Origin of the sequence: Novosphingobium sp. APW14 (assembly GCF_032337075.1) — a bacterium.
Taxonomy (GTDB): domain Bacteria; phylum Pseudomonadota; class Alphaproteobacteria; order Sphingomonadales; family Sphingomonadaceae; genus Novosphingobium.
This window is the reverse complement of sequence record NZ_JAVYAB010000006.1, coordinates 108,331-165,052: the sequence shown is the minus strand read 5'-3', so window position 1 is coordinate 165,052 and position 56,722 is coordinate 108,331. Positions and strand designations below refer to the sequence as shown.

The 56,722-nt window shown below is 60.7% G+C and carries 54 protein-coding genes (2 of these 54 running past the window's edge); 18 read left to right on the top strand and 36 right to left on the bottom strand.

Annotated features, from left to right (window positions below; genetic code table 11):
• Positions 1-701: the 5' portion of a hemolysin family protein gene (locus RQP55_RS09550; protein ID WP_315609956.1), read on the bottom strand. It extends 598 nt beyond the left edge of the window; only the first 701 of its 1,299 coding nucleotides appear in the window; it begins with the start codon at positions 699-701; the stop codon falls past the left edge of the window.
• A gap of 138 nt (positions 702-839) precedes the next feature.
• Between RQP55_RS09550 and RQP55_RS09545 the strand changes: the two genes are divergently transcribed.
• Positions 840-1,532, top strand: coding sequence for an OmpA family protein (locus tag RQP55_RS09545; protein WP_315609955.1), 693 nt, complete (start codon positions 840-842; stop codon positions 1,530-1,532).
• Between the two features lie 9 nt (positions 1,533-1,541).
• Here RQP55_RS09545 and RQP55_RS09540 read toward each other — a convergent pair whose 3' ends face one another.
• Positions 1,542-2,321 (bottom strand): 3'(2'),5'-bisphosphate nucleotidase CysQ, encoded by a 780-nt coding sequence (locus tag RQP55_RS09540; RefSeq protein WP_315609954.1) that lies wholly within the window; start codon positions 2,319-2,321, stop codon positions 1,542-1,544.
• Between the two features lie 162 nt (positions 2,322-2,483).
• Here RQP55_RS09540 and sucC point away from each other — a divergent pair, with 162 nt between their 5' ends.
• From sucC to RQP55_RS09525, 3 genes are all read left to right on the top strand, one after another.
• On the top strand, positions 2,484-3,692 hold the full coding sequence (gene sucC, locus RQP55_RS09535) for an ADP-forming succinate--CoA ligase subunit beta (RefSeq protein WP_315609953.1): 1,209 nt from the start codon (positions 2,484-2,486) through the stop codon (positions 3,690-3,692).
• 79 nt (positions 3,693-3,771) lie between these two features.
• Positions 3,772-4,524, top strand: coding sequence for an electron transfer flavoprotein subunit beta/FixA family protein (locus RQP55_RS09530; RefSeq protein WP_315609952.1), 753 nt, complete (start codon positions 3,772-3,774; stop codon positions 4,522-4,524).
• Complete coding sequence (locus tag RQP55_RS09525) at positions 4,524-5,456, top strand: electron transfer flavoprotein subunit alpha/FixB family protein (protein WP_315609951.1); 933 nt, start codon at positions 4,524-4,526, stop codon at positions 5,454-5,456. Before RQP55_RS09530 ends, RQP55_RS09525 begins: the two co-directional genes overlap by 1 nt.
• Positions 5,457-5,518: 62 nt before the next feature.
• Here RQP55_RS09525 and RQP55_RS09520 read toward each other — a convergent pair whose 3' ends face one another.
• The 5 genes from RQP55_RS09520 to RQP55_RS09500 all read right to left on the bottom strand — a co-directional run bounded on the left by RQP55_RS09520 (position 5,519) and on the right by RQP55_RS09500 (position 12,591).
• The gene (locus RQP55_RS09520; protein ID WP_315609950.1) at positions 5,519-6,046 is read right to left on the bottom strand and encodes a GNAT family N-acetyltransferase; all 528 of its coding nucleotides are present in this window, start codon (positions 6,044-6,046) and stop codon (positions 5,519-5,521) included.
• Entirely contained in the window at positions 6,043-7,251 is a 1,209-nt protein-coding gene (locus RQP55_RS09515; protein ID WP_315609983.1) for a DUF445 domain-containing protein, read from the bottom strand. The genes RQP55_RS09520 and RQP55_RS09515 overlap by 4 nt, the downstream gene beginning before the upstream one ends.
• A 59-nt stretch (positions 7,252-7,310) precedes the next feature.
• Positions 7,311-10,745 carry an efflux RND transporter permease subunit gene (locus RQP55_RS09510; RefSeq protein WP_315609949.1) on the bottom strand — a complete coding sequence of 1,145 codons (3,435 nt, stop codon included), beginning with the start codon at positions 10,743-10,745 and terminating at the stop codon, positions 7,311-7,313.
• Between the two features lie 31 nt (positions 10,746-10,776).
• A complete protein-coding gene (locus RQP55_RS09505; protein ID WP_315609948.1) occupies positions 10,777-11,964 on the bottom strand; it encodes an efflux RND transporter periplasmic adaptor subunit in 1,188 nt (395 codons plus the stop codon).
• A 327-nt stretch (positions 11,965-12,291) separates the two neighbouring features.
• Entirely contained in the window at positions 12,292-12,591 is a 300-nt protein-coding gene (locus RQP55_RS09500; RefSeq protein ID WP_315609947.1) for a DUF1153 domain-containing protein, read from the bottom strand.
• Positions 12,592-13,055: 464 nt separating this feature from the next.
• Here RQP55_RS09500 and mnmA point away from each other — a divergent pair, with 464 nt between their 5' ends.
• Positions 13,056-14,198, top strand: a complete 1,143-nt coding sequence (gene mnmA, locus RQP55_RS09495; protein WP_315609946.1) for a tRNA 2-thiouridine(34) synthase MnmA — start codon at positions 13,056-13,058, stop codon at positions 14,196-14,198.
• A gap of 18 nt (positions 14,199-14,216) precedes the next feature.
• Here mnmA and RQP55_RS09490 read toward each other — a convergent pair whose 3' ends face one another.
• Genes RQP55_RS09490 through RQP55_RS09480 form a run of 3 tightly spaced genes read right to left on the bottom strand, consistent with a single transcriptional unit; the run spans position 14,217 to position 16,451 of the window.
• Positions 14,217-15,020 carry a class I mannose-6-phosphate isomerase gene (locus tag RQP55_RS09490; RefSeq protein ID WP_315609945.1) on the bottom strand — a complete coding sequence of 268 codons (804 nt, stop codon included), beginning with the start codon at positions 15,018-15,020 and terminating at the stop codon, positions 14,217-14,219.
• On the bottom strand, positions 15,017-16,057 hold the full coding sequence (locus RQP55_RS09485) for a mannose-1-phosphate guanylyltransferase (RefSeq protein ID WP_315609944.1): 1,041 nt from the start codon (positions 16,055-16,057) through the stop codon (positions 15,017-15,019). Before RQP55_RS09485 ends, RQP55_RS09490 begins: the two co-directional genes overlap by 4 nt.
• 49 nt (positions 16,058-16,106) lie before the next feature.
• Positions 16,107-16,451 carry a hypothetical protein gene (locus tag RQP55_RS09480; protein WP_315609943.1) on the bottom strand — a complete coding sequence of 115 codons (345 nt, stop codon included), beginning with the start codon at positions 16,449-16,451 and terminating at the stop codon, positions 16,107-16,109.
• 30 nt (positions 16,452-16,481) lie between these two features.
• Between RQP55_RS09480 and RQP55_RS09475 the strand changes: the two genes are divergently transcribed.
• From RQP55_RS09475 to RQP55_RS09465, 3 genes are read left to right on the top strand one after another with little or no spacing between them, the layout of a single operon-like run.
• Positions 16,482-17,615, top strand: a complete 1,134-nt coding sequence (locus RQP55_RS09475) for a serine hydrolase (RefSeq protein WP_315609942.1) — start codon at positions 16,482-16,484, stop codon at positions 17,613-17,615.
• The gene (gmd, locus tag RQP55_RS09470; RefSeq protein ID WP_315609941.1) at positions 17,612-18,676 is read left to right on the top strand and encodes a GDP-mannose 4,6-dehydratase; all 1,065 of its coding nucleotides are present in this window, start codon (positions 17,612-17,614) and stop codon (positions 18,674-18,676) included. The genes RQP55_RS09475 and gmd overlap by 4 nt, the downstream gene beginning before the upstream one ends.
• Positions 18,677-18,683: 7 nt before the next feature.
• Entirely contained in the window at positions 18,684-19,631 is a 948-nt protein-coding gene (locus RQP55_RS09465; RefSeq protein ID WP_410000282.1) for a GDP-L-fucose synthase family protein, read from the top strand.
• Here RQP55_RS09465 and pdxH read toward each other — a convergent pair.
• Entirely contained in the window at positions 19,622-20,233 is a 612-nt protein-coding gene (pdxH, locus tag RQP55_RS09460) for a pyridoxamine 5'-phosphate oxidase (protein ID WP_315609939.1), read from the bottom strand. The genes RQP55_RS09465 and pdxH overlap by 10 nt on opposite strands.
• Before the next feature lie 91 nt (positions 20,234-20,324).
• On the opposite strand from pdxH, the gene RQP55_RS09455 reads away from it, so the two are divergent.
• From RQP55_RS09455 to fabI, 3 genes are all read left to right on the top strand, one after another.
• Positions 20,325-21,260 carry a J domain-containing protein gene (locus RQP55_RS09455; protein WP_315609938.1) on the top strand — a complete coding sequence of 312 codons (936 nt, stop codon included), beginning with the start codon at positions 20,325-20,327 and terminating at the stop codon, positions 21,258-21,260.
• 181 nt (positions 21,261-21,441) lie between these two features.
• The gene (locus RQP55_RS09450; protein WP_315609937.1) at positions 21,442-22,287 is read left to right on the top strand and encodes a YihY/virulence factor BrkB family protein; all 846 of its coding nucleotides are present in this window, start codon (positions 21,442-21,444) and stop codon (positions 22,285-22,287) included.
• Between the two features lie 3 nt (positions 22,288-22,290).
• Positions 22,291-23,094, top strand: a complete 804-nt coding sequence (gene fabI / locus RQP55_RS09445) for an enoyl-ACP reductase FabI (protein ID WP_315609936.1) — start codon at positions 22,291-22,293, stop codon at positions 23,092-23,094.
• On the opposite strand, the gene RQP55_RS09440 is transcribed toward fabI, so the two are convergent.
• Complete coding sequence (locus RQP55_RS09440) at positions 23,091-24,692, bottom strand: ArnT family glycosyltransferase (RefSeq protein ID WP_315609935.1); 1,602 nt, start codon at positions 24,690-24,692, stop codon at positions 23,091-23,093. The two genes, fabI and RQP55_RS09440, sit on opposite strands and share 4 nt — an antisense overlap.
• Positions 24,693-25,281: 589 nt before the next feature.
• Between RQP55_RS09440 and RQP55_RS09435 the strand changes: the two genes are divergently transcribed.
• Together RQP55_RS09435 and rfbG are read left to right on the top strand one after the other, a co-directional pair.
• Positions 25,282-25,704, top strand: a complete 423-nt coding sequence (locus RQP55_RS09435) for a M23 family metallopeptidase (protein ID WP_315609934.1) — start codon at positions 25,282-25,284, stop codon at positions 25,702-25,704.
• Between the two features lie 297 nt (positions 25,705-26,001).
• Entirely contained in the window at positions 26,002-27,078 is a 1,077-nt protein-coding gene (gene rfbG / locus RQP55_RS09430; protein ID WP_315609933.1) for a CDP-glucose 4,6-dehydratase, read from the top strand.
• Positions 27,079-27,117: 39 nt separating this feature from the next.
• Here rfbG and RQP55_RS09425 read toward each other — a convergent pair whose 3' ends face one another.
• The 12 genes from RQP55_RS09425 to rfbF all read right to left on the bottom strand — a co-directional run bounded on the left by RQP55_RS09425 (position 27,118) and on the right by rfbF (position 40,506).
• Complete coding sequence (locus RQP55_RS09425; protein ID WP_315609932.1) at positions 27,118-28,029, bottom strand: class I SAM-dependent methyltransferase; 912 nt, start codon at positions 28,027-28,029, stop codon at positions 27,118-27,120.
• Positions 28,022-28,465: a GtrA family protein gene (locus RQP55_RS09420; RefSeq protein ID WP_315609931.1), complete on the bottom strand. Its 444-nt coding sequence runs from the start codon at positions 28,463-28,465 to the stop codon at positions 28,022-28,024. Before RQP55_RS09420 ends, RQP55_RS09425 begins: the two co-directional genes overlap by 8 nt.
• A gap of 2 nt (positions 28,466-28,467) precedes the next feature.
• The gene (locus RQP55_RS09415) at positions 28,468-30,285 is read right to left on the bottom strand and encodes a thiamine pyrophosphate-binding protein (RefSeq protein WP_315609930.1); all 1,818 of its coding nucleotides are present in this window, start codon (positions 30,283-30,285) and stop codon (positions 28,468-28,470) included.
• Positions 30,282-31,340: an NAD(P)-dependent oxidoreductase gene (locus tag RQP55_RS09410; RefSeq protein WP_315609929.1), complete on the bottom strand. Its 1,059-nt coding sequence runs from the start codon at positions 31,338-31,340 to the stop codon at positions 30,282-30,284. The genes RQP55_RS09415 and RQP55_RS09410 overlap by 4 nt, the downstream gene beginning before the upstream one ends.
• A complete protein-coding gene (locus tag RQP55_RS09405) occupies positions 31,337-32,671 on the bottom strand; it encodes a hypothetical protein (RefSeq protein ID WP_315609928.1) in 1,335 nt (444 codons plus the stop codon). The genes RQP55_RS09410 and RQP55_RS09405 overlap by 4 nt, the downstream gene beginning before the upstream one ends.
• Positions 32,668-33,693, bottom strand: coding sequence for a glycosyltransferase family 2 protein (locus RQP55_RS09400; RefSeq protein WP_315609927.1), 1,026 nt, complete (start codon positions 33,691-33,693; stop codon positions 32,668-32,670). Before RQP55_RS09400 ends, RQP55_RS09405 begins: the two co-directional genes overlap by 4 nt.
• A 9-nt stretch (positions 33,694-33,702) precedes the next feature.
• Positions 33,703-34,854 carry a capsule biosynthesis protein gene (locus RQP55_RS09395; RefSeq protein WP_315609926.1) on the bottom strand — a complete coding sequence of 384 codons (1,152 nt, stop codon included), beginning with the start codon at positions 34,852-34,854 and terminating at the stop codon, positions 33,703-33,705.
• Positions 34,851-36,821: a polysaccharide biosynthesis/export family protein gene (locus RQP55_RS09390; RefSeq protein WP_315609925.1), complete on the bottom strand. Its 1,971-nt coding sequence runs from the start codon at positions 36,819-36,821 to the stop codon at positions 34,851-34,853. The genes RQP55_RS09395 and RQP55_RS09390 overlap by 4 nt, the downstream gene beginning before the upstream one ends.
• Positions 36,822-36,943: 122 nt before the next feature.
• The gene (locus RQP55_RS09385) at positions 36,944-38,041 is read right to left on the bottom strand and encodes a 3-dehydroquinate synthase family protein (protein WP_315609924.1); all 1,098 of its coding nucleotides are present in this window, start codon (positions 38,039-38,041) and stop codon (positions 36,944-36,946) included.
• On the bottom strand, positions 38,025-38,723 hold the full coding sequence (locus tag RQP55_RS09380; RefSeq protein WP_315609923.1) for an SDR family oxidoreductase: 699 nt from the start codon (positions 38,721-38,723) through the stop codon (positions 38,025-38,027). Before RQP55_RS09380 ends, RQP55_RS09385 begins: the two co-directional genes overlap by 17 nt.
• Before the next feature lie 43 nt (positions 38,724-38,766).
• Positions 38,767-39,573, bottom strand: a complete 807-nt coding sequence (locus RQP55_RS09375) for an aldolase/citrate lyase family protein (protein ID WP_315609922.1) — start codon at positions 39,571-39,573, stop codon at positions 38,767-38,769.
• Between the two features lie 147 nt (positions 39,574-39,720).
• Positions 39,721-40,506, bottom strand: a complete 786-nt coding sequence (rfbF, locus tag RQP55_RS09370; protein ID WP_315609921.1) for a glucose-1-phosphate cytidylyltransferase — start codon at positions 40,504-40,506, stop codon at positions 39,721-39,723.
• A 333-nt stretch (positions 40,507-40,839) separates the two neighbouring features.
• On the opposite strand from rfbF, the gene RQP55_RS09365 reads away from it, so the two are divergent.
• Positions 40,840-42,894 carry an NAD(+) synthase gene (locus tag RQP55_RS09365; RefSeq protein ID WP_315609920.1) on the top strand — a complete coding sequence of 685 codons (2,055 nt, stop codon included), beginning with the start codon at positions 40,840-40,842 and terminating at the stop codon, positions 42,892-42,894.
• A gap of 7 nt (positions 42,895-42,901) precedes the next feature.
• Here the strand turns inward: RQP55_RS09365 and RQP55_RS09360 are convergent, their stop codons facing one another.
• The 9 genes from RQP55_RS09360 to RQP55_RS09320 all read right to left on the bottom strand — a co-directional run bounded on the left by RQP55_RS09360 (position 42,902) and on the right by RQP55_RS09320 (position 50,027).
• Complete coding sequence (locus tag RQP55_RS09360; RefSeq protein ID WP_315609919.1) at positions 42,902-43,447, bottom strand: hypothetical protein; 546 nt, start codon at positions 43,445-43,447, stop codon at positions 42,902-42,904.
• A 98-nt stretch (positions 43,448-43,545) separates the two neighbouring features.
• Positions 43,546-44,055: a demethoxyubiquinone hydroxylase family protein gene (locus tag RQP55_RS09355; protein WP_315609918.1), complete on the bottom strand. Its 510-nt coding sequence runs from the start codon at positions 44,053-44,055 to the stop codon at positions 43,546-43,548.
• Entirely contained in the window at positions 44,052-44,513 is a 462-nt protein-coding gene (locus RQP55_RS09350) for a disulfide bond formation protein B (protein ID WP_315609917.1), read from the bottom strand. The genes RQP55_RS09355 and RQP55_RS09350 overlap by 4 nt, the downstream gene beginning before the upstream one ends.
• A gap of 4 nt (positions 44,514-44,517) precedes the next feature.
• Positions 44,518-45,855, bottom strand: coding sequence for a S41 family peptidase (locus RQP55_RS09345; protein ID WP_315609916.1), 1,338 nt, complete (start codon positions 45,853-45,855; stop codon positions 44,518-44,520).
• Positions 45,856-45,941: 86 nt separating this feature from the next.
• Positions 45,942-47,153 (bottom strand): murein hydrolase activator EnvC family protein, encoded by a 1,212-nt coding sequence (locus RQP55_RS09340; protein ID WP_315609915.1) that lies wholly within the window; start codon positions 47,151-47,153, stop codon positions 45,942-45,944.
• Positions 47,154-47,161: 8 nt separating this feature from the next.
• The gene (locus tag RQP55_RS09335; protein WP_315609914.1) at positions 47,162-47,584 is read right to left on the bottom strand and encodes a 23S rRNA (pseudouridine(1915)-N(3))-methyltransferase RlmH; all 423 of its coding nucleotides are present in this window, start codon (positions 47,582-47,584) and stop codon (positions 47,162-47,164) included.
• A gap of 10 nt (positions 47,585-47,594) precedes the next feature.
• On the bottom strand, positions 47,595-47,990 hold the full coding sequence (rsfS, locus tag RQP55_RS09330; RefSeq protein WP_315609913.1) for a ribosome silencing factor: 396 nt from the start codon (positions 47,988-47,990) through the stop codon (positions 47,595-47,597).
• 64 nt (positions 47,991-48,054) lie between these two features.
• A complete protein-coding gene (locus RQP55_RS09325; RefSeq protein WP_315609912.1) occupies positions 48,055-48,741 on the bottom strand; it encodes a nicotinate-nucleotide adenylyltransferase in 687 nt (228 codons plus the stop codon).
• Positions 48,705-50,027, bottom strand: a complete 1,323-nt coding sequence (locus RQP55_RS09320) for a glutamate-5-semialdehyde dehydrogenase (protein ID WP_315609911.1) — start codon at positions 50,025-50,027, stop codon at positions 48,705-48,707. Before RQP55_RS09320 ends, RQP55_RS09325 begins: the two co-directional genes overlap by 37 nt.
• Before the next feature lie 235 nt (positions 50,028-50,262).
• Between RQP55_RS09320 and RQP55_RS09315 the strand changes: the two genes are divergently transcribed.
• Positions 50,263-51,261 carry a peptidoglycan DD-metalloendopeptidase family protein gene (locus RQP55_RS09315; protein WP_315609910.1) on the top strand — a complete coding sequence of 333 codons (999 nt, stop codon included), beginning with the start codon at positions 50,263-50,265 and terminating at the stop codon, positions 51,259-51,261.
• A 43-nt stretch (positions 51,262-51,304) separates the two neighbouring features.
• Positions 51,305-51,682, top strand: coding sequence for a polymer-forming cytoskeletal protein (locus RQP55_RS09310; RefSeq protein WP_315609909.1), 378 nt, complete (start codon positions 51,305-51,307; stop codon positions 51,680-51,682).
• Between the two features lie 9 nt (positions 51,683-51,691).
• Here the strand turns inward: RQP55_RS09310 and RQP55_RS09305 are convergent, their stop codons facing one another.
• The 3 genes from RQP55_RS09305 to RQP55_RS09295 all read right to left on the bottom strand — a co-directional run bounded on the left by RQP55_RS09305 (position 51,692) and on the right by RQP55_RS09295 (position 55,267).
• Positions 51,692-53,383 (bottom strand): long-chain fatty acid--CoA ligase, encoded by a 1,692-nt coding sequence (locus RQP55_RS09305; protein WP_315609908.1) that lies wholly within the window; start codon positions 53,381-53,383, stop codon positions 51,692-51,694.
• A gap of 62 nt (positions 53,384-53,445) precedes the next feature.
• Positions 53,446-54,147: a DUF1013 domain-containing protein gene (locus RQP55_RS09300; RefSeq protein ID WP_315609907.1), complete on the bottom strand. Its 702-nt coding sequence runs from the start codon at positions 54,145-54,147 to the stop codon at positions 53,446-53,448.
• A gap of 118 nt (positions 54,148-54,265) precedes the next feature.
• The gene (locus RQP55_RS09295; protein WP_315609906.1) at positions 54,266-55,267 is read right to left on the bottom strand and encodes an NAD(P)H-quinone oxidoreductase; all 1,002 of its coding nucleotides are present in this window, start codon (positions 55,265-55,267) and stop codon (positions 54,266-54,268) included.
• 95 nt (positions 55,268-55,362) lie between these two features.
• On the opposite strand from RQP55_RS09295, the gene RQP55_RS09290 reads away from it, so the two are divergent.
• Entirely contained in the window at positions 55,363-55,566 is a 204-nt protein-coding gene (locus RQP55_RS09290) for a DUF1192 domain-containing protein (RefSeq protein WP_315609905.1), read from the top strand.
• A gap of 144 nt (positions 55,567-55,710) precedes the next feature.
• Positions 55,711-56,722, top strand: partial view of an ATP-dependent Clp protease ATP-binding subunit ClpA gene (gene clpA / locus RQP55_RS09285; protein WP_315609904.1) — the 5' portion only. 1,361 nt of this gene lie beyond the right edge of the window; only the first 1,012 of its 2,373 coding nucleotides appear in the window; the start codon lies at positions 55,711-55,713; the stop codon falls past the right edge of the window.

Sequence of the window (56,722 nt, the reverse complement as noted above, 5' to 3'; positions counted from 1 at the left end):
GCGCGCCGCTCAATCGTGTCGAGTTCGGTTCGCGGGGTCATCAATTCGCGCACCGGGCGATCGGCCAGCTTCATGATCCCGGTCATGATCTGGCGCTCGTCCTCTTCGATTGCGCCCGAACGGGTGGCCTCGGCGAAGATCATGTGCAGTTCTTCGGCAGTGACGCCCGCTTCACCGCCGTGGCGTACGCCCATCAAGCGCAAAAGCAGCGCAGACGATCGATCGAGCAACCAGACGAACGGCGCGGTGAACCGGGCGACGATCGCCATTGGCAAGGCCGCAGCCATCGCGATGGGTTCAGCAGCGCGCAGCGCTAACTGCTTTGGTACCAGTTCACCTACCACCAGACTGAAATAGGTTGTCAGCACGATCACAAGGGTGAAGCCGGCGACATCGGCATAGTCTGCCGGCACGCCAAGGAGCGCCAGCCGCTCACCGGTCGGTCCGCCCAGGCTGGCGCCCGAGTAGGCACCAGCGATGATGCCCACCAGAGTAATGCCGATTTGCACGGTCGAAAGAAACTTGCCCGGATCCGTGGCCAGGGCGAGTGCCATCTTCGCCCCCTTATGGCCGCGTTCGGCCTGAACCTTGAGCCGGGCCGGGCGCGCCGAAACAATCGCCAGCTCGGACATCGAGAACAGGCCATTGAGCAGGATCAGGCCTGCAATGATTGCCACGTCGCTAAGGGGAAACGGAGTCACGCTGTAATCGATAACAGGAATCGGCTCAGCCGCGAAGGGGCAAGCCGCAAATCATTGACAATGCAACCATCCACCTTCCATTCAGGTTATACCGGTCAGTGCAGACACTCTGATCGCGCTTATCAAGGGGATAGAGCCATGAAGAAGTCCCGCCTGCTGGTTTCCACATTCGCCGCATTCTCGCTGGTCACGGTTTCGGGCTGCGTCACCGATCCCAATACTGGCGAAAAGAAAATCTCGCGCACCGCCATCGGCGGGGTTGGCGGGGCCGTTGCCGGGATGCTGCTGGGCGGCTTGATCGGCGGCAAGACCGGCCGGATCATCGGCGCCGGGATCGGCGGCGTGGCCGGAGCCGCGGTTGGCTATACCATGGACAAGCAGATCAAGGAGCTGAAGGAGCAAACTGCTGGATCTGGCATCGACGTGACCGAAGCCGACAACGGATCGGCAATCCTGGTCAACCTGCCTGATGGCGTGACCTTCGATGTTGCCAGCTATTCGCTTAAGCCTGGCTTCCGCACAACGCTGGACCAGGTTGCTGACAGCCTGATCAAGTACCCCAACAGCCTGATCGATGTTTACGGCCACACCGATTCAACCGGATCGGACGCCTACAACCAGACCCTGTCTGAAAATCGCGCCCGCACGGTTGCCGCTTACTTGCAATCTCGTGGGGTCCCGGCGGCCCGGATTCGCAGTCAGGGCTTTGGCGAGACCATGCCTGTGGCGGATAACACGACTGAGGCCGGACGGATGAAGAACCGCCGGGTTGAAATCAAGATCGTACCGGTCACTCAGGAAGACGTTCAGGCCGCTCGGTCGGGACGGTAAGGGTTTAGCCTATCCGGCGAGCGCCCTGGCCCGCTCGGCCAGGCGCTCGACCGCGGCGGCATGGATGCCGGGTGCTGAAACCAGCACACCAAAATCACGCGGGTCACGCTTGTTGTAATTGAGCGGTTGGCCGAAGGCATCGCTTACGGCCGCCCCGGCCTCGCGGGCGATCAGCGCAGCCGCACCGATATCCCATTCAAAGCCCCAGCGCAGCGTGGCGACCAGGTCCGCCTCATCCGCTGCCACCATGGCAATCCGCAATGCGATCGAATTGGGTCGCGCAACCGGCACCAGATCGAGATCGCTTTTCGGCAAGGTATCGGCAGGAACCCGTGCGCCGGAAAAATCGGCGCGGCGGCTGGCGGCCAGTTTCACCCCGTTGCGCCAGCTGCCCTGCCCGGCCTCGGCCGACCAAAGCTCGTCCCGCGCTGGCGCGCAGAGCAGCCCCAGCAGCGGGCGGCCAGAACTGACCAGCGCCACCGAAACGGCCCACCCCGGGCGTCCGCGGATAAAATCGCGCGTGCCGTCGATCGGATCGACCAGCCACAGCAGGCCGCCCTCAAGCCGTTCGGGCGCATCGATCGTTTCTTCCGAAAGCCAACCGGCGGCGGGCAGGAGGGCAGCCAGTTCGCGCTTCAGGAACAGGTCCACCGCCAGGTCCGCCTCGCTAACCGGGCTGCCCGGATCTTTTTCCCAGCTTTCCAGCACATGGCCATGGCCCGGCCAGCGCCCCAGCGCGATCCGTCCGGCTTCTCGGACTATCTCTTCAAGGCGCACGCGATCGATCATCGGTCCGATTTGTGCGCCGGCCCCGGGCTTGGCAAGGCGGCCTTCGTCAAAATCCGCATTTAACCGGGCGATTAAGGGCCTTTTCAAGCGGCGCTCACTGTGCTTAGGGCCATGACACTTTCCGGCCCAACTGCGGCCAATCCCCAGCGCAGGAAATCCCAGATGAACATTCACGAATACCAGGCCAAGGAACTGCTCGCGAAGTTCGGCGTCGCCGTGCCCAAGGGCATCCCTGCGATGTCGGTCGAGGAGGCGGTCGCCGCCGCCAAGCAGTTGCCCGGGCCGCTCTATGTCGTGAAGGCCCAGATTCACGCCGGCGGGCGCGGCAAGGGCAAGTTCAAGGAACTCGGCCCCGATGCCAAGGGCGGCGTGCGGCTGGCCAAGAGCCTTGAGGAAGTGGAAGCCCACGCCAAGGAAATGCTGGGCAACACCCTGGTCACCGTGCAGACCGGCGAAGCCGGCAAGCAGGTCAACCGTCTCTACATCACCGACGGCGTCGATATCGGCAAGGAATTCTACCTTGCGCTGCTGGTCGATCGCGCCACCAGCCGGATTGCGGTTGTTGCCTCAACCGAAGGCGGCATGGACATTGAAACCGTGGCCCATGACAGCCCGGAAAAGATCCACACTGTCACGATCGATCCGGCCACTGGCCTGATGCCGCACCACGGCCGCGCCGTTGCCAAGGCGCTGGGCCTGACGGGTGACCTGGCCAAGCAGGCCGCGCAGATCCTCGCCGGTCTCTATGCCGCGTTCCTCGGCACCGATGCTGAACAGATCGAAATCAACCCTCTGGCGGTCTGCCCGACGGCAGAAGGTGACAAGCTCTATGTGCTCGATGCCAAGGTCGGTTTCGATGGCAATGCCATGTTCCGCCACAAGGACCTGATGGAGCTGCGCGACACCACGGAAGAAGATCCGGCCGAACTCGAAGCCAGTGAATATGACCTGGCCTATATCAAGCTGGACGGGAACATCGGCTGCATGGTCAACGGCGCAGGCCTGGCCATGGCAACGATGGACATCATCAAGCTGAACGGCGAATTCCCCGCCAACTTCCTCGACGTAGGCGGTGGCGCCTCGAAGGAAAAGGTCACCGCGGCCTTCAAGATCATCCTCAAGGACCCGGCGGTAAAGGGCATTCTCGTCAACATCTTCGGCGGGATCATGAAGTGCGACATTATCGCCGAAGGGATCGTTGCAGCGGCCAAGGAAGTGAACCTCTCGGTTCCGTTGGTGGTCCGTCTTGAAGGCACCAATGTCCAGCAGGGCAAGGATATCCTGGCCAATTCCGGCCTGCCGATTGTCCCCGCCAACGACCTGGGCGATGCCGCCAAGAAGATTGTCGCCGAAGTCCGTGCAGTCGCCTAAGGCGACTGATCGGAGTTGACGTTTACGTAAACGGCAGTATTGCCGCAATGCAACATGGCAAAGCGAAAGGCTTGAACCGATGAAGGCCCTGGTCTGCGTGAAGCGCGTGATCGACTACAACGTGAAGCCGCGGGTAAAGTCCGACGGCACCGGCGTTGATCTCGCCAATGTTAAGATGAGCATGAACCCATTCGACGAAATCGCAGTCGAAGAAGCCATCCGCCTGAAGGAAAAGGGCGTGGTTTCGGAAATCGTGGCGGTTTCGGTCGGTCCGGCCAAGGCCCAGGAAACGCTGCGCACGGCGCTGGCGATGGGTGCTGATCGGGCGGTACTCGTCCAGGTTGATGATGGCGTGGAGGTTGAGCCGCTGGCCGTTGCCAAGATCATCAAGGGCGTGGCCGAGGAAGAGCAGCCCGGCCTGATCATCACTGGCAAGCAGGCGATCGACGACGATTCGAACCAGGTTGGCCAGATGATCGGCGCGCTCATGGGCCGCCCGCAGGGCACCTTCGCCAACGAAGTCACCGTTGAGGGTGACAGCGTGGTCGTGAAGCGCGAAATCGACGGCGGTCTGGAAACCGTGAAGCTGGCCCTGCCGGCCGTGGTCACCACCGACCTGCGCCTCAACGAACCGCGCTATGCCTCGCTGCCTAACATCATGAAGGCCAAGTCGAAGCCGCTCGCCACCAAGGCCCCGGCCGACTACGGCGTGGACATCGCGCCGCGCCTCAAGACCCTCAAGGTCAGCGAACCGCCGGTGCGCAGCGCCGGCATCAAGGTGGCAGACGTGGATGCCCTCGTCGCCAAGCTCAAGGAAATGGGAGTCGCCTGATGGCCAAGACGCTCGTTTGGGTCGAACACGACAACGCCTCGGTCAAGGATGCTACCTTGGCTGTGGTCACCGCCGCTGCCCAGTTGGGTGAAGTCCACCTGCTGGTGGCCGGGCACAACTGCGCCGCTGCCGGCGCCGCTGCCGCGCAGATCGCCGGCGTGGCCAAGGTCCACGTCGCTGACGATGCGGCCTATGCCAATGCCCTGGCCGAGAACGTCGCGCCGCTGATCGCCAGCCTGATGGCCGATCACGACGCCTTCCTCGCGCCGGCCACCACCACCGGCAAGAACATCGCCCCGCGTGTCGCCGCGCTGCTCGACGTGATGCAGATCTCGGACATCCTTTCGGTCGAAGGCCCCAAGACCTTCACCCGTCCGATCTATGCCGGCAATGCCATCGCCACGGTCGAATCGAGCGATGCCAAGCTGGTGATCACCGTGCGCGGCACGGCCTTTGCCAAGGCGGCTGCCACCGGCGGATCGGCCACGGTCGAAGCCGTCTCGGGCCCCGGCGCCGCTGGCACCAGCAGCTATGTCGGCTCGGAAATCGCCAAGAGCGAGCGCCCCGAACTGACCAGCGCCAAGATCATCGTCTCGGGTGGCCGCGCACTGAAGGATGCGGATACGTTCAAGGCCACCATCTTCCCGCTGGCTGACAAGCTGGGTGCGGGCGTCGGCGCCAGCCGCGCGGCGGTCGATGCGGGCTATGTCCCCAACGACTACCAGGTTGGCCAGACCGGCAAGATCGTTGCTCCTGAAGTTTATGTCGCCGTCGGCATCTCGGGCGCGATCCAGCACCTTGCGGGCATGAAGGATTCGAAGACCATCATCGCCATCAACAAGGACGAGGACGCCCCGATCTTCCAGGTCGCGGATATCGGCCTGGTCGGCGATCTGTTCACGATCGTCCCGGAACTGACCGGCAAGCTTTAAGCGCGCCGCGATTTGCTGAACACGGAAAGGCCCTGCGCAAGCGGGGCCTTTTCTTTTAAGGTCTAAACCCGCTCCCATAGACCGAGCGGCGCACCCTCATCGGGCACCTGCTGGCCATAACGCAAGAAGCCCAGCTTCATCGCAATCGCCTCGCTGGCCACGTGCCCTTGCTCAATCATGCAGGCCACGCGCTGGCGGCCGTGGGTGGCATCAAACCATGCCATCGCCGCGGTCATGACCTCGCTGGCCAGCCCCTGGCCCCAGGCATCGCGGTGGACGATCCAGCCGGCTTCGGGGACATTGTCGAGGCCCTGTTCCGTGCCAAAGCCGCGGTGGCTGCGAAAGACGCCGCAGTTGGCCACGATCCGCCCATTGCCCTTCGCCCGGACCATGAAGGTGCCATAGCCCCACAGCGCCCAGGACCCGGCATTGCGGGTCAGGCGCGTGAAGCTGTCCATTTCCGTGGGTACGAAGTTGCCCAGGAAGCGCCGGGTCTCCTCATCGCGGGTCAGCTCGAACAGATCGGCCAGGTCACCGACCTGTGGCTGCCACAGTTCGTATCGCGCGGTGGTGAGAAGCGGGCCGTTCACAGCAATTGGTCCACCGCGTGGATGATCACGCCGACCAGCCCGCCCACCATGGTCCCGTTGATGCGGATGAATTGCAGGTCGCGGCCCACGGCACCTTCGATCCGGTCGGTAACGGTGCTGGCATCCCAACGCTTCACCGTCTCAGACACCAGGCGGACGATCTGATCGCCATAGCGCACCGATGCCCCCACCAGGGTGCGCCGGGCAAAGCGGTTGATCTGGGCCTGCAATTCGGGATCGTCGCGCAGGTGGCGGCCCAGTTCGGCCAGCGCCTCGGCCGCCTGACTGCCGATCTGTCCTTCGGGCTGCCGCAGCCGTTCCAGCATCTTGAGCCGCAACCGCTCCCACACTCCCTGCCACCAGATTGAGACCGCCGGATTGGCGATCAGATCGCCCTTCATCCGCTCAATCTTGGCGCGCAGCTCGGCGTCATGCTGAAGGTCATCGGCCAGCTTGGCGAGGCCTTCCTCGATCTTGCCGCGCAGGGGGTGGTCGGGATCGACAATAACTTCCGCCAGCAGCTTGTAGAGCCCATCGAGCACCGAATTGGCGAGGCGCTCATCCAGGCCCGTCCAGCGCAGGATCGCATTGGCGCGGGTGTGGATCAGTTCCCGCACCAGCGGTTCATTATCCTCCAGCGTCAGTCCGGCCCACCGGACCAGCGATTCGATCACCGGCATGTGGCGCTTGTCGACAATGGCGGTGCCGAGCATCTGGCCCACCAGCGGCGACACCTCCAGCCTGTCGAGCTGCTTGAACAGACCGCTGCGCACCTGGTTACCAAGCCGGTCAGGATCGAGGGATTCGAGCACATGGGCCAGCATTTCAGCCGCCCCGGCGCGCAAGCGGCTGGAGCCGCCGGTTTGCGGATCGGCCAGCCAGCTGCCCACGGCCGCGGCCAGGTTCATCCCGCTCATTCGCCGCGCAACGACCTGGGGGGTCAGGAAATTGGTGCGGAGAAATGCCGCCATCGTATCGGCGATGCGATCCTTATTCTCCGGCACAATCGCCGTGTGCGGGATTGGCAGTCCAAGCGGGCGACGAAACAGCGCGGTTACCGCGAACCAATCTGCGAGACCGCCCACCATCGCCGCTTCGGCGAAGGCCAGCACATAGCCCATGAGCGGATGCAGGCCCTGATAATGCCGCGCTGCCAGATAGAGCGCGGCCATGACCAAGAGCAGGCCGGTGGCAATCTGCCGCATGCGCCGCGCGCGGTCGACCGGCTGGTTACCACGCGCTTTTGAGAGGGCGAGCGGTTCGCTCACTCGGCCGGAAGTGCCCCGCCGTGGAGGCCGTCGCTGGGGCCGTGTTCATCACCCGGCTGATAGCTGAGCAGCCGCTTGCGCAGCCATGGGCCGGCCCGCTTCTCAAAACCGTCAGCCAGACTGAAGCCAGCCGGCACGATCAATAGGGTCAGCAGGGTCGAAAGGATCAGGCCACCGATAACCACCGTACCCATCGGTGCACGCCAGGCCCCGTCGCCCGAGCCGATCCAGCCCGAAATCGCAGTTGGCACCATGCCCGCAGTCATCGCCACGGTGGTCATGATGATTGGCTGCGCGCGCTTGTGCCCGGCTTCGACAATGGCCTCAAACTTGTCGACCCCGCGCTGCATTTCCTCGATCGCGAAATCGACGAGCAGGATCGAGTTCTTGGCGACGATCCCGAACAGCATCAGAATGCCGATGAACACCGGCATCGACATCGGCTGACCGACGAGCAGCAGAGCAATCAGCCCGCCCAGCGGGGCCAGGAACAGCGAGCTCATGTTGACGAGTGGCGAAACGAAACGGTGGTAAAGCAGAACCAGCACGGCGAAGACCAGCAACACGCCGGAAACCAGCGCAATGCCAAAATTGCGGACCATTTCCGCCTGCCATTCATCCTCACCAAACGGTGCGTTGGACACGCCGACCGGCAAATTCTTCATGATTGGCAGCGCGTTCACCTTCTCCGTCGCGGTCCCCTTGACCACACCGGGGGCAAGGTCGGCGCCAACAAATACGCGACGGTTCTGATTATAGCGCTGGATCGAAACCGGCCCCGATCCGAAGCCAATTTCCGCCACGCGCGACAAGGGCACCGATCCGCCTGCGGTGGTTGGCACGGGCAGGTTCTGGATCGTCGCAAGGTCCTGGCGCGCCTCGATCGGCAAGCGAACGCGAATTGGCACCTGACGGTCGGTCAACGAGAACTTGGCTGCATTCTGGTCAATATCGCCGATCGTCGCGATACGGATCGTCTGGCTGAGCGCAGAGGTGGTAACCCCCATGCTGGCGGCAAGGTCCAACCGTGGTTTGATCACCACTTCCGGGCGGCGCATATCGGCTGCGATACGCGGCGCGACCAGTTCCTTCACGCCCTTCATTTCCTCGACAAGCCGTGCGGCAGTCTGATCCAGAAGCTTGGAGTCCGAACCGGACAACATGACCGAAATCGGCCGGCCTGTGCCGCCGCCGGGTCCGCCAAAGCTTTGGATCGTAACCCGTGCGTCCGCAATCTTCTGCAGCACGGGGGTCAGCTCGCGCTCGATCACCATGCTGCTCTTTTCGCGGTCATCCCTTAGCGTGATGAACAGGCGGCCATTGCCCTCACTGAAGCGGGCCAGCACGGTATTGGTCTCCGGGCGAGCCTTGGCGATGGCCACGGCCTGATCGATCACGGCTTCGGTCTGCTTGAGTGTGGTCCCAGGAACCATCTCGACGCGGACCTGGATGAAATCACTATCGGAAGTCGGGAAGAACTGTGTCGGAATATTGGTGAACAGGATGCCGGTCAGGCCCAATGCGCCCAAGCCAACACCCAGCATCCACACCCGGTGGTCGCGGCGACGCGCGGCCCAGCGCAGATGCATGAAGCGATACCAGTTGGCGAAACCATGCGCCGTGAAGCTGCTGACCAGCAGCAGCAGGCGATAGACACCCCAGGCCAACCCGATGCCCAATCCCACGCCGATAAAGGCGGAGACCCAGCCGGGCACCAGATCACGCAGAGCGTCAACCTTGCCGATCACCTGGCCCGGGATAATGGCGCCAGCAACGAAGCTGGCGAAAACCACCAGCGTGGCAAGGATCCACACCAAATAGTACCACCAGCGCGATGGGGCCGGCGCCAGCGCGGCGCGCATGGCCTTGGCCTCACCCTGGTCAAGCGACCAGCGCAGCACATTGAGATACCGATCCATCCAGGTACCGCCACCATGCTCTTCCTCGCCGTGAGCTTTAAGGAAATAGGCTGCAACCATTGGTGTGATCATGCGGGCCACGGCCAGCGACATCAGGACAGAGACCACAACTGTCAGGCCGAAATTCTTGAAGAACTGGCCCGATACGCCGGGCATCAGGCCAACCGGAAGGAATACCGCAACAATCGAAAAGGTGGTGGCGACAACCGCAAGGCCGATCTCGTCGGCCGCATCGATAGACGCCTGGTAGGCGCTTTTACCCATCCGCATATGACGCACGATGTTTTCAATCTCGACGATCGCGTCATCGACCAGCACGCCGGCCACCAGGCCCAGGGCCAGCAGCGAAAGCGTATTAAGCGTGAAGCCCATCAGGTCCATGAACCAAAAGGTCGGGATCGCCGAAAGCGGTATCGCAAGGGCCGAAATGATCGTGGCGCGCCAGTCGCGCAAAAAGAAGAAGACGACGATAACGGCAAGCACTGCCCCTTCAACCATGGCCGCAATCGAGCTTTCGTACTGGGCCTTGGTATAGTCGACCGACGTGAACTGGCGGATGAATTTGATCCCCGGGTTCTCCTTTTCGATCTTCTGGATTTCGGCGAAGGCGCCATCGTAGACCGACACGTCCGAGGCACCGCGCGCGCGGGCGATACCAAAGGTAACCACAGGCTTGCCATCGGCCTTGCCCATGCTGGTGACTTCGCCATAACTGTCTGAAACACGGGCAAAATCACTTAGCTTGACTGTGCGTCCGTTGCCCAGCGGGATATCAGTCTGCGACAATTCGTAGGCTGTCTCGGCATTGCCGAGCACGCGCACCGACTGGCGGGACCCGGCGATTTCAGCGCGTCCACCTGCAGCGTTAATGTTAAGTTGGCGCAATTGGGCATTGATCTGGCTGGCGGTGACCCCGAGTGACTGCATCCGCGCCGGGTCTAGCGTCACGGTGATTTCGCGATTGACGCCACCGCCCCGGTTAACAGCAGCCATGCCCGGAATGTTGAGCAGCCGCTTGGTCACCGTATCATCAATGAACCACGAGAGCTGCTCGATCGTCATGTCGTCGGCCTGGACCGCAAAATAGGCGATCGGATCGGACGAAGTCTGGGCCTTTACCACCTGTGGCTCAAGAATTCCGTCGGGCAGTTCTCCGCGCGCCTGGTCAACGGCGTTCTTGACCTCGTTGACCGCCTCATTGACGTCCTCGCCGATCTTGAACTCGATCATCGTCTGGCTGCGACCCTCGGATGCAGTCGAACTGATTGACTGCACCCCAGAAATGGTCCGCACGGCGGATTCAACACGCTGGGTGATCTGGGTTTCGATCTCGGTCGGTGCCGCACCGGGCTGGGCAATCGTGACGATTACCATCGGGAACTCGACATCCGGATCGTTCTGAACCTCCATCATTCGGAAGCTCATGATCCCAGCCAGCATCAGCCCGATGAAAAGCACGATCGGCACCACCGGATTGCGGATCGACCAGGCCGAGATGTTGCGGAAGTTCATCGCCAAATCCTGTTTTCGGCCAGACGGCCGTTTATTGCTTTACGACCCTGGGGTTGATCGTTTCGCCCGGTGAAAGGAACCCGCCGGCCCGCAGCACAACCTGTTCGGTGCCGCTCAAGCCTTCGATCACGGCAATGCCATTGGCGGTAACGAGGCCGGTCTTCACATTACGCCGCTCGGCCTTGTTGCCCTTGCCAACGATGTAGACATAGCTGCCTTCGTTATCGGACAGGATCGCGGATTCAGGCAGCATCGGTGCAACCACGCTACCCGCCTTGATCACTGCCGTAGCAAAGCCGCCCGGGCGCAATTCTGGCGCATAGGGAAGCGCAATACGTGCAATGCCCTGGCGGCTCTGGGGATCGATCACCGGGGCGGTCTGCCAGACCTGGCCAGCAAAAACCTTCATCCCTCCAACTGGGGTCACTTCGGCGCGAACGCCATTGCCAACCTGCGCCAGTTCGGTTTCGCCAACCAGCGCACGCAGTTCCATCTCGCCACCTTTGGCCAGGCGGAACAGCACACCCGAACCCGCGCTGACGACCTGTCCGGGCTCAACCCGACGCTCCAGCACCAGACCGGCAGCCGGGGCAACCACGTTCAGGCGGCCAAGCTGGGCATTGATCACGCCAAGCTGGGCACCTGCGACGCGGACTTGGGCCGCAGCCGAATCGCGCTGGGCGGTCAGTCGATCGATATCGGCTTTCGAAACGAAGCCGCGCTCAACCAGTCTCAATGCACGGTCAAGGTTGGCCTGGGCCAATTGGGCATTGGCCCGGGCAACTTCGATCTGCGCAGCCTGGCTGGCGCGCTGCTGGACCTGGACCGAGCGGTCGATCACCGCCAGGACCTGGCCTGCACCAACCCACTGGCCGGGCTCAACCAGGACTGAGACAACTTGTCCGCCTTCGCCCGGAACACCGACCGGAAGCTCGCGGCGAGCGGCAAGAGTACCGGTCACATTGATTGCGCCTTCGATCGTGCCGCGCCCCGGCGCGACGACGGAAACGACGGCTGCCTGGGATTTCTTGTCGCCGGTGACCGCCTCATCACTGCTGTGGGTCAAGAACCAAACACCGATCAGGCCAGCGAGTACCGCCAGACCGATAAGCCACAACTTGCGCCGCGATTGCCGCTCTTCTTCGGCATCGCCCATCAGGACGGCCGCCGGATCGGTCGCTGCCAGGTCTTCTGCTGCAATCCGCGTATCGTAGTTCATGGCCGGACCTGCCCCATCTTGCATCACTGCCGGACCACAGCGCAGTCAGGGTGACTGCACCGGCCTCACGGCGCTGTATTACTCTGCTATATCACTTCGGGCAAGACCGCAGCGCGGCAGGCCGGACGAAGCGGTATTGTTTACCATGGAGCGTCATAGGCCCCGCCTGACTGCAACGCAACGCAATGGTCGGCAAACGGCCGATGCAGTCCGGCGAAATGCGCTGGGCAGAGCTAAAAACGAGCAGCCCCGAAGCCACCATTCTGGCCCGGAGCTGCAAGGGTCTTGCCGGCTGAGAACCTCAACCGCAGGACTATATGCTATTTTTCAATACTTAAGCTGGCGCTCATACAGATCGCGGTAATGCTGGATCCGGGTGACGCGCAGCCCCTGCATGCCCGATCGGTCGACCGCCCGCTGCCAGGAGGCAAACTCTTCGAGCGTCAGGTTATAGCGCTCGCAGACCTCATCGATGGTCAGCAACCCGCCGTTCACAGCAGCGACGACTTCAGCCTTACGGCGCACGACCCACCGGGTGGTGCTCGGCAGCGGCAACGAATCGATCGTGAGCGGCTCGCCAAGCGGGCCAATTACCATCGCGGGTCGAATTTTCTGGTTCTCGATCATGTTCATCCTCGGCCGTCGCTTCGCTTGACCGCAACGACAGGGATGACAATGCCCGTGCGGGCTTTGCCATCTGCTGAATCACTTGGGTTAACATCACGTGAGGCATGTCGGCCTTCCGCCGGCGCAACCGAGGATCGCGACCCGAACGATCCCCCCAGCAGCCGTAAATCATGGATTTCGGTGCGGATCATCTCAACCCGAGCGGCATGAGCCGCCTGTAACCGCGCGCTAAGGCTGTGCCAGTCACAGCGTCCGGAGACAGCACCTTCGTCAACGGGCAGCACCCGTTGGCGCAGGCCTGCGATGAGGTCCTTGCCGAATTCCATGAGCCGGGTTCTAGCGTTATAAGGTCAACAGCGCGTAAAGCCGCGGTTTACCGGATAGTCATGGACCTTACTGGAATTTGACCCGGCCAGCTGCGGCCCTTTTGCAAGCCGCGCACGAAGCGTGTAAGGCGCGCCGCCATGGTCCAGGCAACCTCAGCAACCGATGATCCCGCAGCCCTGTTCCAGCTGGATGGGCCGGCCGCAGGCAAACGGATCGTTGTGGCGATGTCCGGCGGGGTCGACAGCTCGGTCGTGGCGGCACTGGCTGCGCAAAGCGGCGCGGAAGTGATCGGTGTCACGCTTCAGCTTTATGATTCCGGCGCAGTGACCGCCCGCAAGGGTGCATGCTGTGCGGGCAACGACATTCGCGACGCGCGCGCCGTGGCGGATCGGCTGGGCATCCAGCACTATGTGATCGACCACGAATCCGCCTTTCGCGAAGAAGTGGTAGAGCAGTTTGCCGACGAATACCTCGCCGGGCGCACCCCGATCCCCTGCATCCGCTGCAACATGGGACCCAAGTTCACCGACCTGTTCCGCATGGCGCGGGAATTTGGCGCGGATTGCCTGGCGACCGGCCACTATGTCCGTCGGGTGATGGGTCCGGGCGGGCCCGAACTGCATCGCGCGCTCGATCCAGCACGCGACCAATCCTACTTCCTATACGCCACCACCGCAGCCCAACTTGATTACCTTCGCTTCCCGCTGGGCGGCCTTCCCAAACCGCAAGTTCGCGCCCTAGCCGAAGCGGCAGGACTGCGCACCGCTTCCAAGCCTGACAGCCAGGATATCTGCTTTGTTCCCGATGGGGACTATGCGCGGATCGTCAAGTCGGTTCGGCCGGATGGCGTCCGTCCCGGCGCGATCATGCACGCCGAAAGCGGGGCCGTGCTGGGCCGGCACGAGGGCGTTATTCACTTTACCGTGGGGCAACGGCGGGGGCTGGAAATCGGCGGCCAGCCTGAACCGCTCTATGTTGTTGGGATCGATGCAGCGGCAGCGGAGGTTCGGGTTGGCCCACGCCGCCTTCTCGCGGTCAGCGCCGCGCGCGTGATCGAAACCAACCGCATAGGCCCAATGACCGATACGCCACTGCTGGCCAAGGTCCGCTCGCTGGCCAAGCCGGTGCCCGTCACGCTCGATGGCCCACTGGGCGATAACGCGGGAACGACAATCCGCTTTGCGAACCCCGAATACGGCGTTGCTCCGGGCCAGGCCGCGGTCCTTTATGCCGGTGACCGGGTAGTCGGCGGCGGCTGGATTGCTGGAACTGAGCCCTAGCCCAAGCCGGCGCCCGGCCTAGACCGGCTGCGCGATCAGGCTCAAGCCCGTGGCAGGAAAGGTGATTGCCGCCAGGCCATCAGCGAGCGCGCACTGGCCGGGGGCGATGGTTGAACCGGCCAGGCTCAGGTGGCAATCAAGCGGCACGACCAGCAGCGACCCGGCATAGCGCGTCGCCACTGCCGGATCCGGCGCGCCATCCAGCCGATCGAGACGAAAGTGCGGACCATCCACCAGCTGCGCCGAGCCGGTGGCAGTCAGGCGCTGGTGATGGTGCGCGGGATAGGGCTTGCGAAGCGCCACCGCGGCGCCCTCCTCAAAGTGCAGCGCGCGGGGGCGGCCGTAATCATAGAGGCGATAGGTAATGTCAGAGTTCTGCTGAACTTCGACCAGCGTGATCCCGGCGCCAATCGCATGAACCGTATTGGCCGGAATATAGAAAAAGTCGCCAGCGCTGACGGGATACCAGGACAAAAGCCGCTCAATTGATCCGTCCTGCATGGCCGCGCGCATCGCTTCGTCATCGATTTCGCGCTCGAAGCCGATCGCCAGCTGGGCACCAGGCTGGGCATCCAGCACCAGCCAACATTCATCCTTGCCCTGCTTCCCCAAACCCATCGCCAAAGTCTGGTCACTGGACGGATGGCATTGCACGGACAGCTTTTCGCTGGTGAAGATGTACTTGATCAGCAGAGCATCGAATTCAGAGGGCGGTTCGAACCAGACCTCGCCAATGGCCTTGGCTACACTTCCGCCGAAGATTTGCGGTAAATCGGTCCGGCCCCAGGGCTTTGCCACTGACCGGGTCGAAAGCAGGATCACTGATTTGCGGCTCCATGAAGGTTGCCGACGCGCTGCGTGCCAGCGTGGCTCGTCACCAGGACTTCATCGCCATCAACAACGATCACGACATCCTCAAGTCCGATCACCGAAACACGGGGGCCATCGCTTGTGACCAAGACATTGCGGCAGTCCACCAGCTCGGCGCGCCCCTGGATACTATTACCAGCTTCATCGCGATCGAGTGCCATGTGGAGCGCATCCCAGCTGCCTATATCCGACCAGCCCATGTCGACCGGCACCATGGCCGCACGGTCGGTATTTTCCATCACTGCATAGTCAACCGATTCCGGGACAAAACTCTCGAATTCGGCTGCACCCGGATGGAACTGGCGGCCATGCTGGCCACCGGCTGCATCAGCCGCCCGAACCGCTTCAAAAATGGTAGGGCGGTGAGCGGCCAGTTCATCCAGGAAGGTACCAACCCGAAAAGCGAATACACCGCCGTTCCAGGCATAGGTTCCCGCGGCAATAAATGCTTCGGCCCGCTGACGGTCGGGCTTTTCGACAAACCGGGCAACCCGGAAACCACCCTGTGGCAGCGGGTCGCCGCGCTCAAGATAGCCAAATCCCGTTTCGGGGCTGCGCGCCTCAATCCCGAACGAAACCAGGTAACCCTCTGCCGCCAGCGCAGCTGCCTGTTGCGCAGCAGCGCGAAAGGCGTTGTCGTCGATAATGTGGTGATCGCTGGGGCAAACCAGCATGATCGAGTCCGGATCGAGCCGCAGGGCCGCAAGCGCAATCGCTGCAGCCGTATTACGGGCGCTCGGTTCAACCACGATTGTCGAATCCATATCAGCCAGTTGCGCTTCAACATGTTCAACATGTCGCACACCGGTCACAACCAAGGGAGGCGCAAAGCCATACTTTGGCGCTGCGCGGCCGAGCGCGGCCTGGAACAGGGTTGTTTCACCCAGCATAGGCAAGAATGGCTTGGGCTTGGCTGCGCGGCTTCTTGGCCACAGCCGCGTGCCGCTGCCGCCACAGAGTATCACCGGATGGATGGAAAGTGGCGCCATGATCGTTTCTTTAAACTGGGGTTCCGGGGAGAGCATTGTTCGCCGAGGACTAGCGCCCCCACGGCTCAAGCCGGCAACCCTGACCTTTATAGTAAGTGGCAGTTTGAGTCGCGAGCAACGGAAATCGAGCTGTCACACTTTTTGCTTCGACATCCGAACTCAGGATCACAAGTTCCATTCCAGGTTCGAAATCCTTGCGACAATCTTCAAGGCTGCGCCCCCCCAGATAATGACACGAACAGGCAACGCGAGCGCCATAGGCCGCGCCGGTAATCGCATAGCCGTTAAGTGGCGCCCAGAACCAGGTTAACAAGCCGGCAAGCGCCAGCAGCGCCAGCCATGTCCATCGCCGGCGCGGCGAACGCATTGACGAAACAGGGATAACGGTTGCCATCGGCCAGCCTTTGCGCAAGGAATGCACGTCATGCCGACGCGTCGCCTGCCCCTTATCCTGCCCTTGCTAGCCCTGCCAAGTCTGATCGCATGCGGATCAGAACAGGTCGTGCCTGACCGCCCCCTGCCCGCAGCAGCAATGAGCGCAGTGGCAAAAAATCCAGGCGTCGAGCGAGAGGCGCTTGCCCGCAGAGTCGACCGGTTGTTCGACGCGCCGGAAACCGCGGAAACCCGGGCCATCGTGGTCTTGCGTGATGGCCGGATCATCGCCGAACGCTATGCCCCTGGCTATCATGAGAACACCCGCTTCATCAGCTGGTCGATGGCCAAGACAGTAACAGGAGTGCTGATCGGGCTGCTGGTCGCCGACGGCCGGCTGCAATTGGATGAACCGGCACCCGTCCCGGCTTGGCAACGGCCAGGCGATCCACGGGGCGAGATAACGTTGCGGCATCTGTTGCAAATGCGTTCCGGGCTCCGCCATACCGAAGCTGGCGATCCAATCTATGAATCCGATGAAGTACGGATGCTATTTCTTGATGGGCGCGATGCGATGGCCGCCCATGCCGAAGCCCAGCCGCTCGAAGCGGAGCCAGGCAGAAAATGGGAATATTCTAGCGCCACCTCGGTCATCCTGTCCGATATTGCCAGCCGCGCACTTACGGACAGCGCTGAACCTGCCGAACGGCGTAAGGCCATAAGCGACTATCTTCGCAGTCGGCTGTTCGAACCTCTGGGGATGAAGAGCATGGCCCCTGAATTTGATGCATCAGGCACGCTCATTGGCGGGAGTCTCATGCATGCAACGGCCCGGGACTGGGCCAAGTTCGGAGAATTCCTGCGCAACAAGGGCAGCGTCAACGGTTCCCAGCTGGTTCCTCCGGCATGGATCGAATTCTTGACCACGGCCAATCCGCGCAACCCCGGCTATGGGGCCCAGACCTGGCTTAACCGACCGCAACCGGGCGAGCAGGACGTGCCCTTCCCTGGCGCACCACGCTCGGCTTTTTCAATGAATGGCCACCTTGGACAATTCGTGCTGATTTCGCCCGCACAGGGCCTTACGGTGGTGCGCCTGGGGCACACACTCGATGGTAACCTTCAGCCAGTACGCAGGGCAATGGGGCGAATAGCCTCATTATTTCCGCGAAAGGCTGCGAATTGACAGGCAAGACGGCGCTTATCACTGGGGTAACAGGGCAGGATGGTGCCTATTTGGCCAGACTTCTGCTTTCCAAGGGATACCGGGTCCATGGCATCAAGCGACGCACGTCATCTTTTAATACCGGACGGATCGACGATATATATGAGGATCCACACGTCGCTGATCCATGCCTGACCTTGCATTATGGTGACCTTACGGATGCAACCAACCTGATCCGCATAGTCCAGGAAACACAGCCGGATGAAATCTATAACCTGGCGGCGCAAAGCCATGTCCAGGTGAGCTTCGAAACGCCGGAATACACTGCCAATGCCGATGCCGTTGGCACCTTGCGACTGCTGGAGGCAATCCGCATCCTCGGCCTGGAACGAAAGACCCGCTTCTATCAGGCTTCGACCAGCGAACTTTACGGGTTGGTCCAGGAAGTGCCGCAGCGCGAGACTACACCGTTTTATCCGCGCAGCCCTTATGCTGTGGCCAAGCTCTATGCCTACTGGATCACGGTCAATTACCGCGAAGCCTATGGCATCCATGCCTCGAACGGGGTCTTGTTCAACCACGAAAGCCCATTGCGCGGGGAAACCTTTGTGACCCGCAAGATCACCCGTGGCGCAGCGGCGATCGCCCTCGGACGACAAGACATACTCTACCTTGGCAATCTCGATGCACGGCGCGACTGGGGACATGCCGCCGAATATGTTCGCGGCATGTGGCTGATGGTTCAACAGGACAATGCGGACGACTATGTTCTCGCGACGGGTGAGACCACCAGCGTCCGACAATTTGTCGAATGGGCCTTCGCTGATGCGGGAATCCCGCTGGAATGGCGCGGCGCAGGGGTTGAGGAAAAGGGCTTCTGTGCCAAGACTGGCGCGTTGCGTGTGGCTGTTGATCCGCGGTACTTCCGCCCCACAGAGGTCGACCTGTTGATTGGCGATCCAACCAAGGCAAACCAAAAACTTGGCTGGAAGCACGAAACCCCAGTGCGCGAACTGGTCCGCGAAATGGTTGCGGCGGACCTTGAAGTCATGAAGTTGGCCCGCATTGGACGAGGGGGGTGATGCCGGGATGACCTTTGATCTTTCCGGCAAGCGGATCTGGGTGGCCGGCCATAAGGGTATGGTCGGCAGCGCCATCATGAGACGACTGGCTGGTGAACAATGTGAGGTCCTGACGGTCGATCGCGCAACACTTGACCTGACCGACCAGCGCGCTGTGCTTGACTGGATTCAGCGCGCGCGGCCCGATGCAGTGTTCATGGCGGCGGCTCAGGTGGGCGGCATTCTGGCCAATGCGACTTACCCAGTCGACTTTCTGCGCGACAATCTGCTGATCGAAACTGCGGTCATGGGCGCCGCCCAATCCGCAGGCGTCGGCAAGCTGCTGTTCCTTGGCTCTTCCTGCATCTACCCCAAGCATGCCTCGCAACCGATCCGCGAGGATGCGCTGATGACCGGCCCACTTGAGCCGACCAACCAGTGGTACGCAGTCGCAAAGATCGCAGGGATCATGCTGGCGCAGGCCTATCGCCAGCAGCATGGTTGCAATTTCATCAGCGCCATGCCGACTAATCTTTATGGCCCCGGCGATAATTTCGATCCGCAGGGCAGCCATGTAGTCCCCGCACTGATCCGAAAAGCGCACGAGGCAAAGGCAAAAGGCACCCCGGTGACACTGTGGGGCACCGGAACGCCCTTGCGCGAGTTCATGTACGTCGATGATTGCGCCGATGCGTGCGTCTTCCTGATGAAGACCTATTCGGACGCAGAGCATATCAACATTGGCACCGGAAGCGAGATTTCGATCCTCGACCTAGCCAGGACGGTCATGCAGGTTGTCGGTTACGATGGAGAGATCGTGACCGATGCCACCAAGCCCGATGGCACACCCCGCAAGTTGATGGACAATACCAAGCTCCACCAGCTTGGATGGCGCCCCCGTACAGATCTGCGCGAAGGGATTTCCAAGGCCTATGCCGCCTTCCTTGCCGGTGAGGGCCGCGGGCTTCAGGGGTAAAGCAAACCAGACGTCCAGGTGCCGTCGGAGCCCAGCTCGAACCGGCGCCGTTCGTGCAGGCGGAAAGGCCGGTCCATCCAGAATTCGAACGCCTGGGGCACCAGGCAAAAGCCGGTCCAGTGCGGTGGGCGCGGCACACGCCCGACCAGATGCTGCGCGGTAACCTTGGCGATTCGGCCGAGGAATTCAGCACGCGAGGCCAATGGGCGCGACTGGTCCGAAGCCAGCGCCCCCAGTTGAGAATCGCGGCTCCGGCTGCCGAAATAGGCATCTGCCGTGGCAGGATCGACTTCCTCGATCCGCCCTTCGATCCGGATCTGACGGCGCAGGCTTTTCCAGTGGAACAGCATCGCCGCCTGCGGATTGGCGAGCAGCTCGCCACCCTTGCGGCTTTGCGCATTGGTGTAGAACACGAAGCCTTCGGGGCCGAAATCCTTCAACAGTACCATCCGCACTGACGGGGCCGCATCTGGTGTGGCCGTGGCGAGCGCGACGGCATCGGGATCGTTGGGCTCACCCTCCTTGGCCAGGGCGAACCACTCCGCAAATAGCTTGAGCGGCGGGGCGACCGGGATCGCGTCGGCGGATTGCTGTTCATCCATGCGGCAAGGCATAGCCTCAAGTGTGGCTCCGCGAAAGCGCTGCGCACCGGAACGCCTTGCCGTATTGCCTTGGCGCACCTAGCTAAGGCAAATGGCCGATCCGTATTCGATCCTGGGGGTAGCGCGCGGCGCGGGCGAGAAGGACATCAAGTCCGCCTATCGCAAGCTGGCCAAGGAGCTGCACCCCGACCGCAACAAGGACAACCCCAAGGCGGCGGAGCGCTTTTCCGAAGTGACCCGTGCCTATGACCTGTTGTCCGACAAGGACAAGCGCGCCCGGTTCGACCGCGGTGAAATTGACATCGATGGCAATCCCACCGGCTATGGTTTCGGCGGTCCGGGCGGCGGCTTTGGCGGGGCTGGCGGCCAGCGCGGGTTCCGTGCCGATGGTTTCGAAGGCTTTGGCGGCAGTGATGCCGGCATCGACCTTGGCGATATCTTCGAAGGCCTGTTCGGCGGGCGCGGAGGCTTCGGCGGGGCTGGCGGCGGGCGCGCGCGCCCGGCCCCCAAGGGGGCAAACGTTTCCTACCAGCTCGGCGTCTCGCTGCCCGATGCCGCGGCGCGGGCCACGCAGCGGATCACGCTGGCCGATGGCAAGACCATTGACCTCAAGCTTCCGGCCGGGGTTGAAGATGGCACCCAGATGCGGCTTGCGGGCAAAGGCGAACCAGGCCCCGGCGGCGCGGGCGATGCAATCGTCACGATCCGCACCCAGCCGCATCCGTTCTTCCGCCGCGATGGCGATAACCTGCGGCTCGATTTGCCGATCAGCCTTGATGAGGCGCTCAACGGAGCCAAGGTCAAGGTGCCAACCGCAGAAGGTGCGGTGATGCTGACTGTCGCGCCAGGTTCCAGTTCTGGCAAGACCCTGCGAATTCCCGGCAAGGGCTTCAGTCGCAAGGACGGCAGCCGCGGTGACCAGTTGGTGACACTAGAAATCCAGCTGCCTGAGGGCGATGCCGATCTGGCCCGGCGCCTGGAGGGCTGGACCGATCCGCGCAACCTGCGCGGACGGCTGGGCATCTAATCGCCTCGTGGAGGAAATACCCCTCGAACAAGCGCGCGCTGAGGCGCACCTCGCTCCCGACCTTAGCCCAGAAGGTCGACGTCGGCGCGCACTGCGATGGCGGGCCGGACTGGAAGAGCAGGTTGGCGAAGAGACCTGGCTTCGAATCGCCCGGTTCAAGCGGATAGCTCAACGAGTCTGGTTGGGGGCCTGGCATGACGGCTTCATCCACGCCGGAAACCTGGCCTATATGGCGATCCTTGCCATTTTTCCCTTCTTCGTAACCGTCGCCGCCATCTTTGCTTTGGTCGGCGAGGAAGCTCAGCGCGCGGCCTCGGTCAGCGCCTTTTTGCTGGCCGTGCCACCCATGGTGCGCCAGGTACTCGAGCCGGTCGCACAAGATGTGGTTCAAGCGCGCTCGGGCTGGCTGCTGTGGGCGGGCGGGATCGTCGGCCTGTGGACCGTGGGCAGCCTGATCGAAACAATTCGCGACATCCTGCGCCGCGCCTATGGTACCGGGCCCACTGCGGCGTTCTGGCGGCACCGGCTGATCTCAACCGGGGTGATTTTTGCCGCCGTGGTTGGCTTGCTGCTCGCGCTGTTCGTGCAGGTTGCCATCGGTACGGCAGAACAGGTGATCAATGCCTGGTTCCCACGGCTCGCCGATTGGACCAGCACGCTTGCGACCTCACGCTTGATCCCGGCAGTAATCCTGTTCCTCTCGCTTCACGCGCTGTTTTATACGCTTACCCCCAGTGCCTATCGCGCACGCCGTTATCCGAAATGGCCAGGTGCCCTGTTGGTGACGGTTTGGTGGGCTGCGGTAACGATCGCTCTGCCCTGGGTGCTGGCACGGTTCTTCACCTATGACCTGACCTACGGCAGCCTGGCCGGCGTGATGATCGCGCTTTTCTTTTTCTGGCTGGTTGGCTTAGGGATGGTCGTCGGAGCCGAACTCAACGCTGCCCTTGCCGTGACGCCCGAAGAAGGCGAAATGATTGGCGAGGCCGTGGCGGAAAGCGGGCGGCGCAAGGATGGTGGATCGTAACGCATGACGGGATTGATGCAGGGTAAGCGCGGGCTGATCATGGGGCTCGCCAATGACAAGTCGCTTGCCTGGGGGATCGCACAGAAGCTGCACGAAGCCGGGGCCGAACTGGCCTTTTCCTATCAGGGCGAGGCGCTGGAAAAGCGGGTCCGCCCGCTCGCCGCGTCGCTTGGCAGCGATTTCCTGATCGATTGCGACGTGTCCAGCATGGATGCCCTCGATACCGCCTTTGAACAGCTCGCAGCCCGCTGGCCGACGATCGATTTCGTGGTCCATGCCATTGGCTTTTCCGACAAGAACGAGCTGCGCGGGAAATATGTCGACACCAGCCTCGACAATTTCCTGATGACGATGAACATCTCGGCCTACAGCCTAGTCGCGGTGACCAAGCGGGCAGCGGCGATGATGCCCGAAGGCGGCTCAATCCTGACGCTCAGCTATTACGGCGCGGAAAAGGTTGTGCCGCACTACAACGTGATGGGCGTGGCCAAGGCCGCGCTGGAAACCAGCGTGAAGTACCTGGCCAATGACCTTGGCCCTGCGGGCATTCGCGTCAATGCGATCTCCGCCGGGCCGATCAAGACCCTGGCCGCCAGCGGAATTGGCGACTTCCGCTATATCCTCAAGTGGAACGAACTGAACTCGCCGCTGCGCCGCAACGTGACGATCGAGGATGTAGGGGGATCGGCGCTCTACTTGCTGTCAAACCTGTCGAGCGGGGTTACCGGTGAAACGCACCATGTCGACGCGGGCTACCACCTGGTTGGCATGAAGCAGGAGGATGCGCCGGATATTGCGTTGAGCTAACCTGGCGCAGGCCGTTTGCGGTTTAGCCTGATGATCCGCACAATCGGTCCGCCAATGCGGCCCGGTTCGGGTGAGATGGTGGCAACGATCTCACCCTGGGCCAGCAGCCGCGCATAGCTGGCGTACTCGCGGGGGAAGCGGCCACGCTCTGCGGCATAACGGTCATATTGCGTCAGAATGGCCCAGTCTGCCTTGCAGGTGCCGGCCTTGGCCGGATCAAGCGTCCCATAATCGACGTTGGAGCGCCCCCCCCGTCCGGAATCGATCGCGGCATACTGCGCCTTACCAGCGATCATAAGTCGAGCATCGACGCAGCCCACCTTCCCAAGCGGGAAAACAAAGCGCCATGGCTGCACCAGCAGATCAAACCCGAAGTGCTCCACAATCACCGTGCTGCCAGGGGCAATCCGGCCCGCGACCCACTTGCTGGCAAGCTGCCGGGTATCGTTCAACCGTTCGTGGACGTCGCTCGAGAAACGCAGCAGCGTCGGCACTGCAAGCAACAGCACTAGCAGACCAGCCGCTCCGTGCGCCAGCGCGCGGGGCGAATGGCCGGTCAGGAAGTCGAGCAGATGGACGACCATCAAGCCGCCCGCGATAGACAACAGCGGCAGCAACGGCAGCGCCCAGCGTTCCCAGATTAGCGTCTGAGCCGAAATTACCGCCAGAAAGCCGATCAGGACCGGAACGATCACAAAGGCCGCCTCGCGCCGCCGGGCCATCATTAACAGCCCGCCGCCGATCGCCAGCCCCGCCGCCGCGCCGAAGCTGCCGAGGATCGGCACGGTGATATACCACCACAGGTTTTCGAGCGCGGTGCCCCCGGTCGCGCCGAGGTGGAACGCCCGCGCCTCACCGCGCAGATTGCGCAACAGGGTCTCTGAATCGAGCACCATATAGGGCGACAGCAGAACCGCGAAGACTCCCACCAGCGGCGCGAAGGCGGCCAAGCGCGCTACTTGTCTGCGCCAGTCGCTATGGGGGCCGCGCACTTGCACCAGCGCAGCGCCGAGCACAGCCAGGCCGCCGATGGCAAAGGGCCATTTGGTGATCATCGCCAGCGCCAGCCAGAGCGCGGCCTTGATCCAATCAGTCCGGCCACCACCACGCGCAATGCGCAAGGCCGCCAGCATGGCCAGCAGCATGAATACCGTCGCCATGATGTCCGAGCGGATGATCTGCGAATAGGTGATATGCAACGGATTGACCGCCAACAGCGCCGCGGCGGCAATCCCTACCCGGCGGGAGAACAGCTCGCCGGCAAGCCGCCAGGTCAGCCAGACACAGGCCACCCCAAACAGCACCATGGCAAGCCGCCCCGGCAGGATCACCCAGCTGGGATCCGAGTAGATCCGGTCGGCGAAATCGGTGGGTGAGGCAAACAGTCCTACTGCCCAGCCCACAGCATAAACCAGCACGTCGATTACCGCCAACAAATAGATCGTCGTTGTCGCCGGATGACCGAACCAGCCCGGATTTAGCGTTTCCTGGCCAATCAAGCGCACCGCGGCCATCTGGAACATGAGCTCGTCTGGGTCATTCAGCGCCGGCAAGCCAAAATGGGCGCTGCAGGACCGGGCAGCGAAGGCGAGCAGCATTATACCAGCCACTGCAAACGGCCGCACAATATGGCTATTATTTTCCGTCATCATGCATCGTCCTGCAGCTCGCTTTATCCGGGGTAAAACCATTCACACCGAGTGCCAATCCTATCACACTTTGGCGCAGCAGATGCTGCCAGACACCTGCGGGTTCCAGAAGATGCACCGCCCACGCTTGCAAACGTCTGGTCTCGATCCTAGTATCGGAGAATACTTGCAGCGGGCGATGGATAACCGCTGGCAAATCCACCCAACAGCGGTGCAGGGCCATCCAGCACCAATATAGAGCCATGTACGGCCGTAAGAAGCGCCAGTTATGGAATTTATGCCGTTTAGTATAGTGATCCTTGTCGCTGCCACACTGTCCTCGCCTGCCGTAGCCAAGACTCCAGCAGAAGCGGGCGAACTTCGCCCAGCAAGCATGTCCGGCCTTCCATCAGGGGATAGCGCTCTTGTGAAAGAAAGACTGCTGGAATGGCAATCTCACCAAAGACCCAGGCAATCACACCCGCCAACACTTGTGCGACTAAGACGCCCCCTTGCCGCCGGGCTTCTGACATCAAGTTTTGGATCTCGCGCAGAACCAATGCGCGGAGCAACAAGAGACCATCGCGGAATTGACGTCGCCGCACCGTATGGCAGCCCGATTTTCGCCTCGGGGAATGGGATTGTCGAATTTGCCGGCCTTGCCGGAAGTTATGGCAATCTCATCAAGATCAGTCACGGAGACGATATTGAAACACGATACGGTCACCTGTCGGAAATTGCGGTGAGCGCAGGTGATGCGATCAAGGCTGGTGACCTGATAGGATTTGTCGGTTCTAGTGGGCGATCCACAGGCAGCCACCTCCATTTTGAAATTCGGGTTGCAGGGACTGCAGTCAACCCGGCACTGCCGCTTTCAACAGGGCTTCGCAGCGATCGAGCGCAGGACGACGAAGCGCCGGTAGTGTCTGCACGTTGGCAAGGGTTCGTCCGAACGAACGACAAATTGCCTAGCGCATACTAGAATTTCGATAGACAGACCAAAATGTTGCAATGTGGTCCCCGGAGTGCCCAATCATTGCCGCACGGCAATCAAGAAGACGGGACAGGATGCACTCATTGGCCCGCCCCTTTTGGCAGGCTCGAATCAGCAGCTGCAAGGTACTGCGAAGGCAAATGCGTGAACCCCTGAACACATCCCGGCGGCTTACTGGTCGCTGCTCCGCAGTTCGGGAGGCTGTCCGGGTATATTGCAGTAGCCACTCATGATATCTTCCATTAAATTGTTCCAAAATTAGCGCCGCGCGGATTGGACGTACGCATGATCGATACTAATAGCTGGCGTGGCCGGCGGGTTTTTGTCACCGGACACACTGGATTCAAGGGCAGCTGGCTCGCCTTGTGGTTGCATCAGCTTGGAGCATCAGTGACGGGGTTTGCACTCCCGCCCCCCACGAATCCCAGTCTGTTTGACGGCGCGAACATCGGCGAACTGATCACGAGTATCGAAGGCGACATTCGAGATCTCGATGCTGTTTCAGCGGCAATGACGGAGGCGCAGCCGGAGGTAGTCTTCCATCTTGCCGCTCAACCTCTTGTTCGCGCCTCTTACGAAAACCCTGTCGAAACCTATGCGACTAACGTTATGGGAACGGTGCACTTGCTAGAGGCGGCGCGAAATACGAAAAGTGCGCGGGCATTTGTCTGTATCACAACGGATAAATGCTATGAAAATCGCGAATGGGTCTGGCCCTATCGAGAAGCCGACCCAATGGGAGGACACGATCCGTATAGCAGTTCTAAAGGGTGCGCTGAATTGGTAGTTTCCGCTTATCGGCGCTCCTTTTTCAATGAAGACGGGTCGTTGGCCTTGGCCTCAGTGCGTGCTGGTAATGTCATTGGCGGTGGTGACTATGCACTCGACCGGCTGATTCCGGATCTGATAAGGTCTTTCTTGAAACAGGAAACTCCGGTGATCCGGTCGCCTAAGGCAGTGCGGCCTTGGCAACACGTTCTGGAAGCCCTTGGCGGCTATCTTCTCATTGCAGAGCGTTTGCTGGATGGCTCTCCGAATGTGGCTGACGCCTGGAACTTCGGCCCTGCGGATGACGATGCGCAGCCGGTTGACTGGATTGTGAGCAGAATGCGGCACGTATGGGGAGATGGTGCACACGCGCCAACCCCGTTCCTTGGCCAGACGCCCCATGAAGCGGGTTTGCTGCGTCTCGATATTTCCAAGGCTCGGGCGCAACTTGGATGGCGCCCCTCTCTGCGACTAATTGATGCACTCGACTGGATTGTTGAGTGGCACAGGGCGGTCGAAAGCGGCGCACATCCACGCGAAGTTACATTAGAGCAAATAGCCCGCTACAGCGCCCTTTACCAACACAGCAGTTGAGCATTCAAACCCGAGGATTGCAGACTACAGATCCTCAATTCAGCGTCGCGCGAAAGTGATGATATTTCCCAGTTTGAGCCCAATGGCCGTTTTTGGAAGCATTGCACCCTTAATGTCGAAACCGAAAGTAAAAGCTGCCTGCTTTGCAATAAAGGATATAGGGAAATAATTTCTTGATCTTTGCACTTTAACAGATGAATAGCCTGCACGTGCCACCATCCGCCTCATCGAGGCTGGATTATAAATCTCCGGATGCTGGAGACAGAAAGGCGGCCAGCGCTTTGCCATAAATGTTCGCAACAATGACTTCTCATTGTGCGTAACAATCATCAAAGTGCCACCCGGCTTCAGCTTCCGCCAAACTTGCTGCAATGTGGTCACAGGATCCAGGACGTGGTCGAGCACATGAACCATGACGGCCAAGCCAACTGAATCATCCTTGACCATGGACAAGTCGCCCATCAAAACCGAAATGTCGTGAGGATGCCCCCGCACTGCATTGCTAAGTTCCTGGTGTACTGACCGATTGGGCTCGAACAGCCAGAAATGGTCAAACTGACCTTCGCGCGCGGCATGGCCGGCAATGTACCCGATATCGGGTCCAATCTCGAGGTAATCTCCAGTCAGATCTGCGTGTCGCTTCGTGGCGTCCCAATAGCCGCGTTGTGTCGCTTCAAGCGCTGTGGAGGTGACAAGCTCCATGTTGGGAGCCATGTCCGCATAGAGAATCTCGAGCTGATCGGGCGTGAAGTAAGTTGGTGCGTAAAGCAAGCCGCATGCCGCGCAACGTTCATAAGAAAAGAACACCTTTTCCTTGAACAGTCCGCTCCAATGACTTCTCAAATCGCTAAACGGCAGCAATTCTGCCGCCAATTGAGATTGCACTTCCGGCTTCGTTGAGGCCGCGCCGCAGGCAGGACAGTTTCGTTCTAGATATGCGAATTCAGTCACGGTTCGCCAGTCCTTGTCTAAATGTAATGCGCCCATGCCAAAAATAGCTACTCGCCATAAGTACCAATGAAAGCGCGAACTGCACCAAAATTGGGTCAGAATGGGCGAACTCTACCAATACAGGTAAAGCAATGAAATTCACAGCATAGTTGAAAATATAAAATGGCAAGAAACGCGCGATTTCACCCATCGTGCCCGATCGCGTTCTAAATACAGTCAGCTTGTAAATTGCAAATGCAAAACAAAGTGACAGAACCTGCGCAATAACGAGGGCAACCATGAAATGATGTCGGAGACTTTGAAAGCTAATCAAAAGAATCGGAAATATCGCAAGACCAAACGCAGTATTGAGGACGCCTCCGATAGCAAATCGCAATTTAAGGCCGCCGCCCAGTTTTCTTCGCGCGCAGGCAATAAAATTTACCAAAGCCTTCACGATTAATCTTCAATCAAATTGATGAGCATATTTTCCCGTAAAACTTCCCGCGGGAGGAATGGCGAAAGATCTTCAAGCGCAGGACTGGTAATCCTGCCATCAGGATGCTGCTTGGCACCCAACTTCGGCGCAAATGATACATTCTCATCTATGATTATTTCACAGACCGACGGGCCATCTGCATCAAGCATGGCCTGGATACCGTCCGCGAGATTAGAATGGTCGGAGACTCTAACGTAAGAAAAGCCGAAAGCAGTCGCAACTTTGCCAAAATCCGGGAAGGTCACATTGCTCTTGGGGCCGCCACCAACCTCAACACCATTGAAGAAATTACGATGCGTCTGGAATATCGAGACGTATCCATTGTTATTAAGCAAGACAACCTTAACCGGCAATCTATAACCAGCTATTGTCTGCATTTCCTGTATGTTCATCATGATGCTGCCGTCCCCGGCAATACAGATGACACGTTGTTGCCCTTGGGTTGCCGCACAAACACCGATAGCCGCGGGCAGATCATACCCCATCGTCGCACAGCCGGAATTTGTCCAAAGACGCTGGCCCCTCTTGATATCGGCGGTTTGAAAGCTCACTACGCAGGCACTGCCATTGCCGGTGACAATAATGTCGTTCTCGTCCAATTTGTCGAACAGCACCTCCATCGCAACATAAGGGTTGCAAACATCATTCTGACGATATTCCGGCAGGACAACCGGGAAGCGCTTGCCACGCTCGCGCGCCCAGGCGAGCCATGAGCTATGCGCGGAGGTCGGGCCATCGCATTCCGCTTCCAGCAGTGCGGGAAGGAGATCCCTAAGATCCGCCACCACGGGCATATCCGGCGTGACACTGGGCTTGGACAACTCAACCGGATCAATATCGACCCAAATTTTGAAAGCCTCTCGAGCGAAGCTGGTCCAATTATAACTTACCTGTCGAATGTTCAGGCGACTGCCCAAGACCAAAAGGCAATCGGCGCTCTGAGTGACCATGTTGCCGCCGCGATCGCCGATTGTCCCCGGTCTCCCGCAGTAAAGAGGATGATCGTTCCAAATCGCGTCATGCGCGTTCCACGCTGTTACGACTGGAATTCCAAGCCTTTCTGCCAGCTTGATAAACTCTGCGTGGCAGCCGGACAGCCGGATACCGCTACCGACAAAAATCACGGGACGTTCAGCCGACTTCAACCGATCCAATATCGCTTTGGCGGTTGCGGGAAGGTCTGTCTTCTTCCAAGGCTCGTCCAGTTCTGAGGGGTCAAAACCGGGCAAAAGGTCATGTGGGTCGATCTTGAACGCCTGAACATCCAGCGGGATGTCCAACCAACACGGTCCCGGGCGTCCCGTTTTTGCAAGATATATCGCTTTTTCAAGATGATACCGGATCGACCTTGGATCTGTAACCATTGTCGCATATTTGGTGATCGGCCGGACCAGCTCCTCGATGTCAAGTTCCTGGTCACCATATTGTCGCAACGGCAATCCCGTGTGGCGCACCGTCGTCTCGGTTTTCACCTGCCCCGATATGATGACCATGCCGATTGAATCAACGAACGCACCATACACGCCTGTGATCGCATTTGTGCCGCCCGGACCGGATGTCACGTTGACGACAGAGAGACGGTTCGTCAGCCTGTAATAAGCCTCGGCCGCCATACTGAGTGCCTGCTCATGATGGCAAAAAGTCGTCTTCAATGCCGGGTGCGTGCCGAATGAGTGGTTAAGGTGCATTGCCCCACCGCCGGTCAGCATGAATACATCCTGCACGCCGCGGGCTGCAAGCTGATCTGCAACCCAATCAGATAGTTTTACCGTAGTCATTCCGTCCATCCATTCCATAAGGCCGTTCGGATAATTGCTTCATCCAGTCCGACCTTGGCCGTGACCCCCAGCTCGCTGCATATACGTGAATTGGAAGGAACATAACGCCCCGGATTCCAACCCGCATCGGGATTACCCTGGATTTCAACGCCCGCCCCGCCCAAGAGCGCGCAGGTGCGGCGAGCGAGATTGGCGATTGAGACGGCTTCCTCCGAGCCAACGTTGTAGACGCTGTTGCTTGGGGCACGTAGCATAATTTTCCAAAGCCACGTGGTGAGGTCGCTGGCGTATAGGTAGGATCGCTCGGCAGTTCCTGCGCCAGCCACCCGGATGGTTTCTTTTGCCATTGCATCCCGAATGAAATTACCCGCAGCGAAGTGTATATCCAGGGAGAGGAGGGGGCCAAGCAAGGCAAAAATTCGCGCATTCACTACGTCGAGGCCGAACTGCTTATGATATATGGCGCACTGCATTTCTGCAGCGCGTTTGCCTTCTGCATAGGCGGCACGGGGGTCGCGCGGGTCGGGGCCACCGCCAAAGCTCTCGTCGACATGTGTAACTTCCCATGGCTGAGGCCCATAGACAGCCCCCGATGAAAGGAAGAAAAAGCGCTGAACTCCGGCGGAAACCGCAAAATCTAACGCTTTCCGCGTTCCTGCCACCACTGTGTCGAACATCAAGCGGGGGTCGTGCTCATTCAAGTATGCACTCGCGTCTGTCGCGGCGTGTATTAAGTGGGTGTACTGCTCGCCTCCCGCCGGCAGGTTCAGGATGTCCCCCTCGATAACACTGAGGCCCCTATAGCGGGTCAGCGTTGGGGCTTTTTTAGCAAATGCAGCGCCATTCCTTGTCAGGACAGTGACTTTGCAGCCCAAGCCCAGCCGTTGATCGGCATCCCTAAGCGCTTCGAGCATCCACCGGCCGATGAAGCCGGTGCCGCCAGTCATAAAGATTCGAGCGCCGGCCAAAGTTGACCAATCTTCAGCCAGCGCATCGAATATGGCAGAGCAATCTTCTTCGAAAATCGCACCCACCTCGCCACCGGACCCATTCATATATTCGCCACCTCGCGCGCCGGAACTGGCGCCGAGAGCCCGAGCAACGGGCGCCCAATGCGCATCTGTCGATAGACAGCCAAGAGGGTATCGATAGCTATTGCCCAAAGCATGACGACCAGCAGTCCCGGCCTGATGATTGAACCGAGACTAAGTCCATAGGCGGAATCGACCATTCGTTGGCTCAGCCAGGATAGTCGCTCGTACCGGAATAATTCGACAATGGTATAGTCGGCTGGAAAATTAACCAGGTAAGCGATCACTATTGCCAGTCCGACACGAGCATTTGTCCACTTCTCAGTAAATATGAGAAATGTGATGAAAGTCATGGCGTAACCGCCTGGATTTTGGTCGATAAATGATTGCATTAAGATAAAGAAAGCCAATCGCTGTACGCTTACAACTTTCGGATATAGCCATCCAGCAAAAATACAAACAAATGCAATTGCTCGGGAGCTGTAAACTATAATTTTTATTGAAATTGTTGCAATATCGATAGTTTCTTGCAATACAAAATCGCGCACGGGATAAAGTCTAACGTCAAATAAAAGATATGGCTTGTATGTAGTTGAATAGAGAACCTCATCCCAAATTGTCCCGGCTCGGAGATTAAACCATATCTTTAGATTCTCGGCCAAATCAACAGGGGTTCCTGCATTTACGATCGCAAGCGTAATTAGATAAAGTGCGATCGCCGCTATCCCGCAAAGCTCCAGCTTCCTCCAATCCCGCTTGATGCCGAAACTCATCACTGGCAGCATCATGTAAAACTTGAAATTTATCAGGAAAGCGGCAGCGGCGGCGAGCATCGCGCGGCTCAAGAAGATGCTGCCAAATAACAGAACGAAAGCGATATACGTGTGCATGATAAGATTGCCACGCTCGAGCGCGAACAGCATTGGGCCGCCCACCGCAATAGCAATTGTTCGTGTTAGCGCTGAAGATTTATCCTGTTTGAAGAAAGATATAGCCGTCACCACCACGCACAGTACATAGATGGCCAGAATGTGGATTATGCCAATTACATCACAGTCGCGAGCATCTTTCGCATGATATCCATAGCATGACGGCTCGCCGAATATGCCGGTGACCACGAACGACAACGGGGCGTAGACCGAATGGTAAACGCTATATGGACCAACGTTATGGGCATAATATGCCACATTATACCAATCCATGAATGTGTCGCTAACATCGAACACAAATGGCGCTGGCAAATATCCCGTTATGTAAAAGGTGCGAATGAGCGCGCCGAGGCCAATTACGATTGATAACCCCATTAGCCATTCGACCACATTTTTGCGGTCTGTAGGGAGATACCGATGTGTCACGCGCGACCGTCTAGATGTGCTCGATGGATGGTTCGTTGGGCTGGTAATGAACGCTCGGCGGGGAAGTTGATCCGCTCTCGCTCGATCACCAGCGGGACATTTCTGGACCGTTCAACGAGGAGGCGCAATTGATCTCCAAGCAGGCCGATAAATAGCAGCAGGACCGAAAACATCACGAAGAGTGCAGTGCTGAGCATTAGGAGCGGTGAAAAACCGACCAAGATGCACCAGCCGATACTAAAAATAGCTAGTAGAACCGTGAAAACGAATGAGGAGACGGATAGCAAAAGCGGGAGGCGCAGAAGCGACTTCGCCGACCCGGATAAGCCAGACAGGGCGAAGTTCAGTAGTGTCCAAAACGAATTTGCCGATGTTCCGGCCTGACGCTCTGGCCGGTCATATGGTATCACAACGCAGCGATAACCACTCTCTAGCGCCATGCCTCGAATGAAGGGTTCGGGCTCGTTCCACGAGGCGAACATATCGACGACTTCTCGGGAATAGAGCCCAAAACCAGTCACTCCGGAGATTATCGGGTTATCCGCCAGTCGTTTGAGCAAGGCATACCCTACTTTTCGCGTCGCCCCGAGCAGCCAGGATGTCCGCTCTGTGCGGCGCTGGCCCAGAGCGATCTGAGCTCCCGCCCGCCACTGCGAAATGAATTCACCGATCAACGAAGGCGGATCTTGAAAATCGCAACACATGGCAATGACCGCCTCGCCCTCGGCTTGATAAATAGCATAGGTCGGCGACCGCATTTGACCATAATTGCGATTGTTCAGAATCGCCCGCACCGATGGATCGCGCTCGCAAAGCCCTCTTGCAAGGGCAGCGGTCGAATCCGTTGAGTCATTGTCAATAAAGATGATTTCGTAGGATAATGAATGTCGCTTGGCCTGCTCGGTAACGGCCTCGTACATCTGTACGATGTTCGCCTCTTCGTTATAGCAGGGAATAACGAAGGAAACTTCCGGGGTCGATTTCCCTGTGTCGCGGTGGCTGGATTGATCCGATTGACTCATGCCGACGGTCTATCCCTCGTTAGGTTTCTTGGGCCGCATCAAAAAGCCGTGACGTGTGAATAGCCCTGTAGCAGGACCATACCATTCAGTGAATATGCTTAACAGGAGCACTAGGCCAAACAGAGCTACGCCCCAATTGTTGATCTGGCGGGTTGCATCTAGATGTGCGGCATCAATGATCTGGATATAAGACGCGCTTTCTGCAGCGAGTTCCTCGACCTCAACTTGCTCAAATGATCGCTGGTACACGTCATAGATAGCTTGCTGAACGCGGTACTCTCGATACAAGTCCAGATATCGCGTGATAATGTTACTGAGGCCGGCGACGTTCGGTCCGGTTGCAGTTAGCTGGGGCACCGTCGACTTTGCAATGTCGCGGCGAAGTCCGGCTATTTCGCTTTGCAGGGCGGCGAGTTCCTGGCTTTCCGGTCCTCGGAATTGCTGCATGGTCTGCAGTTCCAGCAGCTTCGCCTGCAATTGCGCCTCGAGCGCCGTTCGCTGGGACAGAACGCTGCCAAATTGCTGTTCTGGAGCCGCCAGATTATTCTCGCGCCGGAAAGCAGCCAGCTTTGCTTCAGCCTTGGCGACGCGGGTTGCTGCGTTGTTAAATCGCCGCGTCACGATACGGCGTTTGTTTACGATGATTTGCTTTCCGAAGCTCGCCAGCTGCCTGCCAACAGCGTTCTGGTAGGCAACAGTTATAGCGATCGATTCCTTGGGGCTGTGAGTTTTGGTCTCAATTTCAAGCACACCCCCAAGCAGCATATGCACGTCGACCTTCTTGGCCAATGCAAGCTTTGCTGCACGCATCGTGGGGTATTCTGCGTCAGGACCGACAAGTTTGAGGGACTTGATCGCATCTTCGGTAACGCTGTCGCTTCTGCCTATAATCAGGTATAAGTCATTGGAAGGCCTGCCTCCGGTGAGAAGGCTGCCAATCCCCTGCGCATTACCACCTAGAGCTCCTAGCAGCGTAGTTGTGCTCGCCGCACTCGCGCTTGTGTCTTGCGGTACAATCTGTGCACGGGCCGTCCATGGTCGCGGGAAGAAAATCAAAAGGCCCGTCACCACCGCAAGCACGGCGTAGATGACCAACCGTTTTGATGGATTGTCTGCGAGGAAGCGGAGCCCGCTTCGCACTTTCTCTATGCTGTTCATCATGGGATCGCCGCCACAGCCGCAGCCGTTACCGCGCCCGTGAATAGGACCTGCGTCAGATCCTTCAGGCGCGCCCAGAATTCATTTCTGGACGCATTGATAGGTACGAAGATCAGATCACCTGGCAGGGCTGGTTGTGTAAGCACGCTTCCGGAGAACAAGCCTCGTCGGGGTGCCAGGAGTGTGCCGTTGGCACGAACCACAAAAATCCCGCCACGGTCGCCGATCTTTTGCACGCCTCCCGCCATCTTCACATAATCTCCGATGGTCTGAGATGGCTTAATTGTAAACGTAGCTGGACTTGCAACCGATCCGAAAACCCCCACGGTGACAGGGCGTGGCGGAACATAGATTGCATCATTGTTCTCCAACACAATGTTTGCCGGAATGGTCTTGGCATCTGGCTCCACCCCAAGAACGAGTCGACCGTCAGGACGCAACTGTTCGAGCTGGCCGATAGTGGAACGCAATGCTTGTAGACGCGCTACCTGGTCCCCGCCCGTGTTGGCTGCAGAGGTCAACGGCGCAACCGTCAGAAGGTACTCGGCATCACGCAGCGCCCTCTCGTATGCCTTACGCTGTTGGAGCCGCAACGTATCTCGCGTGAACACCGCACCGTAAGCATAAGCCTCCTCAGTCAGGCCTCCGGCCATCGTGATTACCGCCTCGGTCGATGTTCCCGCGGGCACATAATATCGGCCAGGCTTTTGAACTTCGCCATTAATTGTTATCAGAACTGATTGCTGGGACAACGGTCGCGCGATGCCCACACCGGAAAGAACCCTCAGAACAACGGCGCGGCGGGCGATGGTTTGTCCTGCGTCTGCCGGGGTTAACTGCTGCCAGCCCGCAGTTGTGCTAAGAGGATCTAGCACCAGCAGGCGGGTATCGTCCGCAACTGTGTTCACCCCACCTGCGTATATCAAAATATCTGTGAGCGTATCTTTCGGCTTGGCCTCGAATATCGACTCATTGTTGACACTACCTATGACTGCCACTTGGGCGCCAACCGGAGCAATATAAATTACGTCACCGTTCTGAAGCGCCGCATCTCCGGATTTGTCGCCTTTCAAAAGAAAGTCGTACAGATCGAAATCAGAAATGAGTTTCCCGTTTCGGCGCAGTTGAATCGACCTAAAGCTGCCTCCAACAGCCGGCCCCCCGGCCGCCATGACTGCGTTCACCAAAGTAGACAGGCTTGTTACAGTGTACGAACCGGGCGTCTGGGCAAAACCAGTGACGTACACAGTCAGTCCATGCAATTCGCCAATGGTTACCGACAAACGAAAATTGCGATACTGCCTTGAAACGCGGGCCGATATCACGGATTCCAGATCGCCATAGCGAACCCCTGCGACTGCGACGTTGCCGACCTTAGGCACAAAAATATTTCCGTCGCTATCCACACGAAGCTTAAGGTTCTCAGCATTCACCGACCCCGTCAGGCCAAGCACAATCTCGTCCCCTGGATTAAGGAGATAATCCGGAGGCACCGCGGTCGTTGGTGAAGCTATAAAATCTCTCGAACTCGGGGTCAGTAGTGCCGCGCCAAAACGGCGTAAAGGCTTGTCTGCAATGTCAGATACGTACGATTCGAATTCATTTGGGGGAGCAGGGCGCTGCGTCGGCATGACTCCCTGCCGTCCCTGATCATTGCGGGAAGCGCCGCCTGTTTCATCTTCGCCCTGATTAGCAGTCCGGTTCCGCTGGCGTGTTGGAGCAGACTCAATCTGCTCGGGCGTGTAGCGAGTGTCCCCATTCGCCTGAACTTGAGTGGCAGCAGCCTGACTTCCCGTCTGAGCTGTACCGGTTGCATTCGGAACCGGTCTTTGCCGTGGGTAATCGATACCCGTATCTTGAGTATCAGTGCTTTGAGCCGCTGCGATCGTTGAAGGGAGCATCGATGCCAGCGCTAAGGCAGGAAGAATCCAGCCCCGCATCACCGAACCGTTGATTTCGCTAATCTTCATCAAGTCTTCCTGTGGTGATCTGTTGGGCCAACCAAGAACAGAACCGCCCATCCGGCGATCTTCCTTAGCGATTATTGGCGGGCGTTAAAGGCCCGCACCGAGGGCAAGCGTCCGATTTTTCATCACGTCGCTTCACTTCTACGCTTGGACCAATCCGCCAAAACGGTTCGGAATGCGTTGGCGATCAAGGCTTTCGAAGCGGCATTTCGTGGAAGGAAGCGGCGCTCCACTGAACCGTCTGCAGCTACAAGTATGACAGTAAAGTCATCTCTTGAGTGCTTTTTATCCGCCTCGAAGGCGTCAATCAATGAGTCGATGTCAAGCCGCATCAGCGCACTCGCCAGTCCGGGTCTAGTGCTGACCAGGTCGGAGACATGGTCCTCAAACGCGCCGACACCGGCCGAAGCCGTATAATCATGCCCCATCGCCCTGCCTAAATGCAAAGCCGCCAACATGCCCAAGCCGACTGCGATGCCGTGGTCGATGTCGAAGCAACTCGCGGCTTCGAATGCATGGCCAAAGGTGTGGCCGAAATTCAGCAAAAGCCTCTCAGCTCTGTCGAATTCGTCAATTTCAATAAACCATCGCTTTGCCTGAAGGCTCAGAATGACGACGTCTTCCATTGATGAAGGCGGCATATCCACAGTTGGCTCGAGTGCGAGATAGCCCTTTAGTGTTTCCTCGCCCTTGCAGATGCATATTTTGACCGCCTCACAAAGTCCGGCAGCTTTCTGTTCGTTGGTCAGTGAAAGTATAAAGTTTGAATCTACTATAACACACTGTGGTGGATGAATGGTTCCGACGATATTCTTATATGCCCCGACATTTATCGACGATTTCCCGCCGATACAACTGTCGGTCATGCTAAGCAGTGTCGTTGGCAAATAAATCCATTCGAGGCCTCGCATGTACACAGACGCCAAAAACGCAGCAGCGTCTTGTACCACGCCACCACCGATAGCAACGAGAAGCGTTTTTCTATTCGCACGCCTTTCTCGCAATGCTACAACCAGCTCGCTCATGCGATCCAGCGACTTTGCGCTCTCATCCGCCTTGATCAGAATAGGGTCGATGCCAGCATCGAGCATCAGCTGCTCGAAGATGGCGTCAACAATATATACACGCTCTTCAGGCTCGGAGAGCGTTTTCGCAAGTGCGCCAGATTCAATCAAGACCGCATAGTCGCCAACTGATGAGGTGACTTTAAATGAGGATGGCATTGCTCATCCCGAGATCAATGGTGATGGACTGTCCGGTTATCGCGTTGTTCTCACGCGAGCAAAGAAACAGGATCATTTCGCCCAGCGTCGCAAGGTCCGGGAGGCGTCCAAACGTAGTTTTTGAACTCACAGCTTCAATCTCCGCAGGCGTGAGGTTGGCTCTGGTCATGGGAGTATCGAGCACTCCTGGGAGCACCGCATTGATTAAATGGTTTCTCCGACCAAGGTCTGCACTGGCGGCACGAACCAAGCCTCCGATGGCAGCCTTCGTTACCGCATAGGACAGCTTGTTTTCCCTCGCCCGTTCCTGCCAGATCGAGCTTACCACCACAAGCCTGGCTCCAGATGGCTGCAGCACCCCCCCTTCGACGAGGGCAGCCGCAGAACGAAGGACAAACATTACGTTAGCTTCGTAGAGCGAGAGGTGCTTGCGCGCATCGAATTCGAACAGGCTGTCTGCCATGTTGGCACCCTGTGCCCAACATACAGCATCGAATGGCGCCTTCTTGGCAATGTCAGATAGACTTTCTTCAGCCGCCACATCCCAACGCTGCCAATCGGCCCCCGATTCTTCAGAGGCTGGCGGATCCCCCCTTGTCACAGCTGTAACCAACCAACCTCGCGCCTTGGCTTGCTCTAATACAGTGCGGCCTATCGCACCTGTTGCACCAAATAGTAACATTCGGGGGCCGCCGCTACGCGCGCCCCCGACGTCAAGAGAATCTTCAGGCGGCACTGGCAGCCTGCTTCTGCCCAACCGCAACGCGGTTCTCCATCATGGTGATGCGGGCGGCATCTTCCGAGGCAATACGCTGATAATAATCGCGCTTGTTCTTTAGCCACAAGAGCTCGAAATTGACGGCGTTGGCAATACCGTCCTCGATCGCATTGCGCTCTACCGCCGAGCCATCGAAAATGACCTTGCGGGTCTCGAATCGATCCAGCCGGATCGCCCGGAATTGCCGAAGCGGTTCGATCGCCTCGACTGAAACCGATCCCCCGACGACCAACTCGAGGTCGGCCTCGACACAACGACGCGCTACAGTGAGCACGGCGTCGGTAATGGACGGATCATTAATGGCAGTTCGCGCCATGCCCCGAGACAAGGTAAAATCGACTCGCCCAAAGACGATGCCATCAACGCCACCCTTTGCCATCGGCAACATTTCATCGAGATTCTCAAGAGTAGTTTGAGTTTCAAGATTAAACAGGAATTGCGTTCGGGTTTGATCAGCGTCATGCGTTTTCGACTTTGCATCGATGAATTTTGAAAGCGCATAAGGCGTTTCGACCATCGGAGCGATCACGTAGTCGATCCCGTAAATCAGGGTCGACAAAAGATCGGAAACAGCCTCACACCCACCAATCTTGAGAGCAACCTTCAGGTCCGCGCGCTGCGCCAGTTCAAGCAACCGCAAAAATTCGTCAGGACGAGTGCCTTCCGCTTCGAACTCAGCCTTAACAGCGACTACACCAAAGTTATCGCGCCCCCGCTTCAGACAATCGAGCATGAGCTGTTCGTTGTTATTCATAAATTCCACCCTTTTGAACGAAATTATCAGTGATTTTTGGTCGGAATGTCAAATCCCGAAGCACTGCAGATCGCCCCTGGACTCGAAAATCCTTGTAAACTTGATGCGCACCCCGCACAGCCGAGGGGGACTAACACGCACTGCCAATTACCAACACTTCCAAGGCGCACCTTCTGCCCACAGTTCTTCGAGATAAATTTTGTCTCTCAGCGTATCCATCGGCTGCCAGAACCCATCGTGACGGAAACCATAGAGTTCGCCAGCATTGGCCAGGCCCTCCATCGGTTCGCGCTCCCAGATCGTGGCGGACCCTTCGATGTAGTCATCAATGACCGACGGATCGGCCACAAAGAAACCGCCATTGATCAGACCGCCATCACCTGCCGGCTTTTCGCGAAATCCATCCACCCGGTCACCGTTGAACTCGACGGCGCCAAAGCGGCCCGGGGGCGCCACAGCAGTTACCGTCGCCCGCTTGCCATGTGCAAGATGGAATTCATAAAGTCGGCCGATATCAATATCGGCAACGCCGTCGCCATAGGTGAAGAAAAACGGCTGTCCATCAGGCAGAAACTGCCGCACCGCCTTAAGCCGGCCGCCAGTCATCGAATCTGCGCCAGTATCTACCAACGTAATTCGCCAACCCTCGTTGCGATTGCGATGAACTTCAGTCGTGTTGGCTGATAAATCGATCGTGACATCGGCTGAATGAAGAAAGTAGTTAGCAAAGTATTCTTTGATAACGTACCCTTTATAGCCCAAGCAAATCACAAAGTTCTTCACGCCGTAGTGGGAGTAGATCTTCATGATGTGCCAAATGATCGGCATCCCACCAATTTCGACCATCGGCTTTGGCCGGACGCTCGTTTCTTCGCCCAAACGGGTGCCCAGCCCACCGGCCAGAATCACAGCACAAGAGGTATCGGGAATCATTCTAGAAACTGCGCCTTGTAGAAGCCTGCACGTCGCACGGGCGGGGCTTGGCTTAGCGGCCAGCACCCTTTTGCCAGCGCATGGCTCTAATCGGTGTTAACAACGTTTACAAGTACTGCTTGGTACAAATTTTCCGCATGTTGCCGCCGTTGTCCGTTGAAATTTCATCAGCTTATCATGTTTTTATAAGTACTGTGCTCGCAACGATTCGGCAGCATCACCGGCGCAATTATCACGTGTGCTCCGCAGGTTTGGCAGGTGCGGACCCATCCCGGTCTGGACGGTAATTTCGCCAAGGTCGACGGCTGGCTCGCAAGGCTCTAGACAGGGCGAATGAGCGAGCCGCTGCCCTTCCATTCGATTCACCGCCACGGCCTTGTCCGGCTGGCGGCGGCCACGCCTGCGGTCTTCGTGGCCGATCCTGCAGCCAATGCCCGGGCAGTGCTGGAACTGGCCCAGCAAGCTGAGCGCGAGGGCATAGACCTGGTGGTCTTTCCAGAGCTGTGCCTTACCGCCTATGCCATCGATGACCTGCTGACCCAACAGGCCCTGCTCGATGCGGCCCGCACCGCCTTGGCCACAATCGTCACCGCCAGCGAACGGCTGCGCGCCGTGCTGGTGGTCGGCCTGCCGCTGGTGCGCAACGGCCGGCTCTACAACTGCGCGGCCGCGATCACCCAAGGCCGCGTGCTGGGCGTGGTGCCCAAGAGCTTCCTGCCCAATTACCGCGAGTATTACGAAAAGCGCTGGTTCGCCCAGGGCGTAGGGATAACCGACGAGTCAATCGAGCTGGGCGGGGTGGAGGTGCCGTTTGGCACGGACCTGCTGTTCCGCGCCGCCAATCTGCCAGACTTCACCTTCCACCTTGAGATTTGCGAGGACATGTGGGTGCCGCAGCCGCCCGCTGTTCGCGGCGCGCTGGCCGGCGCGACGGTGCTGTGCAACCTCTCGGCCTCGAACATCACCGTCGGCAAGGCGGACGATCGCACCACGCTCTGCGCGGCCCAATCGATGCGCTGCATCGCGGCCTATGTCTATGCCGCCGCCGGAGCGGGTGAGAGCACGACCGACCTGGCCTGGGATGGCCAGGGTTCGATCTTTGAACTGGGCGAGGAACTGGCCCGATCTGAACGGTTCAGCCGCCAGCCGCAACTGGCGATTGCCGATGTTGATGTGCAGCGCTTGCGGCTCGAACGGATGCGGACGGGATCGTTCAACGATGCTGCCGTTGCCGCCGGGCACCCGGAGCGGGAATTCCGGCGGATCGATTTCACCCTGCCGCTACACGAAAAGGACATGGGCCTTAAGCGCGCATTGCGCCGCTTCCCTTATGTCCCCCACCGCGCAGAGCGGCTGGCCCAGGACTGCTACGAAGCCTTCAACATCCAGGTCGACGGTCTGATCCGGCGCATGGAAGCCACCAAGGCAAAGTGCCTGGTAATCGGCATTTCGGGCGGGCTCGATTCGACTCACGCGCTGATCGTCGCGGCCAAGGCCTGTGACCGCCTTGGCCTGCCGCGCACCACGATCCGCGGCTATACCATGCCTGGTTTCGCCACCAGCGAAGGCACCAAGGCCAATGCCTGGAAGCTGATGCAGGCGCTGGGCATCACCGCGGAAGAGATCGATATCCGTCCGGCGGCCGAACAGCTGCTTAATGACATCAAGCACCCCTATGCGGGGGGCGAGAAGGTCTATGACGTGACCTTCGAGAATGTGCAGGCGGGCCTGCGCACCGATTACCTGTTCCGCCTGGCCAATCACCACCACGGCTTCGTGGTCGGCACGGGCGATCTTTCCGAGCTGGCGCTGGGCTGGTGCACCTATGGCGTGGGCGACCACATGAGTCATTATGCCGTCAACTGCGGCGTGCCCAAGACGCTGATCCAGTATCTGATCCGCTGGTCGGTGGAGAGCGAGCAGTTCGATGCCGCAACCGATGCAGTGCTGACCGCCATCCTCGCGCAGGAAATCTCGCCCGAGCTGGTCCCGGTCGATGCTGCCGGCGCGATCCAGAGCACCGAGGCCGCGATCGGACCTTATGCGCTCAACGATTTCTTCCTGTTCTACACCCTGCGCCAAGCGCTGACGCCGGCCAAGATTGCCTTCCTGGCCTGGCACGCCTGGCGCAAGGACGGCACGGGCCGCTGGCCGTTCGGGTTCCCGGAGGAGCGCAAGGAAGACTACACGCTGGCTGAAATCCGCCGCTGGCTGGAAAACTTCGTGCGGCGCTTCTTTGCCACCAGCCAGTTCAAGCGCAGCGCGATTCCCAACGGACCCAAGGTCTCATCGGGCGGCAGCCTGAGCCCGCGCGGTGACTGGCGCGCACCAAGCGATGGACTGGCGGAGGTCTGGCTGGCCGAAGTGGCGCAGGTGCCGCGCAAATAGCGGGGTATCAGTTGCCGCCTTCGGGCTTCTTGTCTGCTTCAGCCTTTGCTTCGGCTTCGGCTTCAGCCTTGCGGCGTGCTTCCATCTGGTCCTCAAGCTTCTCGACGTCGGTCTGGGTCTTGGCCGCGTCCTTGTCGATCGTCGAAAGCCGCTTGGCGCGCTCGTCGGCAATCAGCTGGCCAAAGCGGATGCTCTCGTCGCTCTGCTTCTCGGCATAGGCGGCGTTGATCAGCTGACCCGAACAGCCCGTCCAGCCGCCTGCGCCAACCGGCGAGCAGCTCATCGTCCCGGTCTTGCCGACGCGTTCGTAAGCCAGGACCTTGTTGTTCCAGGCCTCGTTCTGCGGCGAGCTGGACTTACGCAGGATCTGCGGAATGCGGAAGCGTTCGGCCTCAGCCTTGCGGGCGCAGACGGTGATCGTATCATCGCCGGAAACCGGGCATTCATCATTGCCATAGACGATCAGCTGGTTGACCTTTGGCTCAGGCGCGTCTTGCGCCAGTGCCGGGACGGCGGTGAACAGCAGCGGAGCAGCGATCAGCAGGCGGCGCATGGGTAATCTCCTTGGCGCGGTTGCCCAATATAGGGACCTTGCGCGCTGAATGACAGCTTAAGCAGGGCGGTTCCTTGCGCCCGATCAAGTCCGGGTCGTCAGATCCGTTCGGACAAGCGTATGGCCAGGCGGCAACCCAACCGGATAGCGCCCGAAAGCAGCGGATAGGCTGGAGCCTGCTCGGCCCCGGCAGCGATCGCGGCTTCCTTGTGAGCGCGCTCATCATCGCGAAACTCGCGGATCATGTCCGCCAGTTCGGGATCGGTATCGCCCAGTTCTTCAAGCTGCTGGGTATAGTGGCGGTCAATCTCGGTCTCGATCGCGGCAGTGCAGGCCATGGCCGCTTTGGGCCCGATCAAAGCCGTCGCCGCACCCAGGGCATAGCCGGCCACGCCCCAGACAGGCTGCAATGCTGTCGGGCGAACGCCGCGCTGCGCGATCAGGGCATCGAACTTGGCGCGGTGCACGGCTTCCTGCTCGGCCATGTGGGCAATCTCCCCGGCGTGCGGGGCGCGATCACCCATGACGGCAAGCTGCCCGGCATAGATCCGGGTTGCGCCATATTCGCCGGCCTGATCAACGCGCAGCATGCGGGCGGTGTCGCTCATGCCTTGGCCCCTTCGCGGCGGAGCAGGGCAAGGATCGCCAGGGCGCCGACGGTCGAGATCAGGAAGTTGAACCCTGCGAGCGAAATGCCAAACAGGGTCCAGGCCGGGACATCGCAGCGCACGATCGGCGCGTTGAGAATTGCCGCGAGCGGATCACCACCGGCCTGGGCGGTGGTCGCACAGCCGGTAATGCCTTCCCACCAGTGGTATTCAACCCCGGCATGGAAAGCCCCGATCAGTCCCGAGGTCAGGATCGCAAGCGCGGCCAGCATCGGCCAAAGCTTCTGGCGGGGTTGCACCACGGCAGCTAGGGCGAAGACCAGGGCAGCGAAATGCGGATAGCGTTGCCACCAGCACATCTCGCACGGGTAGAGCCCGAACACATATTGCGAAATGTAGGCGCCGCCCAACAGGCCGAGCGGCAAAGCCAGCGCCAGGCCCCGTGCCGTAACCTTCATCGCCTTATTTCCTCTTCAACGCCATGGTCGCCCGACCGCCCCGGCGCAGGGTTTCCAGCGCGTAATAGAGCTGGAAGTCGGTAATGCCCTTGGCCTTCAATTCCTCGGCGCTCGCCTTGAAGCGCGGATCGTCCTGGCGATCGGTCTCCAGCTGCTTGTCAGCCACGCCAAGTTCGTTGACGAGGTGGCGACGCAGGTCGCTTTCGCGCATGGTCAGCTCGGCCCGGCGGCGGGCATCGGGATCGGATAGCTGGGGGACGCGGATGTCGGGATCGATCCCGCCTTCCTGCACTGAGCGGCCTGAAGGCGTGTAATAGCGGGCCGTGGTCAGCTTGATGGCGCGGGTCTTGTCGAGTTCGAACAACGACTGGACGCTGCCCTTGCCAAAGCTGCGCTCACCCATGATCAGCGCGCGCTTCTGATCCTGCAGCGCGCCAGCGACGATCTCCGAGGCCGAAGCCGAACCGGCATCAATCAACACGATCACCGGCAGGCCCTTGGCGGCATCGCCGGGGATCATCTCTTCGGCGCGGTAGAATTCGTTATCGCGCGGATTGCGGCCGCGCTGCGACACGATATCGCCCTTGGTCAGGAACAGGTCGGACAGGGCCACGGCTTCATCCAGTGAGCCGCCCGGGTTCTGCCGCAGGTCGAGCACCAACCCTGCCAGCCTGCCACCCGCCTGCTTCTTGAGATCGGTGATTGCGGCCCCGACATCGACGCCGACATCGCGCGAGAACTCGTTGACCGAAATGACGCCCACGTCCTTCTCAAGCTGCCAGGTCACAGGCTCAAGATCGATGACGCCGCGGGTCACGGTGACATCGAAAGTGCCATCGCGCCCTTCACGGAACAGGGTCAGGCGGATCGTGGTGCCGGCCTCGCCGCGCATCCGGGCCACGGCTTCATCCAGATCGATCCCGTAGATCAGCTTACCATCAAGGTGGGTGATATAGTCCCCGGCCTTGACCCCGGCCTTCTCCGCCGGGCTGCCCTTCATCGGGGCGATGACACGGACGGCATCGTCATCCATGCCGACACTCAGACCGAGGCCGGAATAATTGCCGTCTATCATGTTGGTGAGGCGCTGGAACGAAGCCCCTTCGACATAACTTGAGTGCGGATCAAGCGAGGCCAGCATGCCGTCGATCGCGCCGGCGATCAGCTTGTCATCGTCGACCGATTCGACATACTGCGCCTTGACGATCTGGTAGACCGTAAACAGGCGGTTGAACTGGGCAGTGGAGCGCCCCTCCACCGCGGCAAGACCCGCCGTGGTTGCCGGCAGCAAGGCAACAGCGCTGACCAGCAGCGCGGCGCGGGCAAGGTTGGCAAACTTCATTCGCATCACGGCCTTTCGCCAATCGATTGGTGATGATCCTATCCTCTGCCGCGCCTTAACGCCAGATGGCCCGAAGCAGGGATCGTTTATCGACCCAACTGGTCAAGCGGATTGACCGGTTTGCCATCCTTGCGCAGTTCCAGCGTGACCAGCGGCTGGCCCGGCCCGGTTATCCCAAGCGGCGAGCCATTGACGAGCCGGTCACCCACTTCGACACCAAGCGATGACAGGCCCGTTACCAGCGAGGTCCAGCCGCCGCCGTGTTCGATGATCACGATCTGCCCATAACCCCGATAGACCCCGGCAAAGACGACGCGGCCGGCAGCCGGCGCAATAGCCTGGGCCGCCGGCCGCGCCAGCAGGGTAATCCCGCGTGAGCGCGGCTGGCCCAGTCGCTCGGTCCCGAAGCCGACGACGACACGGCCAGCCAAAGGCAAGGCATAGCCCGGCAGGCGCAGCGCTGGGGCAGCGCTGACCCGCGCCTCGGCCGTTACGACTGCGGTACCTGGGACTGCCGGGCGCATGATTGGTCCGGGCAATACAGCAAGTGCGGCGCGGAGGCGGCTGGCTTCATCAAGCTGGCCAACCAGCCCGTTCAGGTCACGCGCCTGCTCGGCCAGCGCCAGGGCACGTTCCGATTCGCGCGCGGCGAGCCCTCCGGCACTGCGCGCTTCCAGCCGCTGCCGGCTCTCCAGCGCGGCCAATGACTGGCGGCGGGCCGCCAGATCGCGCTGAGCCTGACGCAGGCTATTGGCATTCGCTCGCGCCTGCGCCTGGAGCGACCGACTGCGATCCAGTTCGGCGCGAAGGTCGGCCGTACGCCGCTCAACCTCGGGCAGCATCGCTTCCAGCGAGGCGCGCAAGTAAACCGTATCGTGCAGCGATCCCGGGCGCAGCAGGGCAAGTCCGGCCGGCCGCCGGGCCAGCCGCTGAAGCGCTGCGGTCAGGCGGACGAGCGGCTGCTGGCGCTGGGCCAGCCTGGCGCGGAGCTGGGCACGATCGCGTTCGATCAGGGCGGCACGCGCCTCATTGGCGGCGATCCCCGCTTCGGCCTGCTGGATTCTGGCGGCAATCCCGGCTGCTTCGCGGGCGGTGCGCTCAACCGTGGCATTGGCCGTAGCAGCCTGCGCTTCGAGTTCTGCCGCACGCCGACCCGCAGCCGCCCCGGCGGCACGGGCTTCAGCCAGTGCGCGCTGCAATTCGACGGGATCGCTGGGCGGGACCTGCGCCGCGGCGCTGCCCAGAGCAGTCAGCGCGAGGAGCGGCATCAGACGAAGCAGGGCGGCGGCAGACGACATCGCACGCCTTATCCCGAACGGTGATAAGGATGACCAGCTAGAATACTGGTAGCACGCCATAATTGTTCGGCCAGCATGGCCCGCACCAGCAAGTGAGGCCAGGTCATCGGACCAAAGCCGAGCAGCAGATCTGCCCTGTTGCGCGCAGCATCGCCATGACCGTCAGCGGCGCCAATCAGGAAGCGGGCCTCGCGCACACCGTCATCGCGCCAACGCCCCAGCAGCGCAGCGAAGTCTTCTGACGAGACTTGCTTGCCGCGTTCATCGAGCAGGATTTCACGCGCGGGCGTTAAGGGGGCGGGAATCACACCGCCACTATCAGGAAGCTCGGTCTGGACCACCGGCCAGGTGATCCGCTTCATATAACGCGCGACCAGCTCAGCCTCGGGCGAGCGGGCGATCTTGCCGCGGGCAATGACGTGCAACCGCATCGAGGAAGGTTCAGGCTGCGCCCGAATCCCCGAAGGCCCACATCCGCTCAAGGTTGTAGAAGCTGCGCACTTCCGGGCGGAACAGGTGAACGACCACGTCACCGGCATCGATCAGCACCCAGTCAGCCGCCGGGAGGCCTTCAATCCGGACATGGCCAAAGCCGCCCTGCTTGACGCGCTCAGCCAGCTTCTGCGCCATGGCCGCGACCTGGCGGGTGGAGCGACCGCTGGCGATCACCATGTGATCGGCGATCGAGCTTTTGCCTTCGAGCGGGATCGAGACGATTTCCAGCGCCTGGTCATCGTCCAGCGACTGGAGCACCAGGGCGTGGAGCGAACCCGGTTCGGACGGGGGCAGCGGGGTGGGCGTTCCGGCAGCGGCCGGGGCGTTCGTGGCAGGTGTCATGTAGCGGGCGAGTGCTCCTTGGGGCGGGCGGCGCACGACGGCGCAGGGACAAGGCCCAGCCCGTTCATGGCGTGTCGAGATTGACCGGATGGTGCGTCAGCGGATCCCGGACTGTCCGGCCAGCGTAAAGCTGGGCCCAGTCTGGATCACCGCGCCGAATGGCTGTTGCCGAGCGCGGATCGGGATCGAATCGCAAGTGTATCAGCGCGGGAGCGCTCCATCCTGCCCGGTGTTTCAAACTGGCCGCGGACCGCCGGTATCGGCCGAGCCATGCCGCAGCGGGGCTCGCCGCAGCGGAGCCACCATAGCCGGGACGCGCAATTACCGCAATCGGCATGGTGCGGGCCAGCCTGCGCCAGTCGCGCCAGCGGTGCAGCTGGGCCAGATTGTCGCTCCCCATCAGCCAGACAAAGTCGATATTGGGATAGCGCCGATGCAGCGCGCGCAGGGTATCAACGGTGTAAACGGTGCCCAGCTCGCGCTCGATTGCGGTAGGGATGATCGGTGCGCGGCGGGCCAGCTGCATGGCCGAAGCCAGCCGCGCGGACAGCGGCGCCATGCCGGCCGCCGGCTTGAGCGGATTGCCGGGCGATACCAGCCACCACACCGCATCCAGGTTCAGCGCCGCGCGCGCGAACAGGCTGATCCGCCGGTGCCCGCCATGGGCCGGGTTGAAGCTGCCCCCAAGCAGCCCAACGCGCTGCGGGCGGCGGCTCAGGGCCGGACCTGCCCGGTGCCGCGCACGAGCCACTTGTAAGTGGTGAGCCCTTCCAGCGCGACCGGGCCGCGGGCGTGAAGGCGTCCCGTGGCAATTCCGATTTCGGCACCCAGGCCGAATTCACCGCCATCGGCAAACTGGCTTGAGGCATTGTGCATCACGATCGCGCTATCGACTTCGCCAAGGAACCGTTCGGCCACGGCCTGATCCTCGGTGACGATGGCATCGGTGTGGTGCGAACCGTGGCGCGCAATATGGCCCATGGCCGCTTCCGGCCCGTCGACCACCGCGACCGAGAGGATCGCTTCAAGGTATTCGGTATCCCAGTCTGCATCGCTGGCCGGAGCGATGCGGTGATCAAGCGCACAGGCCCGCGAATCCCCGCGCAGTTCACAGCCCGCATCGATCAGGGCTGCAACCAGGCCGGCCGATTCGGGATAGAGCGCATCGATCAGCAGCGTTTCCATTGCCCCGCAGACGCCGGTGCGGCGCAGCTTGGCGTTGAGCGCGATTGCCTTGGCCTTGGCCGGATCGGCCGCGGCGTGAATGTAGGTATGGTTGATCCCGTCGAGGTGCGCGAGCACTGGAACCCGGGCATCGGCCTGGACCCGGGCGACCAGGCTTTTTCCGCCGCGCGGCACGATCATGTCGATCAACCCGGCGGCGGTGAGCATCGCGCCGACCGCGGCGCGGTCCTGCGTCGGCATCAATTGCACCGCTTCGGCCGGGATTCCGGCTTCGTCCAGCCCGCTCACCAGTGCGGCGTGGATCGCGCGATTGGAATGAACCGCCTCGCTCCCGCCGCGCAGCAGCACGGCATTGCCCGAACGCAGGCACAGTGCCGCGGCATCCGCGGTCACGTTGGGGCGGCTTTCATAAATGATCCCGATCAGCCCGATCGGCACCCGCACCCGCGACAGGATCAGCCCGTTGGGGCGGCTGGTCCGGTCAATTTCCTGGCCCACCGGATCGGGCAGATCCGCAATGGCGGCGACAGCATCGGCGATGCCGCCCAGCCGCTCCGGATCGAGTTTGAGCCGGTCTAGCATTGCACCGCTGAGACCGCGCGCTGCGCCCGCGGCCATGTCTTGCGCATTGGCGGCAAGGATTTCCGCCGCCTGGGCGCGGATCGCCTGCGCCGCCGCCCGCAACCCTTCCGCACGCTGCGCCGATGATAGCCTGGCAAGCTGCAATTGCGCCTGCCGCCCCGCCTGGGCGAGACTGGCCACCAGCGAATCGGGACCATCGGGAAGTGCTGCTGACGGGGTCACCATTATGGGCGTGCGCCTATCACTTGTGGAACGGTTCCGGCAACCCAATCGACTCGTCGCGCGAGTCTTTCGATTCAGCGACAAGGGTTTGGATGGGATTCGCCTGTCCTGGGGTTAACTGCTAGCGGGCCGCATCGGAAGTCATCAGGAACTTGGGGTCGTCTTGCAAAATCTGACCGTTAGCGGGGTAAGGGACCGCGTGCGGAGCTGGTTCCCGGATCGCGAGTTTTTCATGCGATCGCAGGGGCAAGTCCGTTTCATCAGGGTATCGGCAAGGATGCAGATGGTCGGCAGCGCCGTCCTGCTGGGCTTGCTGCTCGCCTGGCTGCTGTCGATGGCCGGAATGGCTGTTTCGCAATACCTCTCGACGCGTGACCGGCTGGACCTGCTGAACCGCGAGGCCAAGGTCGCGACGGCCGAAAGCCGCGTCGCCGAATACCGCGACGACCTGCAAAGCGTGGCCCAGGACCTCTCGCGCCGCCAGGACGCACTCGAAAAGATGACCGAGGTGCTGCCAGACGACATCAAGGCCGCCGATACCGTTTCCGATTCGCGCGGCGAGGCCGCCAAGACGATCGACAAGGTCAGCGCCGCCCTGCCCGAGGCCGCGGGCCTGGCCAGGATCGAGGCCCGCCAGCTGGCGGTGGTTGAGCGGTTGACCCGCTTCGCCGATCGTCGCTCCGCCGCCGCCGCCCGCCGCATTCGGGCGCTGGGGCTGGATCCCAATACCATGGTCGCGCGGCTCAATGACCGTTCGGCCCAGGGTGGTCCGCTGATAGAGCTGTTCGGCCCCCGCAAGCGCACGCTCGATCCGCGGTTTGAACGGCTTGGCATCAGCCTGGCGCGGATGGATGCGCTGGAACGCGGCCTCGCCGGGATTCCGCAGCACACCCCGGCCAACCTTGATTACATCTCGTCGGGCTTTGGCTATCGCGCCGACCCATTCACCGGCGGCGCGGCTTTTCATGCCGGGCTGGACTTCAAGGGGCCGATCGGCGCGCCGATCTTTGCCGCGGCGCAGGGAAGGGTCGGTTTTGTCGGGGTCCAGCAGGGCTATGGCAACGTTGTTGAAATTGACCATGGCAATGGGCTGGTGACTCGCTATGCTCATATGTCAGGTTTCAGGGCACGGGTGGGTCAACCGGTCCTGGCAGGGCAAGTAATCGGATTGATCGGCAGCACCGGGCGTTCAACAGGTCCACACCTCCACTTCGAGGTCCGGATCAATGATCGGGCGGTAAACCCACGACCATTCCTTGAGGCGTCGTCTCATGTTCAATAAGAAAGCGGCGGCAGCAATGCCGTATCCAACAGGCGGAAATACAATGCGCGGATCGACCTTTTCGGTCCTTGGGGCCGACACGGCAATCAAGGGCAATGTCATGGCTTCGGCCGACCTGCACCTTGATGGCAAGGTTGACGGCGATGTCTCCTGCAGCGCGCTCGTTCAGGGCGAAACGGGTGAGATCGTCGGTGCGGTAAAGGCCGAAAGCGCCCGCCTGGCCGGGATCGTGCGCGGATCGATTTCGGCGCGGGAACTTGTGATCCTCAAGTCGGCCCGCATCCATGGCGACGTCCATTACGATGCGCTGACGATCGAACAGGGCGCCCAGGTTGACGGCCGCTTCGCGCCGCGCGGCGTGGGCCAGCCGGAAGAAACCCCGGCCGAAGGCGTTGAGAAGCTGTTGACCCTCGCCGGGTAACGGGGCGGGTTAAGCCAGGCCGACTTCGGCGCGCAGCGCCTTGCGATCAAGCTTGCCGATCATGGTCTTCGGCAAGCTGGCCCGCACCACCACGGCATCAACCCGTTCATGCTTGCCGAGCTGGCCATTGAGCCAGCCGGCCAGCGCTTCGCCGGTCTCGGCCGCGCCTTCGTGCAGGGTGACATAGGCACGGGGCGCTTCGCCGCGATAGGTATCGGGCACCCCGATCACGAGCGCTTCCCTGACCGCGGGATGGCGCAGCAGGACTGCTTCAACCTCGCTCGGGAAGACCTTGAACCCGCCGACCGCAATCATGTCCTTGATCCGGTCGACGATCCGCAGGTAGCCGCCCGCTTCCAGCACGGCCACGTCCCCGGTCCGCAACCAGCGCCCATCGGGCCGCTCGGCAAAGGCGGTCGCCGCGGCCTCTGGCCGGCGCCAGTAACCCCGCATCACCTGCGGGCCCTGGATCGCCAATTCTCCGGGCTGCCCGGCAGGCGCATCCTGGGCCGAATCATCCTTGTCGAGCAGGCGAATCCGCGTGCCGGGGATCGGTTGGCCGATCGTGCCGGGCCGCTCTTCGCCTTCATAGGGGTTGGCGGCAGCCACGCCTGCGGTCTCGGTCAGGCCATAGCCTTCGATCAGGCGGGCGCCGGTCACCGCCTCGAACCGCTGCTTGAGTGGCAGCGGCAAGGGGGCACCGCCAGAGATGCAGACCCGCAAGGAGCTGAAATCGGTCTTGCCACAAGCGGGGTGGTCAAGCAGGGCCTGGTACATCGTCGGCACGCCCGGCATCGAAGTCGCCTCGACCCGGGCCAGGGTTTTCAGCGCCTGCCCGGCATCGAACCGCGGCAACATGGCAATGCAGCCACCATGCGCGACGGTCCGGTTGAGCACGCAGATATTCGCGAAGACGTGGAAGAGCGGCAGGACGCCAAGGATGACATCGCGCGCATCGTGTTGCGGGTCGATCGCTTCAACCTGCCGCGTGTTCGCCGTGATGTTCTGGTGCGTCAGCATCGCCCCCTTGGGGGTGCCGGTTGTGCCGCCGGTATATTGCAGCAGGGCCAGGTCTTCTTCGGGATCGAGCGTGACCGGCCGCGGGGCGGCCGCACAAAGCATATCATCCCAATGCAGGGCCTGCGGCGGAATGTGGGCCAGGGACTTGCGCGCAAACAGGCGCAGGGCCAGGCTCTTGGCCCAGGGCAGTTGCGCGGCCAGCGAGCCGACCACCAGCCATTCCAGGGCCGACTGTTCCTGGACGGCCAGCGCCGCGGGGAGGAGCGCCGACGAATCGACCGTCACCAGCAGCCGCGTGCCCGAATCCGCGACCTGGGCCGACAATTCGGCGGGTGTGTAAAGCGGTGAAAAATTGACCACCGTCGCCCCGGCGATCATCGCGCCGTAATAGGCCGCAAGGTAGATCGGCACATTGGGCAGGAACAGCCCGACCCGGTCCCCCTTGGTGATGCCAAGCTGCTGCAGGCCGGCCGCGAAAGCGCGCGCCTCGGCATGCAGATCGGCATAGCTGAAAGTCCGGCCCAGGAAATCGACCAGCGGCCGATCGGCAAACCGCGCAGCGCTATCCGCAAACATTTGCGGGACCGAGAGCGGCGGAAAGTCGGTGTCCCACGGCGTCGGGTGCGCATAATGCACCTGCCAGGGCTGGGATGGCGGGGCGGCGACCGTGCTGACACTCATATCAGCTTAAGTGGTGCCACGAGGTGCCCGGCGCAAGCGCCGGGCTGAGTGAGATCTAGGGCTTAGCCTTCATCTGCCGCTTCTGCGGCACGCTTGGCCTCTAGCCAGGCTGCAGCTTCGGCTTCCTGGGCTGCTTCCGAAGCGGCCTTGGTCTGGGCCTCACGCTCAGCCCGCAGCTCTTCGATCAGGGCCTCGCGGTCATCGCCGAGGCGGGCATCGTCACCAGCCTCGTCGGTGAGGCCGGCCTTCTTGGCAGCCTTGGCGACGATGGCATCGAGCTCGCGCTGGCTGCACAGGCCCAGGGTCACCGGATCCTTCGGCTGGATGTTGGCAATATTCCAGTGGCTGCGATCACGGATCGCGGCGATGGTGTTGCGGGTCGTACCGATCAGCTTGCCGATCTGCGCATCCGAAATTTCCGGGTGCGCACGCAGGATCCAGGCAATGCCATCGGGCTTGTCCTGGCGCTTCGACACCGGGGTATAGCGCGGGCCCTTGGTGCGGCTGACCGTTACCGGTGCCTTCTGCATCTTCAGCGCATAGTTGGGATCGGCCTGACCCTTTTCGATCTCAGCCATGTTGAGTTCACCCGCGCGCACCGGATCGCGGCCGGTATACTTGGAGCTGGCGAGGTCATCGGCCATGGCCTGGACTTCAAGGATGTGCAGCCCGCAGAACTCGGCGATCTGTTCGAACGACAGCGCGGTGTTATCGACCAGCCACGAAGCAGTGGCATGCGGCATCAGCGGGGTGGGCTGGGTCACGGGTAGTCTCCGCCAGAAATCAGGTTCAAAATAATAGGGCCGCCCCTTACCGGAGCGGCCGTTCGGCGGATCATCTAGGTGATAATGGCGGATTCGGCAAGGATTGAGTCAGGATCGCTCAGACCCGCAGCACGATCTTGCCAATATGTGCGCCCGCTTCCATCCGGGCATGGGCCGCCGCCGCCTCTGCCAGCGGGAAAGCCTGGTCCATGATCGGGCGCAGCTGGCCGCTGGTGAACAGGGGCCACGCCGTCCTGGCGATTTCCTGGGCCAGCAGTGCCTTGAACTGGTTGGAGCGCGGGCGCAGCGTTGAACCGGTCAGGGTGTAACGCCGGCTCATGATCACGGCCATATTGAGTTCGGCCTGCATCCCGCCCTGGACAGCGATGGTCACATGGCGGCCATCTTCCTTCATGCAGCGCAGGTTGCGGGCGACATAGTCCCCGGCCACCATATCGAGCACCAGTTCCACGCCCTGGCCCCCGGTGATCCGGCCAACCTCTTCGACGAAGTCGCTGGCCTTATAGTCGATCGCGTGGTCAGCCCCGATCTTCAATGCGGCGGCGCACTTTTCGGAATCGCCGCAGGTGACGATCACCGTCAGCCCGAACGCCTTGCCCAGCATGATCGCCATGGTCCCGATCCCGCTGGTGCCGCCATGGACCAGGATCGTCTCACCCTCTTTCGCCCAGCCGCGTTCGAACACGTTGTGCCAGACAGTAAACAGCGTTTCCGGCAGGGCCGCGGCCTGATCCAGCGGCATGTCGGCAGGGACCGGCAGGCAATGCTCGGCCGCGGCCAGGCAATATTCGGCATAGCCGCCGCCCGAAACCAGCGCGCAGACCTGCTGCCCCAGCATGACGTCATCGACGCCAGCGCCCAACGCAACGATCTCGCCCGCGATTTCCAGCCCCGGGATCGGCGAAGCGCCGGGCGGGGGCGGATAGAGCCCGCGGCGCTGGATCACGTCGGGCCGGTTGACCCCGGCATAGGCAACCTTGATCAGCACCTGGCCTGCGCCGGGATTCGGAACCGGCAAGGTCTGCGGTTGCAGGACTTCCGGGCCACCGGGCGCGTCAAATCCGATCGCGGTCATCGTTTCGGGAAGATTTCCGGCCATTTGCGCTTTTCCTGTTGGCATTCCAGCACCGGGGCACGGGCCTAGCCTTAGGCCGTGTTGACAGCAAGCGCAGGAAGTCCGATTTTGCGATCCGGATGGACGAAGACGATCGCCCCCGCGCGCGCAGCGACGCCGCCAGCCAACTGGCGCTGGAACCGCTTGACCGCCTCTCGCAAGACGAGCTGGCCGAGCGGATTGCCCTGCTCGAATCCGAAATTGCGCGGATCAAGGCGCACCGTGACAAGGTTTCAGCCCACCGCGCCGCGGCCGACGCCTTGTTCAAGCCGCGATCGACATGATTTTTCGGGTGCCCCTTCGCAGTGGCGATAGGGCTTCCCATATAGGTCTGGCCATATAGGTCTGGCCATATAGGTCTGGTTAAACATCCGTGTTCATACTCTTCGGCTATCGAAGGGTCACTCCATCTGTGGGAAGGCTTCACAATGCCAAGTTTCGCCCAGAGCCTTGAAAAGACGCTGCACAGCGCGCTCGCCAACGCATCAGAGCGCAGCCATGAGTATGCGACTCTGGAACACCTGCTGCTGGCCCTGATCGACGATCCGGACGCAGCCCAGGTGATGCAGGCCTGCGGCGTCGAGCTGGCAGAGCTGGGCGAGGTGGTGCGCCAGTACCTTGACCAGGAATACCAGAGCCTCAAGACCGAGGAAAAGGGCGATCCCGCCCCGACTGCGGGGTTCCAGCGGGTGATCCAGCGCGCGATCCTGCACGTGCAATCAAGCGGTAAGGACACGGTAACCGGCGCCAACGTGCTGGTTGCGCTGTTTTCCGAACGCGACAGCTATGCCGTCTATTTCCTGCAGCAGCAGGACATGAGCCGGCTCGACGCCGTGAGCTTCATCAGCCACGGCATCGGCAAGGGCGGCAAGCGGATCGAGGACAAGAGCCCCAAGGGCAGCGAAAGCGAGAGCCCGGCCCAGGAAGAAAAGGCCCAGGGCAAGGACGCCAAAAAGGAAAGCGCACTCGACCAGTTCTGCGTCAACCTCAACGAGAAGGCGCTGGCCGGCAAGGTCGATCCGCTGATCGGCCGCGGCCCCGAAGTCGATCGGACGATCCAGATCCTGTGCCGCCGTTCCAAGAACAACCCGCTCTATGTGGGCGATCCCGGCGTGGGCAAGACCGCGATTGCCGAGGGTCTGGCCCGCAAGATCGTGGAGGGCGAAGTGCCCGAAGTGCTGACCGAAGCGGTGATTTACAGCCTCGACATGGGCGCACTGCTGGCGGGCACCCGCTATCGTGGCGATTTCGAAGAGCGGCTCAAGCAGGTTGTCTCCGAACTCGAAAAGATGCCGCACGCGGTGCTGTTCATTGACGAAATCCACACCGTGATCGGTGCCGGGGCAACCAGCGGCGGGGCCATGGATGCCTCGAACCTGCTCAAGCCGGCGCTTTCGGGCGGGACGATCCGCTGCATCGGCTCGACCACCTACAAGGAAT

What these genes read in the sequence shown, in the direction of transcription:
- RQP55_RS09340 (WP_315609915.1), bottom strand. Translation starts at nt 47,153, where the DNA reads ATGTCGTCTGCCGCCGCCCTGCTTCGTCTGATGCCGCTCCTCGCGCTG.
- fabI (WP_315609936.1), top strand. Translation starts at nt 22,291, where the DNA reads ATGACGGGATTGATGCAGGGTAAGCGCGGGCTGATCATGGGGCTCGCC.
- RQP55_RS09355 (WP_315609918.1), bottom strand. Translation starts at nt 44,055, where the DNA reads ATGAGCGACACCGCCCGCATGCTGCGCGTTGATCAGGCCGGCGAATAT.
- RQP55_RS09365 (WP_315609920.1), top strand. Translation starts at nt 40,840, where the DNA reads ATGAGCGAGCCGCTGCCCTTCCATTCGATTCACCGCCACGGCCTTGTC.
- RQP55_RS09465 (WP_410000282.1), top strand. Translation starts at nt 18,684, where the DNA reads ATGACCTTTGATCTTTCCGGCAAGCGGATCTGGGTGGCCGGCCATAAG.
- RQP55_RS09310 (WP_315609909.1), top strand. Translation starts at nt 51,305, where the DNA reads ATGCGCGGATCGACCTTTTCGGTCCTTGGGGCCGACACGGCAATCAAG.
- RQP55_RS09390 (WP_315609925.1), bottom strand. Translation starts at nt 36,821, where the DNA reads ATGAAGATTAGCGAAATCAACGGTTCGGTGATGCGGGGCTGGATTCTT.
- RQP55_RS09505 (WP_315609948.1), bottom strand. Translation starts at nt 11,964, where the DNA reads ATGAACTACGATACGCGGATTGCAGCAGAAGACCTGGCAGCGACCGAT.
- RQP55_RS09480 (WP_315609943.1), bottom strand. Translation starts at nt 16,451, where the DNA reads ATGGCAACCGTTATCCCTGTTTCGTCAATGCGTTCGCCGCGCCGGCGA.
- RQP55_RS09345 (WP_315609916.1), bottom strand. Translation starts at nt 45,855, where the DNA reads ATGAAGTTTGCCAACCTTGCCCGCGCCGCGCTGCTGGTCAGCGCTGTT.
- RQP55_RS09350 (WP_315609917.1), bottom strand. Translation starts at nt 44,513, where the DNA reads ATGAAGGTTACGGCACGGGGCCTGGCGCTGGCTTTGCCGCTCGGCCTG.
- RQP55_RS09415 (WP_315609930.1), bottom strand. Translation starts at nt 30,285, where the DNA reads ATGACTACGGTAAAACTATCTGATTGGGTTGCAGATCAGCTTGCAGCC.
- RQP55_RS09295 (WP_315609906.1), bottom strand. Translation starts at nt 55,267, where the DNA reads ATGGCCGGAAATCTTCCCGAAACGATGACCGCGATCGGATTTGACGCG.
- RQP55_RS09290 (WP_315609905.1), top strand. Translation starts at nt 55,363, where the DNA reads ATGGACGAAGACGATCGCCCCCGCGCGCGCAGCGACGCCGCCAGCCAA.
- RQP55_RS09360 (WP_315609919.1), bottom strand. Translation starts at nt 43,447, where the DNA reads ATGCGCCGCCTGCTGATCGCTGCTCCGCTGCTGTTCACCGCCGTCCCG.
- RQP55_RS09395 (WP_315609926.1), bottom strand. Translation starts at nt 34,854, where the DNA reads ATGATGAACAGCATAGAGAAAGTGCGAAGCGGGCTCCGCTTCCTCGCA.
- RQP55_RS09545 (WP_315609955.1), top strand. Translation starts at nt 840, where the DNA reads ATGAAGAAGTCCCGCCTGCTGGTTTCCACATTCGCCGCATTCTCGCTG.
- RQP55_RS09500 (WP_315609947.1), bottom strand. Translation starts at nt 12,591, where the DNA reads ATGATCGAGAACCAGAAAATTCGACCCGCGATGGTAATTGGCCCGCTT.
- RQP55_RS09315 (WP_315609910.1), top strand. Translation starts at nt 50,263, where the DNA reads ATGGTCGGCAGCGCCGTCCTGCTGGGCTTGCTGCTCGCCTGGCTGCTG.
- RQP55_RS09440 (WP_315609935.1), bottom strand. Translation starts at nt 24,692, where the DNA reads ATGCTGCTCGCCTTCGCTGCCCGGTCCTGCAGCGCCCATTTTGGCTTG.
- RQP55_RS09335 (WP_315609914.1), bottom strand. Translation starts at nt 47,584, where the DNA reads ATGCGGTTGCACGTCATTGCCCGCGGCAAGATCGCCCGCTCGCCCGAG.
- RQP55_RS09375 (WP_315609922.1), bottom strand. Translation starts at nt 39,573, where the DNA reads ATGAATAACAACGAACAGCTCATGCTCGATTGTCTGAAGCGGGGGCGC.
- RQP55_RS09400 (WP_315609927.1), bottom strand. Translation starts at nt 33,693, where the DNA reads ATGAGTCAATCGGATCAATCCAGCCACCGCGACACAGGGAAATCGACC.
- rfbF (WP_315609921.1), bottom strand. Translation starts at nt 40,506, where the DNA reads ATGATTCCCGATACCTCTTGTGCTGTGATTCTGGCCGGTGGGCTGGGC.
- sucC (WP_315609953.1), top strand. Translation starts at nt 2,484, where the DNA reads ATGAACATTCACGAATACCAGGCCAAGGAACTGCTCGCGAAGTTCGGC.
- RQP55_RS09475 (WP_315609942.1), top strand. Translation starts at nt 16,482, where the DNA reads ATGCCGACGCGTCGCCTGCCCCTTATCCTGCCCTTGCTAGCCCTGCCA.
- RQP55_RS09525 (WP_315609951.1), top strand. Translation starts at nt 4,524, where the DNA reads ATGGCCAAGACGCTCGTTTGGGTCGAACACGACAACGCCTCGGTCAAG.
- pdxH (WP_315609939.1), bottom strand. Translation starts at nt 20,233, where the DNA reads ATGGATGAACAGCAATCCGCCGACGCGATCCCGGTCGCCCCGCCGCTC.
- RQP55_RS09410 (WP_315609929.1), bottom strand. Translation starts at nt 31,340, where the DNA reads ATGAATGGGTCCGGTGGCGAGGTGGGTGCGATTTTCGAAGAAGATTGC.
- RQP55_RS09435 (WP_315609934.1), top strand. Translation starts at nt 25,282, where the DNA reads ATGCGCGGAGCAACAAGAGACCATCGCGGAATTGACGTCGCCGCACCG.
- RQP55_RS09380 (WP_315609923.1), bottom strand. Translation starts at nt 38,723, where the DNA reads ATGTTACTATTTGGTGCAACAGGTGCGATAGGCCGCACTGTATTAGAG.
- RQP55_RS09485 (WP_315609944.1), bottom strand. Translation starts at nt 16,057, where the DNA reads ATGGCGCCACTTTCCATCCATCCGGTGATACTCTGTGGCGGCAGCGGC.
- RQP55_RS09540 (WP_315609954.1), bottom strand. Translation starts at nt 2,321, where the DNA reads ATGATCGATCGCGTGCGCCTTGAAGAGATAGTCCGAGAAGCCGGACGG.
- rsfS (WP_315609913.1), bottom strand. Translation starts at nt 47,990, where the DNA reads ATGACACCTGCCACGAACGCCCCGGCCGCTGCCGGAACGCCCACCCCG.
- RQP55_RS09305 (WP_315609908.1), bottom strand. Translation starts at nt 53,383, where the DNA reads ATGAGTGTCAGCACGGTCGCCGCCCCGCCATCCCAGCCCTGGCAGGTG.
- RQP55_RS09455 (WP_315609938.1), top strand. Translation starts at nt 20,325, where the DNA reads ATGGCCGATCCGTATTCGATCCTGGGGGTAGCGCGCGGCGCGGGCGAG.
- rfbG (WP_315609933.1), top strand. Translation starts at nt 26,002, where the DNA reads ATGATCGATACTAATAGCTGGCGTGGCCGGCGGGTTTTTGTCACCGGA.
- RQP55_RS09510 (WP_315609949.1), bottom strand. Translation starts at nt 10,745, where the DNA reads ATGAACTTCCGCAACATCTCGGCCTGGTCGATCCGCAATCCGGTGGTG.
- RQP55_RS09385 (WP_315609924.1), bottom strand. Translation starts at nt 38,041, where the DNA reads ATGCCATCCTCATTTAAAGTCACCTCATCAGTTGGCGACTATGCGGTC.
- mnmA (WP_315609946.1), top strand. Translation starts at nt 13,056, where the DNA reads ATGGTCCAGGCAACCTCAGCAACCGATGATCCCGCAGCCCTGTTCCAG.
- RQP55_RS09515 (WP_315609983.1), bottom strand. Translation starts at nt 7,251, where the DNA reads ATGCGGCAGATTGCCACCGGCCTGCTCTTGGTCATGGCCGCGCTCTAT.
- RQP55_RS09530 (WP_315609952.1), top strand. Translation starts at nt 3,772, where the DNA reads ATGAAGGCCCTGGTCTGCGTGAAGCGCGTGATCGACTACAACGTGAAG.